Source organism: Anaeromyxobacter sp. SG64 (assembly GCF_022690745.1).
GTDB lineage: Bacteria > Myxococcota > Myxococcia > Myxococcales > Anaeromyxobacteraceae > Anaeromyxobacter > Anaeromyxobacter soli.
This window is the reverse complement of the sequence record NZ_JALCZB010000037.1, coordinates 1-42,957: the sequence shown is the minus strand read 5'-3', so window position 1 is coordinate 42,957 and position 42,957 is coordinate 1. Positions and strand designations below refer to the sequence as shown.

The window sequence follows — 42,957 nt, the reverse complement described above, 5'->3', positions numbered from 1 at the left end:
CGGCGCCGAGCGCGCGGCCCGCGGCGCGGGCGCGGATCTCTCCCTCCTCGAGCGCCCCGAGCCGCCGCGCGAGCCGCCGCGCCGCCAGGACCTCCGGCGCGGTCGCGCCCGTCACCTCCGGCGCGCCTCCTCCGGCGCGGCGGAGATGCGCAGCGCCGCCCCGGCGAGCTGCGGCGGGTACTCGTCGATCGCGACGAGGAAGGGCACCTCGTCCCCGGGCCGGATCTCGTCGGGCGCACGCCGGGCGGCGGCGCGGGACGCCCGGGCGAGCGCCTCCGGAGTGGCCGCGCGCCAGAGATCCTCCGGGCCCGGGACCGCCCCCGCGAGCGCCTCCCCGCGCGCGATCACCGTCCCCTCGCGCACCACCTCCACCGCGACCCGGACCGAGCGGACCCGCGCCGGCGCGTGCGAGACGATGGAGCCGCGGACGAACAGGATGGGGGCGGCGCGCTCCCTATCGTAGAGGCCGCTGCGGACGTCGGACGCGACGAACGGGCCCGCGGGCGTGCCGTGGCGGAGGGCGGCGGCGATGGCCGCCGGCCGGAACGCCGCGGCCTCGATGCGCCCGCCGCGCCACACGACGAGCATCGCGAGCGCGATGGCGAGCACGGCCACGAGCGCGACGGCGTTCACGGCGAGCGCGGTCAGCCGCGCGCCGCGCGCCGAGGAGCCTCGCCGCGCCGAGGCGGGCGGGGCCGTGAACGGCGCCGCGCGCACCGGCGCGTGCGGCTCCGGCACCTCGGCGACGGGGATGAAGTCTAGCGTCGTGGGGACGTGCGCCGGGATCGGCAGGGGCGGCGGGCGGAGCGGGGCGCGCGGAGCGGGCGCAGGCGTCGGCTCCGTGGCGAGGGCGAGCGCGGCGGAGGCGTGGTGCGCGGGTGCGAAGGACGGCTCGGGGTGCGAGGAGAGCTCGGACAGCTCGAGGCCCGGCGCACCGAAGGCGAACGCGGGCTCGGAGTCGAGCGCGAGACCCGGCCCGCCGAACGCCGGCTCCGAGCCGCCGAACGCGCCGCGCGAGCGGTCGCGGCCGCCGCCGGACGCACGGAACGCCGCCGGCGTCTCGCGATCCTCGAGCGTCAGATCGGGCCCGGAGGGCGGGGCCGCCTCGCCGGCGGGCTCGGGCGGCGGCTCGGCGGGAGCCGGCGCGGCGCCGAGCAGGTCGGCGAGGTCCGTGAGCGGCAGCCCGCGCGCGCGGCCCGAGGACTCCGCGGGACCGTCCGCCACCTCCGCGAGCGCCGCGCTGCCGGTCGCGGCCCAGGGGTCGGCCCCGAAGGAGGAGGCCTCTTCCTCGGGCGCGCCGGCGGCGTCGCCGGCGCCGGCGGCGAACGGATCGTCGCTCGCCGTCGAGGAGGCGAACGGATCCGCCGCCTGGAAGGGATCGGCCTCGGTCGCGTGCGGCTCGCGCGCGGCGGGCGCCGGGATGGTCCACGCGAAGGGGTCGGCCTCCGGCCCGGCGGGCGCCGCGGGGGCGAACGGATCGAACGAAGGGGCAGCGGAGGTGTCCGGGCGAGCGAACGACGGCTCCGGCGGCGGGGGGAACGCGAAGGGATCGCCGGACGCCGGTGCGGAGGAGCGCGCGGGCGGCTCGAGCTCGACGTCGAGCGCCGGCGCGCGCGGCGCCGGGGCGGGCACCGCGGCGGGCGGCGTCCCGCCGTGCTCACGCTGCACGGCGAAGACCGTCTTGCACTGCGAGCAGCGCACCTTGGCGCCGCGCGGGCCGATCTTCTCGTCCGCGACGCGGAACCTCGCTTGACAGCTGGTGCAGAGGACGATCATGCGGCCCCACTCGGGATCCGCAGATTACACCGCTGCGGCGCTTGACACAAAGCGTCCGCCCCAGAACAATCCTTTGAGTTCGCGCACTTACTCACCTCGGACGGCCCCCATGAACGAAGAACGCCCCGCAGCCAGCGAGCCCTCCGCGGGTGGGCGCGAGCCCAAGGTCATCAAGCGCTACACCAACCGTAAGCTCTACGACACGGTCGAGTCGCGCTACGTGACCCTCGACGAGATCGCCCAGATGATCAAGGCGGGCGCCGAGGTGAAGATCATCGACAACCGGACGAAGGAGGATCTCACGTCCGTCACGCTCGCGCAGATCATCTTCGAGGAGGAGAAGAAGACCTCGAAGATGAGCCTCGACACGCTGCGCGATCTGATCCGCCACGGCGGCGAGGTGGCGCAGCGGCTCGTCGAGGGGACGCAGGCCGAGCTGCGCGGCCGCGTCGAGGCGGTCCGCGCCGCCGCCGAGCAGCGGGTGCAGACCCTGCTCGTGAAGGGTCAGCAGACGAGCGATCGCGCCCGGGAGATGGTGCAGTCGTCGCAGGAGACGATGACCGCGTTCCAGAAGCGGGTCGACGAGCGGGTGCGCACCGCGGTCGAGCAGATGTCCACCGTCTCGGACGCGCGGAAGCAGCTCGACGACATCTCGCGGCGGATCGAGGCGCTCGAGAAGCGGCTCGACGACCTCGCCCCGAAGCCGTAGCGCTCAGGCCGCGGGCGCGCGCGCCAGGATCTCGTCGGCGATCGCGGCGAGGGCCCGCGCGCCCGACGAGCGCGGCGCGTACTCGAAGATCGTGCGCCCGTGGCTCTGGGCCTCGTCGATCTTGACGGACCAGCCGAGCACGTGGGCGGACAGCTCCGCCGGGAAGCGCGCGCGGAGCCGCGCGAGGATCTCGTCCGCGAGCTGCGTCTTCCGGTAGAGCGTCGGGACGACCAGGGTGAGCGCGGGCGCCCTGCCGCGCGCCGCGCGCATCGCGTCGAGGCTCTGCACCATCTCCGCGCAGCCGTCGAGCGCCAGGTACGTGAGCGCGACCGGGATGACGATCTCGCTCGCCGCGACGAGCACGTTCTCGGTGACGAGCGACACCGAGGGCGGCGCGTCGATGAGCACCGCGTCGTAGCGGCCCGCCGGGATCGCGTCGAGGCGCCGGGCGAGCCGCTCGGCCCGATCGGGCGACGACGCCACCGCGACCGGGAACGCGGCGAGCTCCTTGTTCGCGGGCAGGAGCTCGAGCCCCTGGATGGGCGTCCGGACGGCGATCGCGTCCATGGGCCGATCGCCCGCGAGGAGGTCGTGGATGGTGGGGGAGAGCCCGCGCACGTCGACGCCCAGCGACTTGCCGGCGTGGCCCTGCGTGTCGAGGTCCGCGACCAGGACGCGCAGCCCGCGCGCGGCGAGGTGCGCCGCCACGTTCACGCAGAGCGTGGTCTTGCAGGTGCCGCCCTTCTCGTTGACGAAGGCGATCCGCCGCATGCTACTCGCGGCCGTCGTCGTCCGCGCCGCGCTCCACCTTGGCGGCGAGGCCGTCGATCATCGACTCGAGCTCGGACAGCTTCTGCTTGAGCGAGGCGACCTCGTCCTTGGAGGGCAGGTTCGCCGCGTGCAGCGCCTGGCGCACGCCCTTGTCGAAGGTCTCCTTGGCCTGCACCGCGGAGGAGAAGAGGGTCTGCAGCCCGGTGGTCACGCGCTCGCTCGCGAGGAGCTTGCCGACGAAACGCCCCATCCTTTCCTCGCTCGCCTCCAGGGCGCGCTTCAGCATGGGGTTCCTGAGCATCTCGTCGAACGGCATGTTGGACTTGTCACCCTCCCCTCGCTAGCTTGTCAAGCCTCGTGCCCACCCCGACCCTTCTCGATCGGAGGCTCGTCGTGGTGACGGGCAAGGGCGGCGTGGGGAAGTCGACCGTGTCGGCCGCCCTCGCCGTGCTCGCCGCGCGCGCCGGGAAGCGCGTGCTCGTCTGCGAGGTGAACGCGCGCGAGCGCATCGCGCCGCTCCTCGGCGCGCCGCCGGCCGGGGCGCAGATCCGCGAGGCGCGCCCGGGCCTCTTCACCTTGAACGTCACCCCGCCCGACGCGATGCGCGAGTACGGGATAATGGTCCTCAAGTTCCGGACCATCTACGACGCCGTCTTCGAGAACCGGCTGGTGCGGCACTTCCTCCGGGTGATCCCCTCGCTCGCCGAGCTGGTCATGCTCGGCAAGATCCTCTTCGAGGCGAAGTCCGAGGAGCGCGGCCGGCCGCGCTGGGACGTCGTCATCGTGGACGCGCCCGCGACGGGCCACGCGGTCCAGCTCCTGCGGGTGCCCTCGGCGCTCCTCGACACGGTGCCCGCGGGGCCGCTGCGCGGCGACGCGGAGTGGATGCAGGCCCTGCTGCTCGACCCGGCCCGGACGGCGCTCGCGATCGTCACGCTGCCCGAGGAGATGCCGGTGAACGAGGCGATCGACCTCGACGCCCAGGTGCGCAGCGAGCTCGGCGTCCCGCGCGCCGCCCTGTTCGTGAACGCGATGCCCGAGGCGCGCTTCACGCACGAGGAGGAGGCGCGCCTCGAGTCGCTCGCGGGTGAGCCGCCCCCCCTCGGGCCCGCCGCCGCCGCCGCCCGCCTGCAGGCGCTCCGCGCCGAGCAGGCGCAGCGCTACCTCGCGCGCGCGCGCGCCGCCCTCGACCTCCCCACCACGGTGCTCCCGCTGCTGCCCGTCGCGGAGTGGGGCGCGGCGGCCGTCGAGCGGATCGCCGACGCGATCGCGGCCGCGCCGCCGGAGCCGGCGCCGTGACGCCCGTGCGCGACACGACGGCGGGCCGGCGCATCGTGGTGTGCGTGGGCTCGGGGGGCGTGGGGAAGACCACCGTCGCGGCGGCGATCGCGCTCGACCGCGCGCTCGCCGGCGGGCGCGTGCTCGTCTGCACCATCGATCCCGCGCGCCGCCTCGCGAACGCGCTCGGCCTCACGTCGCTCGGGAACGTCGAGTCGCGCGTCCCCGATCACAAGTTCGCGGAGGCGGGGCTCCGGGCGAAGGGCGAGCTCCACGCCATGATGCTCGACGTGAAGCGCACGTGGGACGACCTCGTCGCGCGCCACGCGCCGGATCCCGCCCGCCGCGAGCGGATCCTGAAGAACCGGCTCTACCAGCAGATGTCCTCCGCGCTCGCCGGCTCGCAGGAGTACATGGCGATGGAGAAGCTGTACGAGCTCGCCACCGACCGCGACTACGACCTCATCGTCCTCGACACGCCGCCGACCGCCCACGCGCTCGACTTCCTCGACGCGCCGGATCGGATCCTCGACTTCCTCGGCAACGACGCGGCGCGCGTGCTGCTCGCGCCGGCGATCGGCGCCGGCAAGCTCGGGCTCCGGCTCGCGCAGCTCGGCGGCGGCTACGTCGCGAAGACGCTCGCGCGCTTCACCGGGCAGGCCGCGCTGTCCGACCTCGGCGACTTCCTGCAGGGCTTCCAGGGCATGTACGAGGGTTTCAAGGACCGCGCCGGCGCCGTGCGGGCCCTGCTCTCGCGCCCGGAGGTCGGCTTCGTGCTCGTCACCTCGCCGAGCCCGATCTCGATCGACGAGGCGATGGCGTTCCACGAGCGGCTCCACGCCGAGTCGATGCCGGTCGCCGGGCTGGTGGCGAACCGGGTCACCCCGGATCTGTGGCCGGGCGCGGCGCCCCTGCCCTCCCCGGAGGACCTCGCGTCGCCGCTCGGCGAGCGCGGGGGAAACGACCGCGGGTTCGCGCGCCGCCTCGCGGAGACGCTCGCCGAGCACCAGATGCTCGCGGCGGCGGAGCGCCGGGCGCTCGAGCGGCTGTTCGAGGCGGTGTCGGCCCCGTACGCGGTGGTCCCGCGCCTGGAGAGCGACGTCCACGACCTGCGCGGTCTCGCCAGGCTCGCCGAGCGACTTTGAACGGGGGCTGCGCCCCCGCCCCGCCGACGGCTGACCGCCGTCGTCGGGGCCCCACCCCTGCTCGCCGGGTCCCGTGCGCCGCCGCGAGCGGCTTCGCCGCTTCCGCGGCGTCGCCCCGGCGGGCTCGCTTCGCTCGCCTGGTCGCGTACCATGATTGGCCGTTTGGACGGCGGCGCCCCGGCGGGCTCGCTCCGCTCGCGCGTTGTCGAATCCCGCGCGGCCGTTTAGCTTCCCGAGGCCATGCTCCTCCCTCCGCTCGAGATCAAGACCCGCGCCTCGAACGAGCTCGTCGACGTCACCGCGGAGGTGCGGGCGGCGCTCCACCGGAGCGGAGTCGAGAGCGGGGTCCTCGTCGCGTTCGTCCCCCACACCACCGCAGGGATCACCATCCAGGAGAACGCGGATCCGGACGTGCGCACGGACCTCCTCCTCGCGCTCGCGAACGCCGTCCCCGAGCGCCCGCCCGGCGGCGCGTACCGGCACGCGGAGGGGAACAGCGACGCGCACGTGAAGGCGTCGCTGGTCGGCAGCTCCGCCACGATCGTCGTCGAGCGCGGGGAGCTCGTGCTCGGCACCTGGCAGGGCGTCTACCTGTGCGAGTTCGACGGGCCACGAACGCGGAAGATGCTCCTCTCGGTCCTCGCGGGTTAGGCTCCTCCCACGATGCGCCGCGCCCTCCTCGTCTCCGCCACGCTCCTCCTCGCCTGCGCCACCGCCCGCCGCCCGCCCGGAGACCCGGGCGTGACGTTCGCTCCCGAGGCCCCCGCCCGCACCGCCCTCGACGCGGAGCTCGCCGGCAAGAACGACGAGGAGCTCCTCGCGATCGGCAACGCCGCCGCTGGCGCAGCCAGCCCGGGCGACGACGCGCGCGCCGCCGCCGCCTTCGCGGCGCTCGCCGACCGGTACCCGCGCTCGCCGCACCTCGCGGAGGCGCTCCTCGGAGCGGGCGCCGCCTACGCGCGGCAGGCGGAGTGGCGGCTCGCGCTCGAGCGGTTCCGCGCGCTCGAGGCGCGCGGCGGACCCGAGGGGCTCGAGGGGGCATTCCGCGCGGCGGAGGCGCACTACCAGCTCGACGACCTCCCCGAGGCACGGGCCGCGCTCGAGCGGATCCTCGCGCGCCCGGAGCTGCCCGCGGCCGCGCGCGTCCGGGCCCTCGCCGAGCGCGGCGTCGTCGAGATGGACGGCGGCGAGCCGGCGCGGTCGGAGGCCACGCTGCGGGAGGCGCTCGCGGCGTATGCGGCGGCGAGCGCGACGGAGCGGCTCGCGCCGGCGGCCGCCGCCCAGGCCCGCTTCTACCTCGGCGAGCTCCGGCGCGCGGCGCTCCTCGCCGCCCCGCTCGATCCGACGCAGGGCGACGACGGCGCCCTCGCCGCCGAGCTCGAGCGCAAGTCGCAGCTGCTCCTGTCCGCCCAGGAGGAGTACCTCGCGGCCATCCGGCTCGGCGACGAGCGGTGGGCGGTGGCCGCGGGATACCGGGTCGGCGAGCTGTACGACGCGCTGCGCGAGCAGCTCCTCGAGGCGCCGCTTCCGCCCGGGCTCCACGACGAGCAGGCGGCGAGCTACCGCGCGGAGCTCCGCCGCGAGGTCCGCGTGCTCGCCGCCAAGGCGATGACCGCGTACGAGGAGACGCTCGCGCTCGCCCGCCGCGTGCGCGTCGAGGACGTGCGGTTCCTCTCGGACGCGGAGTCGTCGCTCGGGCGGCTGCGCGCCACGCTCGCCGCCGAGTAGCGCGGCGCGCCCTCGCGTCAGGGACCGCGCGGCGGCTCGCGGTACATGGCGTCGAGCTCGGCGCGGTAGCGCTGCTCGACCAGCTTTCGCTTCAGCTTCTGGGAGGCGGTGACCTCCCCCGCGGCCTCGCTGAAGTCGCGCGGCAGGATCGTGAAGCGCTTGACGGTCGCGAAGCGCGGCAGCCCCGCGTTGAGCTGATCGACCGCGCGCTGGACGAGCGCCCTCACCTCGGGGGCGCGCGCGAGCGCGTCGGGAGAGAGGTTCCCCAGGCCGTGCTGCCCGGCCCAGCGGGCGGCCGCCTCCGGCTCGAGCGTCACGAGGGCGGTGACGTAGTTGCGGCGATCGCCGTGGACCAGCACCTGGGCCAGCACCGGGGAGAGCACCTTGAGGCGCCCCTCGAGCTCGGTCGGCGCCACGTACTTGCCCCCCGAGGTCTTGATGAGGTCCTTCTTGCGGTCGGTGATGGCGAGGAAGCCGTCCGCGTCGAGGTGGCCGACGTCGCCGGTGTGCAGGAAGCCCTCCGCGTCGAGCGCCTCCGCCGTCAGCTCCGGCAGCCCGCGGTAGCCGCGCATGATCCAGGGGCCGCGCATCAGGATCTCGCCGTCCTCGGCGATCTTCACCTCGATGCCGGGCAGCGCCGGGCCCACGGTCCCGAGCCGCCGCGCGCCGGGCAGGTTCACGTGCGTCGCGGCGGACGACTCGGTGAGGCCGTAGCCCTCCAGGATCACGACCCCCATGGCGTCGAAGAACTCGGCGACGTCCTTGGACAGCGGCGCGGAGCCCGACACGAAGAACCGGAGCCGCCCGCCGAACAGCGCGCGGACCTTCTGGAACACGAGCCGGTCCGCGGCCGCGAACTGGGCGGCGAGCACGGCCGACGGCTGCTTCCCCGCCCGCAGCGCGCGCGAGCGCGCGAGGCCCACGTCGAGCGCCCAGCGGAAGATGGCCGCCTTCACGGCGCCGCCCTCGCGAGCGTTCTGGAGCACCTTGGCGTGGACCTTCTCGAAGATGCGGGGCACCGCGCAGACGAAGGTCGGCCGGATGACGCTCAGGTTCTCGACGATCCGCTCGATGCGCCCGTCGATGGCGGTCGGGAACCCGATGCGCAGCTGCGCCGTCCCGATCATCTTCCCGAAGACGTGCGCGAGCGGGAGCCAGAAGAACTGCAGCGGGTCGGGGTGGCCGAGGATGCCGGTGTCCTGGACCGCCTTCGACTGGGTGATCCAGCAGGCGTGCGTCAGCTCGACGCCCTTCGGCTGGCCCGTCGTGCCCGAGGTGTAGATGAGCGTCGCGAGCGCGTCGCCGCGCAGGGCGGCCGCGCGCTCCTCGAACTCGCCCGGATGCGCGGCGTCGTGGGCGCGCCCCCGCTCCTCGAGCTGTGCCAGCGTGATCACCCAGCCGTCAGCGCTGGGCGGGCCGTCGAAGGTCACCACGTGGCGGAGCGCCGGCAGCTCGGCGCGGCGGGAGGCGAGCTTGGCGATCTGCTCGCCGTTCTCCGCGAACGCGACCACCGAGCCCGAGTCGGCGAGGATGAACGCGCTCTCCTCGGGCGTCGACGAGGGGTAGATCGTGCTCGTCGCCGCGCCCGCGCAGAGCACGCCGAGGTCGGAGAGGACCCACTCGATGCGCGTGGACGACAGGATGGCGCAGACCTGCTCGTTCTCGACGCCGAGCGCGCGCAGCCCGCTCGAGATCGCGCGCACTCGCGCCTCGGTGTCCGCCCAGGTGAGGCTCTTCCACCCTCCGTCCACGGGGTAGCGGAACGCCTCCGCGGCCGGCGTCTTGCCGACGCGCTCCAGGAACAGCTCCGGGACGTTGCGAGGGGAGAGTTCGGCCAAGGGTCGGGTCTCCATGGTGAAAAGGGGGCTGGACTGTACCCCCGAGGCTGGGGAGACGCGACCGCGTCAGCAAGCGCGCAAGGCGGGGACGCGGCTTGACGCCGCGCTTGTCCGCCAAATAGGATGCTCGTCTCACTTAACGGATAACCCCGAGGACGCCGATGACCATCCCCTCCGACCGGAAGCTGCGCTTCGAGACGCTCCAGGTCCACGCCGGACAGGAACCGGCGCCCGGCACGAACGCCCGTGCGGTCCCCATCTACCAGACCACCTCCTACACGTTCGACAGCGCGGACCACGGCGCGAACCTGTTCGCGCTGAAGGAGTTCGGGAACATCTACACGCGGATCATGAACCCCACGACGGACGTCTTCGAGAAGCGGGTCGCCGCCCTCGAGGGCGGCGTCGCGGCGCTCGCGACCGCGTCCGGGCAGGCGGCGCAGTTCCTCGCCATCGCCAACATCGCCCAGGCGGGCGACAACGTCGTCTCCACGAGCATGCTGTACGGCGGCACGTACAACCAGTTCAAGGTGACGCTGCCCCGGCTGGGCATCGGCGTGAAGCTGGTCGACGGCGACGACGTGGGCGCGCTCGCGAAGGCCATCGACGGCAACACGAAGGCCCTCTACGTCGAGTCCATCGGCAACCCGGCCGGGAACGTGCCCGACTTCGAGGAGCTCGCGAAGGTCGCTCACGCGAACGGCATCCCGCTCATCGTGGACAACACCTTCGGCGCCGGCGGCTACCTCGTCCGGCCGATCGAGCACGGGGCGGACGTCGTCGTCGAGTCGGCGACGAAGTGGATCGGCGGGCACGGCACCTCGATCGGCGGCGTGATCGTCGACTCCGGCAAGTTCGACTGGGCGGCGAGCGGCAAGTTCCCGGTCTTCACCGAGCCCTCGCCGGGGTACCACGGCCTCGTGTTCAACGACGTGTTCGGGCCGAAGGGGCCGTTCGGCAACATCCAGTTCATCATCCGCGCCCGCGTCGAGGGGCTCCGCGACCTGGGGCCGGCGCTCTCGCCCTTCAACGCGTTCCTCCTGCTCCAGGGCCTCGAGACGCTCTCCCTGCGCGTGCAGCGCCAGGTGGACAACACGCTCGCGCTCGCGAAGTGGCTCGAGACGCACCGCTCGGTCGCGTGGGTGAACTACACCGGGCTCGAGAAGCACCCCCACCACCAGCGGGCCCGCAAGTACCTCCGGAACGGGTTCGGCGGCGTCTTCACCTTCGGGATCAAGGGGGGGTTCGAGGCGGGGAAGGCGTTCATCAACTCGGTGAAGCTCGCCTCGCACCTCGCGAACGTCGGCGACGCGAAGACGCTCGTCATCCACCCGGCGTCGACCACCCACCAGCAGCTCTCGGAGGCGGAGCAGCAGAGCGCCGGGGTCACGCCCGATCAGATCCGGGTCTCGACCGGCATCGAGCACATCGACGACCTCAAGGAGGACTTCGAGGCGGCGTTCGCCGCGGCGCGCTGACGCCGCCTCGTGCGGCGGGTCCCCCGGGGCCCGCCGCCGCGCGCCGTCGCCTGCCCCGGGCGCAGCGGTCGCGCGTCCTCCACCGCGCCCGCGGCGGACGGGCACCTTCCCCGCTCCCGCCCGCCCGCGGTAGGTTCCGGCGCCATGCCCGTCGGGACCTACGCGGCAGCGGGCCGCACCGCCCTCCTCCTCCTGGCCGTCGCGGCCGTGGTCTCCGGCGTCGCGGGCGCGTACCTCCAGACCGAGGAGGCGCACGCGGAGCGCCGGCTCGTGGAGGGTCGCGCGGGCGCGCTCGCCGAGGCGCTCGAGCGGTCCGTCACGGAGGCGATGGACGAGCACCGGCCGGAGAGCATGGGCGCGATCCTCGCGGCGGTGGCGCGCACCCAGGGCGTGGCCGGCGCGGCGCTCGCCGGCCCCGAAGGCCGGATCCGCTTCGCGGCGGGGGAGACGCCCGCGCGCCTCGACCTGGGCGCCGAGGCGCGCTGGACCGAGCGCCGCTTCGTCCTCTCGAAGCCGATCGCGAACGGCCCCGCGTGCCGCGGCTGCCACGGCGCCGCGACCGTGAACGGGGCGCTCCTCGTGGCGCTCGACACGACCGAGCTCGGGCCCAGGCTCGCCGCCTCGGCGCGGCGCATCTGGGCGCTCGTGGGGCTCACCTTCCTCGCCATCGGCATCGCGGTCGTCCTCGTGCTGCGGGCGGCGCGGCGCGTGGCCGATCGCACCCAGCGGCTCGCCGAGGCGCTCGCGGCGGCGAACGCGGCGCGCGAGGCCCGGGCCGCCGACCTCTCGCGGCTGCAGGCGATCCTCGACTCCATGGCGGACGGCGTCCTCTTCATCGACGCGGACGAGCGCGTCGCGCTCGTGAACAAGGCGGGCCGCGTGCTGCGCAACCTCACCGGCGGGGCGGGCCGGCCGCTCCGCGACTGCCACCCGAAGGCCTCGCACTCCATGCTCGACCGCGTCCTGCGCTACCTCCGCGACGGGGACGACGCCGGCCCGGCGCACTCGATCATCAAGGAGCGCGAGGGGCGGTTCGAGACGACCTACGCGCCGGTGAAGAACGCGGACGGCGCGTACCTCGGCACGGTCATGGTGATCCGCGACATCGCCGAGCGGCGGACGCTCGAGCGGCGGCTCCTCGACGCGGAGCGGCTGTCCGGGCTCGGGCAGATGTCGGCGCAGATCGCCCACGAGCTCCGGAACCCCCTCAACGCGATCGGCGGCGCGGCGCAGTTCCTCAGCCGGCGCTTCGACGGCGACGCCGAGGTCGCCGAGTACGCCGGCCTCATCGACGCGGAGGTCCAGCGGGTGAACCGCTTCGTCTCCGAGCTGCTCCAGGTCGCGCGCCCGGGCGAGCCGGAGCTGGCGCCGGTGTCCGTCAACCGGCTCCTGCGCGAGGCCGCCCGGAAGGCCGCCGTCGCGCGCGGCCTCCCGGCGGACGCGGTGCGGCTCGAGCTCGCCCCGGAGCTGCCCGTGCTCGACGTGGACGCCCCCATGATCACCGAGGCCCTGGTGAACCTCCTCCAGAACGCGTTCGAGGCGGGCGGCGGCGCGCCGGTCGAGCTCGCGAGCCGCTACGAGACCGCCGGCGGCGAGGGGACCATCCTGGTCGAGGTGCGCGACCGCGGCTGCGGGATCCCCGCCGAGGAGCTCGACGAGGTGCTGCGGCCCTTCGTGACCACGAAGCCGACGGGGACCGGGCTCGGCCTCGTCGTCGTCTCGCGCGCCGTCGAGCAGCACCGCGCCCGCTTCGCCCTCTCGCGCCGCGAGGGCGGCGGCACCGTCGCCGCCATCCGGTTCCCCGTCCGCCGCGCCGCCGCGGGGCCCTCCGATCCCGCGGCAGGCTCCGCCGCTCCGGAGGTGGCGTGAGCGCCCCGGTCGCCGCGGAGGGGCTCGTCCTCGTCGTGGACGACGATCCCGGCACGCGCAAGGTCGCGAAGGCGAACCTCTCCCTCGAGGGCTTCGAGGTGCTCGTCGCCTCCTCCGGCGCGGAGGCGCTCGCGCGGCTCGAGGAGTCGGACCCGCTCGCCGTCGTCTCCGATCTCAAGATGCCGGATCTCGACGGCATCGCCCTCATGGATCGCGTGCACGCGCTCCGCCCCGCGCTGCCGGTCGTGCTCGTCACCGCGCACGCGACGGTGGAGACGGCGGTCGAGGCGATGCGCAGGGGCGCGCTCCACTACCTCACGAAGCCCATCCGCTACGACGAGCTCGCGCTCGTGCTCCGCCACGCGGTGGCGCACGAGCGGCAGCGCCGCGACGTGACGCGCCTGCGCGGGGAGCTCGAGCGGGCGTCCGGGTTCGAGGAGATCGTCGGGACCTCGCCGGCGATGCGCGAGGTCTTCTCGATGGTGGAGCAGGTCGCCGACGCCGACGCGACGGTGCTCCTGCGCGGCGAGACCGGCACCGGCAAGGAGCTCGTCGCCCGCGCCATCCACCACCGCTCGGGGCGGCGGGACCGCACCTTCGTGGCGGTGAACTGCACCGCCATCCCGCGCGATCTCATGGAGAGCGAGTTCTTCGGCCACGAGAAGGGCGCGTTCACCGGCGCCGTCGCGCGGCGGATCGGCCGGTTCGAGCAGGCGCACGGCTCGACCCTGTTCCTCGACGAGGTCGGCGACCTCGATCTCGCCATCCAGGCGAAGCTCCTGCGGGTGCTGCAGGAGCAGGAGCTCACGCGCGTCGGCGCCCAGGACGCCATCCGCGTGGACGTCCGCATCGTGGCGGCGACGAACCGCGATCTCGAGGCGCTCGTCCGCGAGGGCCGCTTCCGGGACGACCTCTACTACCGCCTGAACGTCATCCCGCTCCGCCTGCCGCCGCTGCGCGAGCGGACGAGCGACCTGCCCGCGCTCATGGAGCACTTCCTGGGCTCGTTCGCGAAGCGCTACGGCCGCAGGGCGCCGCTGCCCCCGCCCGACGTCATCGCGGCCGCCCGCGCCTACCCGTGGCCCGGCAACGTCCGCGAGCTGCGCAACCTCTGCGAGCGCGCCGTGCTCATGGGGTGGGCGGCGATCGCCCCGATCCTCGGCGCGGGACCGCGCGCCGACGCGTACGGCGCGGCGGCGCTCGTGGACCCGTCCCTGCCGCTCCTCGAGGCGAAGCAGCGGCTCGTCGAGCGGTTCGAGCGCGAGTACCTGACGCGGCTCCTCAAGGAGCACCGCGGGCGGGTCGGCGAGGTCGCGCGCGCCGCGGGGATCGCCGAGCGGAACCTGTACGAGAAGATGAAGGCGTACGGGCTGTCGCGCGACGACTACCGGTGAGCCCGCCGGTTCGCCTCCCCCGCAAGCGGCCGTTTGCACGTCGTCCCTGGCGGGCGTGCCCCGCATTGGCAGTCCTCGCCGCGGGGAGGCGTGCTGCACAACGGGGCCATGACCGACCGGACCCCCAAGAACCGCCGCGCCGCGCTCGCCCTCGGCCTCGTCGCGCTGCTCGGCGCCGCCGCGACGCTCGCGCGGGCGCAGACCCAGGAGAAGCCCGCGAGGCCCGCCCCCGCCGCCAAGGCGCAGAAGCCCGCCGCGAAGGCGAAGAAGCCGGCCGCGAAGGCCGCGCCCGCCGCCGCCGGCCCGCAGATCACCGACGAGACCGTCGATCCCGCCGTGTGGGGCAAGCAGTATCCGCTCGAGTACGAGACCTACAAGAAGACCGTCGACCAGGTCCGCACGAAGTACGGCGGCTCGGAGGCGCTGCCGCGCACGCCGGACGAGGCGGACCCGCGCTCGGTCGTCTCGCAGGAGAAGATCGAGGAGGACCCCCGCCTCAAGACGATGTGGGCGGGCTACGCCTTCAGCGTCGACTTCCGCGAGGAGCGCGGCCACGCGTACATGCTCGAGGACCAGACCTTCACGAAGCGTCAAGCGGTCGTGAAGCAGCCGGGCTCGTGCATGCAGTGCCACGGCTCCGTGTACGTCCCCTACAAGAAGCTCGGGAACGGCGACCTCGAGGCCGGGTTCCGCAAGATGAACGCGATGCCCTACATGGAGACGCGCAAGCTCGTCGAGCACCCGGTCGCCTGCATCGACTGCCACGACCCGGAGACGATGGCCCTGCGGGTCACGCGGCCCGGCTTCATCAACGGCATGCGCGCCCTCAAGGCGAAGCTGGGCGTGAAGGACTACGACGTGAACAAGCAGGCCTCGCAGAAGGAGATGCGCGCGTTCGTCTGCGGGCAGTGCCACGTCGAGTACTACTTCAAGGGCGACGACAAGCAGCTCACCTACCCCTGGTTCAACGGCATCCGGGTGGACGACATCCTGGCGTACTACGACGAGATCAAGTTCAAGGACTGGGTCCACAAGACGACCGGCGCGCCCGCGCTCAAGGCCCAGCACCCCGAGTTCGAGATGTGGAACCAGGGCATCCACGCCCGGTCCGGCGTCACCTGCGTCGACTGCCACATGCCGGAGATCCAGTACAAGGGCGAGAAGATCACCGATCACCAGGTGAACAGCCCGCTCCTCAAGGTCGAGGCGTCCTGCACGAGGTGCCACGCGGGCGTGAAGCCGGACGAGCTCAAGAACCGCGTCCTCACGGAGCAGGACCGCTTCTACAAGCAGCGGAACATCGCGATGGACGCGCTCATGGATCTCATCGGCGACATCCAGAAGGCGCAGGGCGAGGGCAAGGCCACCCCCGAGCAGCTCGACGCGGCGCGGTACCTCCAGCGGCGCGCGCAGTTCTACCTGGACTTCGTCGAGGCGGAGAACTCCACCGGCTTCCACGCCCCGCAGGAGGCGCTGCGGATCCTCGGCGACTCCGTCGACTACGCGCGCCAGGGACAGCTCGTGCTGCGCGACGCGACGTTCAAGCCCGACGTGAAGGTCGTCGTCGTCCCGACGGCGCAGCCCGGCCCGGCCCAGGCGCCGGGGACGCACCCGGCGGCCGCTCCGCCCGCGCCCGCGCCCGCCCCCGCGCCAGGGAAGCCGGCGGAGAAGGCGAAGTAGCGGGGCGCGGGCGAGGGTACGGCGAGGCCCCGCCGCCTCGAGCGGCGAGCGGGGCCCTCTCGCATCCTTCGCGCGGGGCTACAGGGGGACCGGCAGCGGGAGGCGGTGGACCTTGTCCACCGACTGCGGGCCCTTCACGCCGTGACAGGAGACGCACTGCTCCTTGCCGTTGCCCGTCTCGCGCGCCGCGTGGGAGATCGCGTAGGCGGTGGCGTGGCACGCGGTGCACGCCGCGGCGATCGGGGGCGTCGTCGGCTCGTCCGCCCCGTGAGCGGACGATCCGGCGTGACGGATCGTCGGCGTCTCGTTCGCGACGGTGGGCGGCGAGGTCGCGGGGACCGCCTCGACGCGGTAGGTCCCCTCCAGGTGACAGAGCGTGCACCGGGCGAGGTCTCCGGGGAACTCGCCCATGTCGCGGAAGCGGAAGCTCCCGTAGCGACCGTACGAGACGTACGGGCGGAGGGTCGAGAGCTCCGCCGTGCCCGAGCGCCCGCCCGTGTGGATCCGGTGGATCATCACCTTGAAGTGGATCGAGCGCTCCTCGATCCCGTCGTAGGTGCTCGCGAGGTCCGTGTCGCCCGCGGCGGTCTTGGGGCGGGCGTGCCAGTCCGTCCGCTCCGGGGTGTGGCACGCGGAGCAGTACTCGACGCGCATGCGCATCTGGCCGTGATAGGCGATGCGCACGTGACAGGCGTTGCACTTCGCGACGTCGACGATGCGCCGGCGCGGCGTCGGATTTCCCCCGCCCGTGCCGCCCGCGGCGAGATCGATCCACACCGTCGCGGTGTCGGCGGGCTCGTAGAGGGACTCGCCCGTGTACGGCCAGGCGAACGCGTTCGCGACGGGGTCCCATAGCGGGGTGTAGGCGCCGCGCCGCGTGTCCAGGCCGGCGATCCAGGTGCCGCTCGCGTCGGCGGGGAGCGTCGCCTTGAACGTGTAGCTGAAGCGGCCGTTCACGTCCGCCGCCATGTCCACCGGGACGAGCTCGCTGATCGGGAGCGAGGCCGCGCCGAGCGAGCGGAAGTCCGGATCGGCCGGGCCCGCGATGGTGGCCTCGAAGTAGCCGCTGTGCCCCGGGGCCGCGTCGAAGGCGCCCCGCGGCACCGGGCTCGTGGCGTCGAGCGCCGGCGTCGGCGAGAGCAGGGACGTGAGCAGGCCGTCGCGATCCGAGACCGTGAAGACGATCGTCGGCGACATGCCGGGCAGCGCGTTCTTGACCTCGACGATCTCGAGCGTCGGCCTGTTCAGCCGCGGGCTCCGGAGCGGCGCGACGTGCGCCTCCGCGATGTCCACCTGGTCAGCCGGATCCCCCGGGAGCGACACGTGGCACTTCGCGCAGCCCGTGTCGTCGGGCTGCGGCCCGCCCGAGTGGGCGAAGTGGACCGGGTCCGGCGGCGCGCCCGCCCCGAACCAGACGTCCGCGTGGCAGCCCTGGCAGCTCCGCCGCGAGATCTCGGTCGCGAGCGCCGCCTCGCGCGCCGCCCCCGCGTGGCACGTGGTGCAGTTGCGGAGGTCCACGGGGAACGTGACGCCGCGCGCGACCAGCTTCGCCGGCTGTCCGTTGTCGGTGCGCGCGACCACCTGCCCGAAGATCCGCTCGCGGCTCTCCGCGCCGATCACCGAGAACCTCCGGCCGAGGAGCGGCGTGTTGCGCCCCGTGAAGAACGGCTTCGGGCTCGTCGCGCCGATGGGCGGCGCCTCCACGGCGCTGCTCGCCACGTAGAGCGTCGGCAGGTTCTTCCCGCGGTGGATGCGGTGCACGAGGCGCGACAGCTCGAGCGGGTTCGGATCCGTGTCGGCGGTCGCCGCGGCGGGCGCGGCCGGATCCACCGTCTGCCCGTCCGCGTGCTGGTACGTGTGGCAGGTGACGCAGATGCGGGTACCGGTGCGGGACCCGTCGTGCGCGCGCAGCGTGCCGTGGCAGCTCGCGCAGGCGGTGTCGAGGACGAGCTCGCGCCCCCGGAGCGGCCCGTGGTTCGGCACGAAGTCGAACGTCGAGGTGGTGAGCTGGGTCCCGGCGACGCCGGTCAGGAACGCGCCGACGCGCAGCGTCTCCGCGAGGTCCTGGCCGGCGGGGAGCGGGGCCGCGAGCGTGTACGTGAACGCGCCGCCGCCCTGGTCCGTCCAGGTCCCGGCCGTCTCCGCGCCGGGCTGGCGCGTACCGTGGAGCACCGCTCCGTCGGGCGTGCCCGGCCCTGCCACGGGGAGGTTCGCGAGCGTCTCCGCGCCGGTGAGCAAGAGGCTGCGCCACGCGGGCAGGGCGGTGCCGGGGTTCACGGGATCCGGAGAGAGCGCCGCCAGCGTGAAGGCCGGGCCGAGCGACCGCGCTGCCGCGAGGCCGAGGGGCCGCTCGTCGCGCGAGATCTGCAGGGTGACGACGACGTGCTGGGCAGCGTCCAGCGCCGCGCCGATGATCTCGATCCTCGGCCCGGTCGGCGGGGGCGATCCCACGGCGGCGCCGAGCTTCGGCGCCTGCTGGCATCCGCCGAGCAGCGCGAGCGTGACCGCCGCGGCCCAACCGCTGTTCGTGAACCGGCGACTCATCGATCCTCCCGGCGCGCGCGCCGACGCCTTCCCCGGCTCGCGTCTCGTCGCCATAGCACGAAGCAACCGAGAGGCACATTCCGCTTACCGCCACGCAGTCGCGAGGTGCGCGCGCGTCGGTCACCGGCAGCGCACCGGCGCAGAGGTGCGGACTGCGCCGCGTCAAGGCGACAGCCGCGAAGTTGACACCCACAGGATCTCGGCACGTACCATGCGCGCCGGGACCGACTCCGCGACGGACGAGCCGTCGCGGCGGGGAGGATGGACATGCGAATCGGCCGAGGCCCTGCGGGCCGGCCTCGCATCCTGGAGAGCGGAGCGTGCGCGGAGGCCCTCGGGGGCGCCGGGCGGCGCGGTGCGTCCTCCGGCTGGCTCGAGCCGAGCGGAACTTCGAGCGGGCGGCCGTGACGCGCCGGCTCGCCATGGCGCTCGCCGCCGCCTCCTCCCTCTTCGCCGCGTGCGCGCCCGAGCCGGGGATCGGCGTGCCTCAGCCGATCCAGGTCCCCGGCGGACCGGCCGAGCACTTCTCCACGCTCGAGCTGAACATCCTCGTCCCGCGGTGCGCCACCGCCTCGTGCCACGCCGGCGAGTCTCCGCCGGCGTACCCGCCCCTCGACGCGGGCCTGGCCTACGGCGCGCTCGTCGCGTCCCCCTCGCAGCAGGCCTCGCTGAACCTCGTCGAGCCCTTCGATCCCGCGGGCAGCTACCTCGTCATGAAGCTGCGCGGCACCGCCGGCGACGTCGGCGGGGTCGCGAGCGCGATGCCGATCGGCGACGCCGCCCTCGACGAGGCCGACATCCAGGCGATCGAGGCTTGGATCGCGAACGGAGCGCCGAATGACTAGCCGCAGCGCACCCCGGCGGATCGCAGCCGCCGCCGCGCTCGCCCTCGCCGCCACCCTGCTCGCCTGGGCGCCGCCCGCGCGCGCCAGCGGCGACAACGTGATCGTCTCCGGCTCCGTGTACGTGGACTACTGGGGCATCGAGCGGCGGGACATCGCCGCCCGCACGCCGCGGAGCGTCTCGCCGGACGCGTCGCTGAAGGTCCAGGTCGACATCAACGACGACCTCGCCTTCTCCGCCAAGGCGTGCTTCAGCTGCCACGGCATCGACCTCGAGCACGCCCACCTCGACTACACGCCGAAGACCTGGTTCAACGTCCAGGCCGGGCGCATCGCGGTGCCGTTCGGTGAATACGCGAACCGGGTCGATCAGTCCGGACACAAGACCGTGTCCGCGCCGCTCATCTACGACATGGGCCGCATGGCGTACGGCGAGAAGAACGCGATGAACCTCGGCGTCATGCCCCAGCCCTACTCCGACACCGGCGCCCTGCTGTACGGGATCACCTGGCTCGGCGAGAGCCTGCAGGTCTGGTACGGGCTCTACGGCGTCGCCGGCATGCGCGGCTCGAACGACCTCGACTTCACCTCGCTGCGCACCGTCTATTACACCGACAACAACGACCAGCCCGCCGGCGGCGGTCGGCTCGCCGTCACCTGGGCCTCCTCCGGCAAGGGCTTCTTCGGCGACGTGAGCGTCGGCGCCTCGGCCACCGGCGGCCGCTACGATCGCGCGGCGAAGCTCGACTACGCGGCCGTCGGCGCGGACGCGTCCATGAAGCTCGGCCCGGTCACGCTGCGCGGCGAGTACGCGGCGCGGCGCACCGACATCGACACGGCCGCCAAGGGCTACAAGTGGACGATCGTCGACCCCTTCGTCATGAAGGAGGGCTGGTACGCCGAGATCGAGCACCCGCTCGGCAAGCACGTGGACATGGTCTACCGCTACGACGAGCTCCGTCGTAAAGGCGTACCCCTCCCCGGCTCCACGATCACGCCGGACAGCCTCCTCGTGCGCTACACCGCGGGGCTCGTCCTGACGCCGGCACAGTCCACGTACGTGAAGCTCGGGTGGGAGTACTGGAGCGACAAGACGATGATCGGCACGCCGCCCGGCACGACGCCCTTCCAGGACTTCCACTCCATCCACCTCGGATTCGGAGGAGCCTTCTGATGTCCGTCACCTTCGCCGCCGCCGCCGTCCTGGGGCTCGTGCTCCAGGCCGAGCCCGAGAAGGCGCCCCCCGATCCCCGCGACTTCGGGCCGGGCACCATCGACGTCTCGTCGTATCCGGAGGAGCAGCAGCGCCGGTACGAGATCCTCATCGGGAAGTGCAACAAGTGCCACCCGGCCGCGCGGGCGGTGAACTCGCACTTCAGCTCGCAGCAGTGGAAGCGCTACATGAAGAAGATGCTGCGGCGCCCGAACTCCGGCATCAACGAGGAGCAGGCGCAGCGCATCTACGAGTTCCTGAAGTTCCGCGCGACGCAGGAGGGCCTGGGCTAGGCCCGGACCGCCATGTTCGCCAGGTTCGCCGATCGCACGAAGAGCTCGCTTCGCTTGCGCCTCATGGTGGCGACGCTCGTCCTCGTCGCCCTCGCCCTCGCCGTCGCCGCGGTCGCGTTCGAGCGCGTCGCGCGCTCGGTCATCGTCGACGCGGTGCACTCGCACCTCTCCGCCCGCGCCGAGGAGGTCCAGGCCGCGGTCGTCCGGTTCCAGCGGGAGCGCGCGCTCGCCATCCGCAACTGGGCCGAGGCGGAGGCGATGCAGATGACGATCGACTCCGGCGATCCCAAGTTCGCCGAGGACTACCTGCGCAGGACGATCCAGGACCAGGGCGGGACGATCTCGGCGGCGGCGCTCCTCGACATGGACGGCGCCGTCATCGCCGCGGTCCGGGAGGGCGCCGCGGGCGAGCGCCGCGGGCTGCCGGTCGTGACGCTGCGCGGCGTGGTGCTCGGCGACGTGCCGGTGAAGGCCGCGCTGGAGGGCTCCGCCGAGCTCGGCGACGGCGTCGCCGCGGGGACGGTGCCGCTCTCGCGGCTCGATCCCACCGAGGGCAGCGCGCTCGGGGTGATGGTCGCCGCGCCCGTGAAGGACTTCGCCGGCGACCTCGTGGGCGTGGTGGTGGGCGTCCTCTCGCCGCACGGGCTCTCCCGGCTCCTCGGCGGGATCGCGGGCGAGGACGGGCTCTACCAGCCCATCGTCGCCGACGAGCGGCTCACGCTCGTCCTGTCGGTCCCGTCCGCCGACGCGCGCAAGGTGCACGCGCTCGCGGAGGCCGCGTCCGCGGCGCCCGGCGCGCTCGAGACCATCGCGCTCGCCGGCTCGGAGCCGGTGCTCGCCGTCCGCACCGCGCCCGACGCGGGCGTCCCCGGCTGGCGCACGTTCATGGCGGTCCACGAGGCGGACGCGTACGGCCGGCTCTACTGGCTGCGCGCCCTCCTCGGCATCCTGTTCGCGATCGTCCTCGCCGTCGCGGGCGTCGCGAGCATCGGCGCGATCCGCCAGGCCTCGCGGCCGCTCACGGACATCACCCAGTCCATGACCCAGGTCGCGAGCGGCGACCTGTCCACCCGCGTCCCCGAGGCCTACAGCGACGAGCTGGGCCACCTCGTCCACTCGTTCAACGTGATGGTGAGCGAGGTCGAGCGGTCTCGCGACGAGCTTCAGCGCACCGAGGCGCTCCGGCGCGAGGTGGAGATCGCGCACCGGATCCAGACCGCGATCCTGCCCGTGGCGCCTTCGCTCGCGGGCTACGACGTCGCGGCGCGCATGAAGCCGGCCGACGACGTCGGCGGCGACCTCTACGACCTGCTCCCGTTCGACGACACGTTCTGGGTGCTCGTCGGGGACGTCTCCGGACACGGCATCAACTCCGGGCTCGTGATGATGATGGCGCAGGCCGCGGCGTACGCGGCGATCGCCGAGAACCCGCGCGGCTCGCCGAAGACCGTCATCGCCGCCGTCAACCGCGTGGTGCACGAGAACGTCCGCCGGAGGATGCGGCGCGACGACTACCTGACGCTCATGGCAGCGCGCCACATCGGCGACGGGCGCTTCGTCGCTGCGGGCGCGCACCAGCCGATCTTCCTCTCCCGCGGGAGCGGCAAGGTCGACGTCATCGAGCCGGCGGGCCCGTGGTGCGGGCTCGGGCCCAGCGTGGCGCCGCGCGAGTACGAGTTCCAGGTCCACCCCGGGGAGATGCTCTGCCTCATCACGGACGGCATGGTCGAGGCGCCGGACGCCGGGGGCGATCTCTTCGGCGAGGACCGCCTCGCCCAGATGCTGTCCGAGCCCTCCGTCAGCTCCGCGACCGCCTCGCAGGCGCTCGCCGCGATCTTCTCCAGGGTCGAGGCGTTCGCCGCCACGCAGGCGGACGACATGACCGCAGTCGTCCTGAGGCGCCAGCCCCATGCCTGAGCAGAAGCCCGAGCCGCGCCAGCCCATCTACCTCATGCTGCGGATGAAGCCGCCCTGGGTCTTCATCGACGAGATCCGGCGCTTCGTCGAGTCGTTCTGCGCCTGCGCCTGCGAGGTCGCGGTGAACCGCGAGTCGCAGCTCGCGCTGGCGGTGCACGAGCTCATGCAGAACGCGGTGCCGTTCTCGCACGAGGAGGAGGTCGACCTCGTCCTCGAGGTGGATCCCGACGCCGATCGCGTCGAGGTGGCGGTGACGAACCGCTGCACCGAGGCGGAGTTCCAGTCGCTGAGGGAGCGCATCGAGCGCATGAACGAGGAGCCCGACGCGCTCCGCCACTACCTCGCCGAGATGAGCACCTCGCCGGCCACCGTGCGCGGCGGGCTCGGCCTCGCGCGCGTCCGCTTCGAGTGCCAGCTCGAGGTCACCTTGAGCCGCTCGGGTGGCCGCGTCACCGTCCACGCCTCCGGCGCGCTGCGCGCGCCGGCCCTGAAGGTTCCCGGAGGAGCCCATGCCTGAGTTGCCCGTCCCGACGAATCCGCTGCAGGTCGCGGACGACAAGTACTCCGCAGTGCTCGCGAGCGACGTGGAGGGTCCACGCGTCGTCTTCCGCGGCACGATCAGCACCGTCAACCCCGCGGTGATCCTGAACCCCTTCGTCGACGCGGTGCACGGCGAGCTCTCGCGGCTCGGGAGGAGGCGGGTCCGGGTGGATCTCCGCGAGCTGGAGTTCTGCAACTCCTCCGGCTTCAAGTCGTTCATCCACTGGATCGAGCGGATCGGCGCGCTGCCGGAGCCGCAGCGCTACTCGCTGCACTTCCTCTCCAACCCGGCGCGCAAGTGGCAGCGCACGAGCCTGCTCGCGCTCTCCTGCTACGGCGTGAACAGCGTCTCGATGGAGTAGGCGCGGCACCGCGCCGCCCCCGCAGGCGGCGCTCCGAGCTCGCGGCCCGTTCGCCTCCCGGCGGGCGGGCCGCGTCACATTGACGCAGCGTGATCGCCGCGCCGCGAGGCCACGCGCCGCTCCGGTCGGATGGGCGCATCCGAACGCCTGGCGCGGTCATCCGAACGCGCCGCGCGCTCTCGTCCTGCGGACCGCGTAACCCCGCGAGACGCCGTCGGCGAGCGGGGACCGCGCCCGTGGCGCGCGGCTTGCGATGTGAGGGGCCAACTCGTTCACGAGGCCCTTCATGCCCATCGGAAGCTCGCTCCTCTCGTGGCCCCTCGTCCTGGTCGCCGGGACCCTCGGCGTCGCCGCGGGCGTCGGCGGCTACGCCTTCGCGTACGCGAAGGGGACGTCGTACCTCGGCAACGACCCGGCCACGTGCGCCAACTGCCACGTGATGTCCGGCCACTACGAGGGCTGGCAGGAGTCGTCGCACCACGCCTTCGCCACCTGCAACGACTGCCACACCCCCGCCGCGCCCGTCGGCAAGTACGTGACCAAGGCCGAGAACGGGTTCCACCACTCGATGGCGTTCACGGTCGGCGGGTTCCCCGACGTGATCCGCGCGCGGGCTGCGAGCCGCGAGGTCGTCGAGGGCCAGTGCCGGCACTGCCACGCCGCCGTGGTCGACGCGATGACCGCGGGCGGCGAGGTCTCCTGCATCCGCTGCCACGCCTCCGTCGGACACCTCCGCTGAACCGCCTCACGTCACTCAAGGAGAAACGCAAATGACCCCCGAAACCGCCCCGAAGAAGCGCGGGCTCCTCCTCGCCCTCGTCGCGGGCGCCTTCGCGCTCGCCGCCGTGCTGGCCGCCGCCCTCCTCGTGAACGTCGCCGAGAAGAAGAGCGAGGCGAAGAACCCGACCGTGCGCGTGGTCGAGCTCACCGACGACACCGAGGATCCGGCCGTGTGGGGCAAGAACTTCCCGGCCGAGTACGACCTCTACAAGAGGACGACGGACATGGTCCGCACGAAGCACGGCGGCTCCGAGGCGATGCCCCACACGCCGACGGCGCAGGATCCGCGCACAGTGACCTCCCAGTCCAAGACGGACGCGGACCCGCGGCTCAAGACGATGTGGGCGGGCTACGCGTTCGCGGCCGACTTCCGCGAGGAGCGCGGCCACGCGTACACGCTCGACGACCAGATCTTCACGCAGCGCCAGGTCGTCGCGAAGCAGCCCGGCACCTGCGGCCAGTGCCACGCCTCCGTCTACGTGCCCATGAAGAAGCTCGGGAACGGGGACATCTTCAAGGGCTTCGAGGCGCTCAACAAGATGCCGTACTCGGAGGCGAAGCAGCACTTCAAGCACCCGGTCGCCTGCATCGACTGCCACGACTCGCAGACCATGGCGCTCCGCGTGACGCGCCCGGCCTTCCTCGAAGGCATCCGCGCCTTCAAGGCGGCCCAGGGCGTGCCGAACTACGACCCGAACACCATGGCGACGCGGCAGGAGATGCGCGCCTACGTCTGCGGCCAGTGCCACGACGAGTACTACTTCAAGGGCCCGGAGAAGCGGCTCACCTTCCCCTGGTCGAAGGGCATGAAGGGCGACCAGATCCTCTCCTACTACGACGAGGTCGGCTTCCGGGACTGGACGCACAAGGAGACGGGCGCGCCGGTGCTGAAGGCGCAGCACCCCGAGTTCGAGATGTGGAACCAGGGCATCCACGCCCGCTCCGGCGTCGCCTGCGCCGACTGCCACATGCCCTACATGCGCGTCGGCGGCACCAAGGTCTCGGATCACTGGGTGCGCAGCCCGGTGCTGAACCTGAACCGCGCCTGCCAGGGCTGCCACAAGTGGCCGGAGGAGGAGCTCAAGGCCCGGGTCGAGGCGATCCAGGACAAGCACCTCGAGCTCCGCGAGCAGGCGTTCGACGCCCTCGTCGCGCTGATCGGCGACGTCAAGGCGGCGAAGGAGGCCGGCAGGACGGACGCGGAGCTCGAGAAGGCGCGGTTCCTCCAGCGCCGCGCGCAGTTCCTGTTCGACTTCGTCGAGGCGGAGAACTCGACCGGCTTCCACGCGCCGCAGGAGGCCGCCCGCGTGCTCTTCGAGTCGATCGACGCCTCCCGCCAGGGCCAGATCGCGCTGCGCGATCCGTCCTTCAAGCCGACCGTCGCGGTGGTGACGATCCCCCCGCCGCCGGCCGCCCCCGGCGCGCCGGCCCCCGCCGTGCAGCCGGCGGCCCTCACGAGGTGATTCCCCGGGGCCTCCGGACGCGCTCCCCTGCCGCGCCGGAGGCCCTCTTCTCTCCACCGGAGGCCGCCGTGCCGAGACCGCTCTCGTTCCACGCCCGCCGCGAGCTGCTCCAGGCCTCCGCCGCCGCGTCGGTCCTCGCCGGGCTCGGCCTCCCCGTCGACGTGCTCGTCGCACGCGGCAAGGGCTGGTCGCGGCGCAGCGGTGCTCGCTCCGGCGCCGAGCCCCGGCCCCCGTCCGACGCCCGCGACGAGGGGGCGAGCCGTCCGGGCACGGAGGAGCGCCGGGCCCGCGAGCCGTCGGACGTCGAGGGCGACCGGGGCCCGCGATGATCGTCGCCGGCCTCGTCATCGAGACGGTCCCGGGCGCGGCGCCGCGCGTGGCCGCGCGGCTCCTGCACGAGCCCGGCCTCGCCCTCCAGGGCGGCGACGGGGATCGCCGCCTCGCGGCCGTGTTCACCGGCGCGGACGGCGCCGCGCTCGAGGCGCTCGCGGAACGGCTCGTGCGCGCGCACGAGGACCTCCTGGGCGTCTTCCCCACCTACGTCGCGGACGCGGGCGACGGGTCCGGAGATCCCGGGCCGGGCGGCGCCCGCTCGTGACGCTCCGTCATTTGCCGCCAGGCCTCGCGGCCCACTCGCCCGGAGCCACGGCGCTCGCCCGCTCCCGGGCACTTGGGGTTCCCCGCGCGAGGACCCGCGCCGCTCCCCCGGCGGTGGCAGCATCCGCACGCCGCCGCCCCGTTGCACCCGCCGTCACCACGCCGGCGGCGACCCTCACCCCGGAGGTACCATGAAGCTGACGACACGCATCACGCTCGCCGCGGCCCTCGCGCTCCTCGCCGGCCCCGCGGCCGCGCAGAAGAAGCCGGCGCCGGCCGGCAAGCCCGCCGCAACGAAGCCGGCCGCCGGCGGCGCGTGCGTCACCTGCCACGCGAAGGTGAACCCGAGCATCGTGAAGGACTGGGAGCTGTCCCGGCACTCGAAGGTCGAGGTCGGCTGCGTCGAGTGCCACGGCTCGGCGCACAAGACGAAGGACGACTTCGCGAACGCGAAGATGCCGACCCCGGACACCTGCGGCCAGTGCCACGACGCCCAGGTCGCCCAGTTCAAGAAGGGGAAGCACGCCTTCGCCTGGGCGGCGGTGAAGGCCATGCCGACCTTCCACTACCAGCCGGTCGCGATCCGCGAGGGGCTGAAGGGCTGCGGCGGATGCCACAAGCTCGGCCTCAAGACCCCCGAGGAGCAGGCCGAGCTGCGCAAGGTGGCCGGGCCCTACGGGAACGCCTCCTGCGACGCGTGCCACACGCGCCACCTGTTCTCCAAGGCTGAGGCACGCCGCCCGGAGGCCTGCCAGACCTGCCACATGGGGTTCGATCACCCGCAGTGGGAGATGTACAGCGGCTCGAAGCACGGCGTGCGCAACGCGCTCAAGCAGACGGGCGCGATCCCGCAGTACTCGGCCGCGCCGACCTGCCAGGACTGCCACATGCAGGAGGGGAACCACGAGGTCCGCACGGCCTGGGGCTTCCTCGCCGTCCGGCTGCCCTTCCCCGAGGATGACCCGCAGTGGAAGGCGGATCGCGTCACCATCCTGCAGGGCCTCGGCGTGCTCGACCCGTCGGGCAACCCCACCGGCCGCCTCGACGTCGTGAAGGCCGCCGACGTGGCGCGGCTCACCCAGGAGGCGTGGGACGCGGAGCGTACGAAGATGCTGAAGACCTGCAACCAGTGCCACTCGGGCGAGTTCGCGAAGGTCCAGCTCCAGCAGTCCGACGGGATGATCCGCGACGCGGATCACGCCATGGCCGAGGCGATCCGCGCCGTGGCCGGGCTGTACCAGGACGGCATCCTGCCCAAGCCGAAGAGCTACGCCTTCCCGTTCCCGGACCTGCTCACGTTCCACGACGCGCCCACGCCGGTCGAGCAGAAGCTGTTCGTGATGTTCCTCGAGCACCGCATGCGCGCGTTCCAGGGCGCGTTCCACGCGAACCCGGACTATGCCAACTGGTACGGCTGGAGCGAGATGGCGCGCGATCTCGTCGACATCAAGGCGGAGGCGGCCACGCTCCGGCGCGAGCACAAGGCCACGCCCGCCCAGGGTCCCGCGCCCGCGGCACAGCCCACGCCGAAGAAGTAGCGTCACGTAGGGTGATGGACGAGGGGAGGCGTCTCGAGGGCGCCTCCCCTCCTCGCGTCCGGGCGTCACCGCCCGTCCGGGTCCCTCGACGGAAGCCGCGGCGGTCGCTAGAACGGGCGCCATCCTAGGGAGGCCCCATGACCCGGCGGCTCGCCTCGAAGCTCCTCCTCGCCGTCACCGTCGCGACCCTCGGCTGTGCAGGGACGCGGCGTGACGGCGCCGCCGCGGCCGCCGCGCCCGGAAAGGCCGGCGCGCCAGCGGCCGCCGCCGCGCGGCGCGAGGGCCTGCCGCCCATCGTCGACCGGGAGCTCATCTTCGGTGATCCGGAGATCTCCGCCGCGCAGCTCTCGCCGGACGGAGCGTGGATCGCGTTCCTGAAGCCGCTCGACGGCACGCGCAACGTCTGGGTGAAGCCGGTCGACGCGCCCTTCGAGCAGGCGAAGCCGGTCACCGCCGACCAGGCGCGTCCCATCCCGGCGTACTTCTGGAGCTGGGACTCGCGGTTCATCCTCTTCGTGCAGGACCACGCGGGCGACGAGAACTACAACGTCTACGCGGTCGATCCGCGGGCGGCGCCCGCGCCCGGCGCGAAGGTGCCGCCGGCCCGCGGGCTCACCGATCTGAAGGGCGTTCGCGCCGAGATCTACGAGGTCCCGAAGGCGCGGCCCGGAGTCGTGTACGTGGGCCTCAACGATCGGGACGCCCGGTGGCACGACCTGTACGAGGTGGAGATCGCGACCGGCAAGCGGACCCTGCTCCGCCGGAACGAGCAGCGCTTCGTCTCGTGGACGTTCGACCTCTCCGGCCGGCTCAGGCTCGGCACGCGCGTGACCGAGCGGGGCGACACCGAGATCCTCCGCGTCGATCCCGCCGGGATGCAGAAGGTCTACGGCTGCACGGTGCTCGAGGACTGCTCCGCCGCTCGCTTCGATCCGGACGGGCGGGTGTACCTCGTCACCAACGGCGGCGCGGGCGACCTCCTCCGGCTCTCCCTGCTCGACGTCCAGACCGGGGTGGAGGAGGTCCTCGCGTCGGACCCCGAGAAGCGCGTGGACCTCAAGGCGCCGGTGTTCTCCGAGGCGACCGACCGCCTCGTCGGAGCCGTCTACGACGACGAGCGGCTGCGCTTCCGCTGGAGCGACCCCGGCTACCAGGCGGACCACGCCGCGCTGCAGGCCCGCTTCCCGGATCGCGACGTGCTCATCCAGTCCACCACCCGCGACGACCGGCGCTGGCTCGTGTCGGTGACGGCCGACGTCGAGCCGGGCGAGGTCTACCTCTTCGACCGCACGACGAAGGCGGTGACGAAGCAGTACCGCCTGCGCGAACGGCTGCCGCGGCAGGACCTCGCGCACATGCAGCCGATCCGCTACCCGTCGTCCGACGGGCTCGAGATCCCCGCCTTCCTGACCCTGCCCGCGGGCGTGCCCGCGAAGGCGCTGCCGCTCGTCGTCTTCCCGCACGGCGGGCCGTGGTGGCGCGACAGCTGGCGGTGCCACCCGTTCGCGCAGTTCCTCGCGAACCGCGGGTACGCCGTCCTCCAGCCGAACTTCCGCGGCTCGACGGGCTACGGGAAGCGGTTCCTCGACGCCGGAAATCTCCAGTGGGGCGACAAGATGCAGGACGACCTCACGTGGGGCGTCCGGTACCTCGTCGCCCAGGGCGTGGTCGATCCCAGGCGCGTCGGGATCATGGGCGGCTCGTACGGCGGCTACGCGACGCTCGCCGGCGTGACGTTCACGCCCGACCTCTACGCCGCGGCGGTGGCGATCGTCGCGCCGTCGAGCCTCATCACCTTGCTCGAGACCATCCCGCCCTACTGGGAGGCGGGCCGCATCGTGTTCCACACGCGGATGGGCAACCCGACCACGCCGGAGGGCCGGGCGCAGCTCGAGCGGCAGTCGCCGCTGAATCACGTGGCCGCCATCCGCACCCCGCTGCAGATCGTGCAGGGGGCGAACGATCCGCGGGTGAAGAGGTCGGAGTCGGACCAGATCGTCGTCGCGCTGCGCGAGCGCGGGTTCCCGGTGGAGTACCTCGTGGCGCCGGACGAGGGGCACGGCTTCCAGCGGCCGGTGAACAACATGGCGGCCTTCGCCTCCGCCGAGAAGTTCCTCGCGAAGCACCTGGGCGGCCGGTTCCAGGAGGACATGCCCCCCGCGGTGGCGCAGCGCCTCCGCGAGATCACCGTCGATCCGGCGAGCGTCGCCGCGCCGCAGCGCGCCGCGCCGGCGGCTGCCCCGCCGAGGTGACCCGCGAGCGCCGCCGCGTCCCCGCGACCCTTGGGCGCGCGGCGCCGCGGACATGGTCAGGATCCGGGCGGCGTCTCCGCGTCGAGCCTGCCGACGGCGGCCGTCGACGCGACGATCGCGATCGCGCGGAAGAACAGCCCGACGACGGGGATGACCAGGACCGCGCCGACCGCGACGCCCAGCCCGAGCGTCTCGAATCGGTGGCGCTCCGTGAACGCCACCTCCTCGCGCCACGGACGCGTCAGGCGGTCCAGGAACCGCGCCAGCGCCGAGAAGGGCCGCAGGACCCACGCCGCGCGCCCGGCGCGGGCGAGCAGGCGGGAATACCAGGGCGAGGGCCCGCCGGTGCGCGGGCCGGAGAGGACCTCGATCGGCAGCTCCAGCGCGTCCACGACGAGCCAGTAGAAGGCCCACGCGCCCGCGAGCAGGGTCGCCTCGAGCGTGCCGAACGGCAGGATCCGCACGAGGATGAGGAGAGGCGCGATGCCGATCGACACCACGATCGCCTGGCGCAGCGCCTTGGCGCTCTCGGCGACCACGAGGCGGACGTAGCCGACGTCGGCGAAGGCGTCCTCGCCGGGCGGGAGCCCGAGCGCGCGGCGCGCCTCGAGGGCGACGCGCAGCCAGAGCCGCTGGAGCAGCGTCGGAGGCATGGAGGCGAGCGCGACGAACGTGACGAGGAACGCGTGGAAGGTGCCCGCCGGATCCGGATCGTCGGCGCGGGCGGTGGCGAGCGTGGCGAGAAGCGCGCACCCCGCGAAGGTGATCGCCGTCGGCACGAGCGCCGCGCGCCGGAGCGCCGGGTCCCCGGCCACGAGCCGCGCCGCGTGGAGCACCTGCGCGACCCCGTAGAGCGCGCGGTCGAGGCGCGAGACGCGCGGGGCGGCGGCGGGGTTCGACGCGTACCAGGCGATGGCGCGAGCCGCCGCGCGGGGACCGTCGAGCGGCGGGGGCGCGAGAGGGTCCTCCGGGGGAAGCGTCGAGCCCGCCCCCGTCACCGCGCGAGCTCCCCGAGGAAGCTCTTGCCCGTCTCGTGCCGCACGCCGAAGAAGTCCGAGACGGTCGCGCCCAGATCGGCGAACGAGCCGCGCGTGCCGAGCGCCCCGCCGCCTCGTCCGGGCGCGTGGACGACGAGCGGCACGTACTCGCGCGAGTGATCGGTGGAGGGGGTGGTGGGATCGCAGCCGTGGTCGGCGGTGATCGCGGCGACCTCGCCGGGGTGGAGCTTTCCGAGGATCCGCGGCAGGGTCCGGTCCAGCTCCTCGAGCGCGCGGGCGTAGCCCACGGGATCGTTCCGGTGCCCGTACAGCATGTCGAAGTCGACGAGGTTCACGAACACGAGCCCGTGGTCCACGCGGTCGAGGAGCGCCTCGGTCTTCGCGAGGCCGTCCGCGTTCCCGGCCGTGTGCACCTCGTCGGTGATGCCCCGGTGGTCGAAGATGTCCGGGATCTTGCCGACCCCGAACACCGGCACGCGCGCGTCGACGAGCTTCTCGAGGACGGTCGGCCCCGGCGTCGCGAGCGCGAAGTCCTTGCGGTTGTAGGTCCGGACGTACCTGCCCGGCGTGCCGACGAACGGGCGGGCGATGACGCGCGCCACCTTGAACGGATCGAGGATGCGTCGCGCCGCGCGGCACCAGGCGTACAGGGTCTCGAGCGGGACCGTCTCCTCGTGCGCCGCGATCTGGAACACCGAGTCCGCGGAGGTGTAGACGATGGGCTTCCCCGTTCGCTGGTGCTCCTCGCCCAGCTGCTGGATGATCTCCGTCCCGCTCGCGGCCACGTTCCCGAGCACCCCCGGCGCGCCCGTCTCCCGCAGGAAGGGCTCCAGGATCTCGGGCGGGAAGCCGTGCGGGTGAAGCGCGAGCGGCTCGGAGAGGACGATCCCCATCATCTCCCAGTGACCCGTGATGGTGTCCTTGCCCTTCGAGCGCTCCGCCATGCGGCCGTGGAAGGCGACCGGCGAGGGCTCCGGCGGCACGCCGAGGATGGAGGTCAGGTGCCCGAGCCCCATGCGGCCCATCACCGGGAGGGCGAGGCCTCCGACGGCGCGGCTCGTGTTGCCGAGGGTGTCGGAGCCCTCGTCGCCGTACTCGCGCGCGTCGGGGAGCGCGCCGCAGCCCACGCTGTCGGCGACCAGGATGACGAAGCGGCGTCGGTCCATGCCCGGATCCTAACCGGCCGGCGCCGGCGCGACGCTCAGAACGTGCCGAGGACGATGTCCACGCAGGCCGAGGCGCCGACGCGGCTCGCCCCCGCGCGGATCATCGCCAGCGCCTGCGCGGCGCTCCGCACCCCGCCCGACGCCTTGACCCCGAGTGCCCCTCCCACGACCGCCCGCAGGAGGGCGACGTCCTCGACGGTGGCGCCGCCGCCGCCGAAGCCGGTGGAGGTCTTCACGTAGGAGGCGCCGGCGCAGCGCGCGAGCGCGGCGGCGACGACCCGCTGGTCGCGCGTGAGCTTCGAGGTCTCGAGGATCACCTTCACCGGGACCCGCGCGGCGGCGACCACGCCGCGGAGATCCTCGAGCGCCGCCTCGTACCGCCCGGCGAGCACCGCCGGCAGCGGGAGCACGACGTCGATCTCCTCGGCTCCGGCCGCCGCCGCCGCGGCGGCCTCCGCCGCGCGGGCCGCCGGAGTCCCCTCCCCCCGCGGGAAGTCGGCGACCGCGATGGGCTGGACGGCGGTGTCGGCGAGGAGGAGCCGCACCTGCGGGATGTGGGCAGCGTGCACGCAGACGCCGGCGAACCCGTAGGCCCGCGCCTCCGCGCAGACGCGCGCGACGTCGACCTCGGTGGCGCCGGGGGCGAGGAGGGTGTGGTCCAGGTACGGCGCGAGGTCGCGCGGCGTCCGGATCGTCGCGGGGTCGACGGTCCTCATCGATCCTCGCTCGCGCCCGCGAGCTTCACGAGCCCGCTCGCCTCGCCGGGCGCCTCGTCCACGCCGCAGCCGTCCTCGTCCTCCTCCGCGTCGAGCCAGGGATCCTTGCCGGTCGCCGCCGCCACCTTCCCGGCCAGGTCGCGATCGAGGAGGTGCGAGGGGACCACGCGCTTGAGGGCGTGGAGGAGGTTGCCCTTCACCGCGGCGTGCTCTGCCGAGAGCTCCGCGATGAGCCCCTTCACGCGCTTGCGGCGCAGGTTCGGCTGCGAGCCACACAGGTCGCACGGGACGATGGGGAACTGCATCGCCGCGGAGAACGCCGCGATGTCCTCCTCGGCGGCGTACGCGAGCGGACGGATGACCACGTTCCTGCCGTCGTCGGAGCGGAGCTTCGGGGGCATGCTCTTCAGCGCGCCGGAGTAGAGCGCGCTCAGGAGGAGGGTCTCGATGAGGTCGTCGCGGTGGTGGCCGAGCGCGATCTTGGTGCAGCCCATCTCGGCGGCGGCGTTGTAGAGAACGCCCCGGCGCAGCCGGGAGCACACCGGGCAGGTGGTCTTGCCCTCCGGGACGAGCCGGCGCACGACCGAGTAGGTGTCGCGGTGGAGCATCCGGTACGGGACGCCCACCGACTGGAAGTGGCGCTCGACGATCTCGGCGGGGTATCCCGGCTGCCCCTGATCGAGGTTCACCGCCACGAGCTCGAAGTCGATGGGCGCGCGCTCACGCATCCGCATGAGCAGGTGCAGCAAGGTGTAGGAGTCCTTGCCGCCGGAGACGGCGACCATGATCTTGTCGCCGTTCTCGATGAGGTCGAAGTCGCGGATCGCCTCGGCGGCCGCGCGCAGGAGCCTCTTCTCGAGCTTCGACAGGTCGTGCATCGGGCGGACTCTATAGCAGCGATGCGCCGGCGTGCGCACCCCGGGGCCCCCGGAGATTTTCGTTTGACGCCACCGTCGGCCCTGCGATAAAGGCGCGGGTTCCGACAGGAAATATCGAGGGGAGCATGCCTGCGAAGGACCTGGGCACCAAGCACATCTGCTTCAAGTGCGGCACGAAGTTCTACGACCTCAAGAAGCCGGAGCCGCTCTGCCCGAAGTGCGGGGCGGACCAGCGGCAGAGCCCGGCCTTGAAGTCGCCTGCGCCCTCCGAGCGCCGCCAGCGGGCGGCTGCCCGTCCGGTCGAGCCGGAGCCGGTGGAGGCGGACACCGAGCTCGACGAGGAGGTCGAGGAGGCGGAGCCCGACGAGGACGTCGCCGCCGAGGACGAGGACGAGCCGTAGTCCGCGGCGGGCCCGGCGACTACGGGTACGCGATCTCCAGCGTCGCCGGCCCGCTCGCCGGGACGACCACGGTCGCGATCTTCTCCCCCAGCACCTCGTGCCACGCGATCGCCGTGTAGCGGCCCGGCGGCACGCCCGCGATCCCGAAGCGCCCCTCTCCGTCGCTCACCGCGTGGTAGGGCGTGTCCACGACGAGGATCCACGCGCTCATCCAGGCGTGAACGTCGCACCCGACCCTCACCGGGCCCGGTCGCGCGAGCGTCCGCTCCACGCGCTGCCCGGGGCCCGGCATCGGCACGTTGAACGTGGTCGCGACGCCCGACCAGCCGTGCACGTTGTGGAGGATGGGGTCTCCGTTCAGGAGCGCGAGCGTGGAGCCGACGGGGGCCGCCTGCACGTGCGGCACGAACCGGCAGCCGCGCTGGTCGAGGGTCACGGCGCGCGGCTCCTCCTTCGCGCCGGGGGCCACGATCCGGACCACCACGTTCGCGAGCCCGCCCTTCCCGACGAGCACCGACTCGTCGGGCGCGGCCTCGCCGCAGGCGGCGCGGTCCTTCGTGACGGGCTGGGCGGGCCGCGGCGGCGGCGTCGCGCCTGCGTAGCGCACCTGCCCGCGGAGCTCGCCCGCACGAGCGAGCGCGGGCACGAGGGAGGCGGCGGCGAGGAGCAGGCTCGCGGCGACGAGGAGCGGACGGGGAGCGGGCATCAGGGCAGGGGTCCCGGGCAGAGGTGCGACGGAGCGAATAGCCGCCCCGGGGCCCGGCGGCAACGGGCGCGTGCTCCCCGGTCCGGTGATCTTCCGCCACGGCGGCCGGCCCCCGAACGCGACGTTGACCCCCGGGCGAGCCGTCGCTAGGTCCCACTCGCCTGCACTCTCGCAGGCCCCCGGGACCCTCGTGACGATCGCCACCGCCCCCGCCCGCGCGCGCCCCTCCCCCCTGCAGGTCGCGAAAGACGTCCTCCTCCTCGCCAAGCCCCGCCTCTCGGGGCTCGTCATCCTCACCAGCGCCGGCGGGCTCGCGCTCGCGCCGGGCGACATCGGCGCCGCCCGCGCCGTCCTGACCGTCCTCGCGACGGCCGCGGTCGTGGGCGCCGCGAACGCCCTCAACTGCTGGATGGAGCGCGACATCGACGCGCGCATGCGTCGCACCCGCGACCGGCCGCTCCCCGCCGGACGCCTCGACCCGTTCACCGCGCTCGGGCTCGGGATCATGGTCCCGGTCTTCGCGCTCCCCGTGCTCGCGCTCGTCGCGAACCCGCTCACCGCCGCGCTCGCGTTCGTCGCGATCGTGACCTACGTCGCGATCTACACGCCGATGAAGCAGCGCTCGACCCTGGCGCTCCTGGTCGGCGCCGTCCCGGGCGCGATCCCGCCGCTCATGGGCTGGACGGCCGTCACCGGAGCGCTCGACGCGGGCGGGCTCGCCCTCTTCGCCCTGCTCTTCGCCTGGCAGCTCCCGCACTTCCTCGCGGTGTCGCTCTACCTGCGCGAGGACTACGCGCGCGGCGGCCTGCGCGTCTTCTCCATCGTGCACGGCGAGCGGGCGACCCGCGGGTGGATCGCGGCGACCTCGGTCGCGCTCGTGCCGGTGTCGCTCGCGCTCGTGCCGCTCCAGGTCGCGGGGCGGCTGTACGGCGCCTTCGCCGCCCTGCTCGGGCTCGCGCTGGCCGGGTACGCGCTCGCGGGGGTCGGGCGCGAGGGCGGCCGCTGGGCGCGGAACTTCTTCCTCGCCACGATCCTCTACCTGACGCTCCTGTTCGTCGCGCTCTTCCTCGGCGCGCGCTAGCGATGCGCGTGCCCGCCGCTCGCCCGGCCACTCCGCCCGCGCGCCTCGCGATCGAGGGCGTCGCCGTGCGGCGCGGCCACCGCGAGGTCCTGCGGGGCGTCTCGCTCGAGGTGCGCCCGGGCGAGATCTTCGGCCTGCTCGGGCCGAACGGCGCCGGGAAGTCCACGCTGTTCGCCATCCTCGCCGGCCTGCTCCGCCCCGACGCGGGGCGGTTCCTCCTCGACGGGCGCGCGATCGCCCCCGGCGCGCGGAGCCTCCGCAGCGCCGCCGGGATCGTGTTCCAGGATCCCGGCCTCGACGGGAAGCTCACCGCCGCGGAGAACCTCCGGCTGGGCGCGGCGCTCCACCGCGTCCCGCGGCGCGAGGTGGGCGCGCGCGTCGCCGCGCTGCTCGAGGAGGCGGCGCTCGCGGACCGCGCCCGGGAGCCCGTCGACCGGCTCTCCGGCGGGATGCGGCGCCGGCTGGAGCTCGCCCGCGCGCGGATCCACGAGCCGCCGCTGCTCGTCATGGACGAGCCGACGAGCGGGCTCGACGCCGCGGCCTTCCGGGCGTTCTGGGCGCGGGTCGCCGCGCTCCGCCGCGAGGCGGGGACGACGGTGGTGCTCACGACGCACCGTCCGGACGAGGCCGAGCGCTGCGACCGCCTCGCGGTGCTCGCGCGCGGCCGGATCGTGGCGTGCGACACGCCCGAGGCGCTCCGCGCCCGCGTATCGGGAGACGTGGTCGTCGTCGAGGCGGACGACCCGGAGGCGATCGCCGCGGACATCGGGCGGCGCCTGGGGCTCCCCGCGCGTGTCCGCGCCGACGGCGTTCACGTCGAGCGGGAGGCGGCCCACGAGCTCGTGCCACGCATCGTGGAGGCGTTCCCGGCGGGGAGGCTGCGCAGCGTCTCGGTCCGGCGCCCGACGCTCGCCGATGCATACCTCGCCATCACGGGCGAGGCGCTCGAGGAGCAGCCCGCGGCAGAGGAGGACGCGGCCGGACGGACGGACCGGAGGAGGGCGGTGCGCGCGGTCCCGGCTGCGACCTCGACCGCGACCTCGACCTCGACCTCGACCCCGACCGCGACCGCGACCGCGACTCCTAGGCCGGTCCCCCGCGCCCCCGGCCTCCCCATCCTCCGCGCCCTCGCCTTCGATCTCGCCACGGTCGCCGTCCTCGCCCGGCGCGACCTCGTCCGGTTCTTCCGCCAGCCGTCGCGCCTCGTGGGGGCGCTCGGGCAGCCCGTGATCTTCTGGCTCGTGATCGGCTCCGGCTTCGGCGAGACGTTCCGGATGCCGGGCTCGAGCGTGCCGTACCTCGCCTACTTCTTCCCGGGCGTCGTCCTCATGGTCGTGCTGTTCGCGTCGATCTTCACGACCGCCTCGGTGATCGAGGACCGGCACCGCGGCTTCCTCCAGTCCGTGCTCGCCGCGCCCGGCTCGCGCGTCGCGCTCGCCGTCGGCAAGACGCTCGGCTCGGCCGCGGTCGCGCTCACGCAGGCCGCGCTCTTCCTGGCGCTCGCGCCGCTCGCCGGCTTCGGGTACGCGAGCGTCCACTGGCCGCTGCTCCTCGGGGCGCTCGCGCTCGCCGCGGTCGCGCTGGCCGCGCTGGGCTTCGCCGTCGCGTGGGGCCTCGACAACGTGCAGGGCTACCACGCGATCCAGATGACGCTGCTCGTGCCGCTCTGGGTGGTGTCGGGCGCGATGTTCCCCGCCCCCTCGGGCACGGGCGCGCTCGCCGCGGTGATGCGCGCGAACCCCCTCGCCTACGCCGTCTCCGCCGCGCGCCGCGCCCTCGGCGGCCCCGCGGCGCCGGGCGCGCTCGCGGGCTCCGGCGCGCGGGACCTCGCGGTCTGCGCGCTCTTCACCGCCGCCGCCCTCGCGCTCGGCGCGCTCGCCACCCGGAGGGCCCCGCGATCATGAGCCTCGGCGAGGTGCTGCCCAGCGTGAACGCCACCCTGAACGGCCTCGCGTTCGTCCTCCTCCTCCTCGGCTACGTCGCCATCCGCCGGGGCCACCGCGAGCGGCACCGGGCGCTCATGCTCTCCGCCTGCGGCGCGTCCGCGCTGTTCCTCGTCGGCTATCTCACCCGCATCGCGCTCACGGGCACCCACAGGTTCCCCGGCGGGGGCCCGCTCCGCGCGGCGTACCTCGCGGTGCTCACGAGCCACACGATCCTCGCGGCCCTCGCGGCGCCCCTCGTCCTGCGCACGCTGTTCCTCGGCCTCCGGGCGCGCTTCCCGAACCACCGCCGGATCGCCCGCTGGACGCTGCCGATCTGGATGTACGTGTCGGTGACCGGCGTGGTCGTGTACGTGATGCTCTACCACCTCGCCCCGCGGGCCGGCTGAGCCGGGAACGCGTCGCGGGGCTCGCGCTGCGCTAGCATCGCAGCCATGCGCGTCCGCTCCCTCCTCGCCCTCCTCGGCCTCCCGCTTCTCCTCGCCGCCTGCGAGAAACCCGCCCGCGTCGACGTGGAGCCCACCTCGCTCCGCTTCGGGCTCCGCGGCCAGACCGCGCCGCTGCACGCGACGCCGCGGCTTCGCGACGGCAAGCCCGTGCCGAAGGAGGCCTGCCGCTGGTCGTCCTCCGACGAGAAGGTGGCGACCGTCACCGGCCCCGCCAACGATGCGATCGTCACCGCGGCCGGACCGGGAACCGCGACGATCCGCTGCACGATCGGCGAGGCGAAGGGCGAGGTCCCGGTGATCGTCCGCGTGGTCTCGCGCATCGCCGTGAAGCCCGCCTCGGTGGAGGTCCGGATGGAGGACGAGCCGCGGCCCGTGGCGCTGCAGGTCGAGGCGTTCGACGACGCCGGCGCGCCGGTGCTGGGCCGCGTCGCCTACACCCGCTGCGCCGACGAGGGCGTCTGCCGCGGCGACGGTCGCGGCCAGCTCTGGGGAGTGAGCGCCGGCAGCTCGACCGCGATCGTCGAGGTCGAGGGAGCGCGCGCGGAGATCCCGGTGAAGGTGGTGGACGCCCGCACGGCGGAGGGAAAGCCGAAGCGCGTGACCGGGAACCCGATGGACGCCATCGAGAAGGAGGTCCGGCAGCGGGAGGCGGAGGAGGCGAAGAAGAAAGGAAAGTGAGGAAGGGCGCGGCGGCGGGGCGACCCCGGCCGCAGCACTGAGTCCGACCCCGACCTCGCCGTCGACAGCGACCTCGACCCCGACCCCGACCTCGACCTCGACCTCGTCGTCGACCCCGACCTCGACCGGCCGGCTCGGTCTCGACCTCGCCGACGCGCCGTCCAGAAAGCAATCGCCCCGCCCGCTTCGCGCGGACGGGGCGAACGGGGCTCCGAAAGCGGAGGAGGCTACCTCGAGAGCGCCGCCGCCTCGCTCGCGTGCGAGCCGCGCGGGCAGAGCTTCGCGTACGCGCCGAGCCGCTGCTTCGCGCGCTCGGTGCGCTGCACGTCCGCCTCGAGCTTGCCCGAGCCCCACAGCGCCTCGCAGCTCGCGGGATCGCGCTCGAGCGCCTTCTCGTAGAGCTCGACGAGCACCTCGCGCTTCGCGCCGCGGGCGCGCTCCGCCTCGGCCATCTCCACGTAGGCGACCGCCGCACCGCCCGCGCCGCCCTGGCCGTACTCGTCGATCGCCTGCGTGAGCTCGACGAGCGCGCCGGGGATGTTGTCCTTCGCGCGGTGGAGCTTCGCGAGCGAGACGCGCGCGTCGGGGAACGGGCGGCCGAGCTGGATCGCCTTCTCGTACTGGCCACGCGCGAGGTCGGCGTCGCCGGCGGCGCGGTAGGCGTCGCCGAGCAGCAGCGCGAGGCGCGGGCTCTCGCCCACGCGCGCGACCGCGCGCTTCAGGGTCTCGAGCGCCTGCTGCGCGCCGCCCTCGCGCGCGAGCTGCGCGCGGACGAGGTCGGCGTAGAGCGACACGCGCTGCGGATCGATCGACACGGCGCGCTGGAGCGCCTCCACCGCGCCGGCGGCGTCGCCCTCGCGGAGCTTCCGCTGGCCGACGAGGTGCGGGATCTCGGGGCTCGAGGGATCGAGCTTCGCCGCCTGCGCCTCGGCCGCGGCGGCGTCCGTCGCCTTGCCGGACGCGGCGAGCACCGCGCCGCGCAGGGCGTACGCGAGCGCCTGCTGCGGCCGCGACGCGGCGGCCTGCGGCGTGAGGACGAGCTCCGCCGCCTTCCCGCCCTCCTCCACCTGGCCACGGGCGACGAGCACCTCCGCCTTCCCGAGGATCGACCAGACGTGGTCCTTCTGGATGCGGAGCGCGTAGTCGTAGAAGCCGGTCGCCGAGAGCTCGTAGCCCTCGCCGCGGCGGCGGAACTGCTCGCCGAGCAGGTACGCGATGCGCACGTCGCCGGGGCTCGCCTTCTGCGCCTTGCCGAGCACGTCGCGGGCGCCGTCGAGGTCGCCCTCGCGCAGCAGGATCGCGCCGAGCACGCCCTGCAGGAACGGGCTCTGGTTGCCCTCGCCGCCCTGGAGCACGGCGTTCACGACCTCCTTCGCGCCGGCGGCGTCCCCGCCGTACAGCTTCAGGTACGCCTCCGCCGCGACGAGGTGCGAGTGGCGCTGCCCGAGCTGGCGCGCCGCGTCGACGTGCTTCACTGCCTCGGCGCGGATCGCGTCGCCGTCGCCGTGCTCGCCCGCGCGGAGCGCGTCGACGTAGGCGAGGAACGCATGGCCGGCGATCGACTTGTCGTCGTGCTCGAGGATCTGCTGGAGCTTGCCCGCGGCCTCGACGTAGCTCGCGTGCGCGTCCTTGTCGAGCAGCGGCAGCGTGTCCTTGAGGAGCCGGTCGATCGCCTCGATCCGCTCCTTCCGCGCGCGGTTGAAGAGCACCCAGCCGCCGAGCGCCACCGCGAGCACCATGAACAGCGCGACGGTGGTCACGAACGTGCCGCGCTTCGCCCGCTTCCGCGGCGCCGCGCCGGGCGAGAGCTGGAACTCCTGCGTCGCGTACTTGTCGGCGAGCTCCTGGGCGTAGACCGCGCCGCGGGCGCGTGTCGCCGGAACCGGCGTCGGGGTGGGGACCGGGACGTCCTCCTCGAGCATGGACGCCGCCGGGCGTGCCGCGGTCACGCGGGCGGTGGTCGCGGCCGGACGGCCCAGGGCGGGCGGCGCGACGCGCGGGGCCACGGGCGGCGCGTCCGGCCCCGTACGGGGCCCGGCCGGGGGCGCGGCGGCGGGAGCGGGTCTGGCGACGGCGCTGATGCCGTACTTCTGGAGCATCTCCCGGATCTCGGGATCGTTGGGCGCGGCCTCGGCGGCACGGCGCAGCGCCGCCTCGCCCGCCTCCCGCTCGCCGAGCCGGAGGTGCAGGCCGCCGGCCATGCGCAGCGCCGCCACGAAGGTCGGGAAGGCGGCCAGGACGCCCTGGAGCTCCTCGAGCGCCTTCCGGTCCTTCCCCTGATCGGCGTAGACCTGCGCGAGCAGCACGCGGGCCGAGGGGTCGTCCGGATGGGCCTTCACGCCCTTCTTGCAGACGACCATCGCCTCCATGTACCGGCCCATGGCGAGGTAGGCCTCGGTCAGCGGGCGGTACGCGTCGGAACCGGGATCCGCGGCGAACGCGTGCTCGAGGGCGGAGAGCTCGGCGGGCGTGAGTTGCTTGGCGGGGTTGGGCATGGGGGCGGGTCGGGTCTAGCAAGGGTACCCGGGCGAGTCAAACGGTGCTTGACACGTCCCGGGCGCAGCCGCTATGAAGCGCGTCCTCGACGGCGACGAAAGTTTTCGTGGGGCTGTAGCTCAGCTGGGAGAGCGCTAGAATCGCACTCTAGAGGTCGTCGGTTCGATCCCGATCAGCTCCACCACTCCGAGAGGGCCCGGCGGAAACGTCGGGCCCTCTCCCTTTTTCACTCACATCATCGGCGCTCTCCCGACCCGCGCGCACGCGCGGGTCCGCCGCCGGCGCCGTCCACGAGGTGGAGCGTGCGCGTCGGGAAGGCGAACGAGGTGCCCGCCCGCTCCACCACCTCCATGAAGCCGAGGAGCAGGTCCTGGCGGATGGCGGTGAACTCGCCGAAGTCCGCGGTCTGGAACCAGGCCACCACCTCGACGTTCAAGGCCGACTCGCCGAGCGCGGTGAAGCGGACCGAGACCGCGTCCGGCCAGATCTTCGGGTGCGCCCGCAGGAGGCCCTCGATCCCGGCGAGCACCTCGCGAAGCTGCGCCGCCGTCGTCGCGTAGGCGAGGCCGAGGTTCGCGAGGAGCCGGATCCGGTCGCGGGGGGCGAACGTCTCGGTGCGCAGATCCGCGAGCTTGCCGTTCGGGATCGTCACGATCGTGCGGTCGAGCGTCCGGATGCGCGTAGAGCGCATCCCGATGTTCTCGACGGTCCCGAGGACGTCCTCGACCTTGATGAAGTCGCCGGTCCGGAACGGCTGGTCCACGCCGATGGAGAGCGAGCCGAAGAGGTTCTCCACCGTCTTCTGCGCCGCGAGCGCGAGCGCGATGCCGCCGATGCCCAGGCCGGCGAGCAGGCTCGCGACCTGGAACCCGAGCTCGTTCATCACGGCGACGACGCCGAGGGCGAGCAGCACCACCTTGGAGACCTTGCGGCCGACCGGCAGCATTCCCGCGAGGCTCGGGCTCGCCCGCGTCCAGGGGGACGCCGCCATGACCGCGAACGCCACGTTCACGGAGCGGAATCCGGCCCAGAAGAACGCGAGGTAGGTCGCGGCGCGGAGCAGGTGGTGCAGGACGAGCTCGGGGCCCTCGGGGAGCGCGAGCCAGGACTGGAGGACCGTCACGACCGCGATCGCCCACAGCGCGGTGAGCGGCGCGGCGACGCGCTCGAGGAGCACGTCGTCCCAGGTCGTGCGCGTGCGCGCCGCGAGGTGGCCGAGGACGAGGCGCGTGAGCCAGCCGAGCAGCGACCCGAGGATGACCGCGAGGAGGAAGAGCGCGGGGAGCGCCAGCCACTGCCACCAGAGCAGGCCGCGAGGACCCTCGGCGAGCAGCGGCGCCGGGAGGTGCTCCTCGAAGAACGGGCGCGCCGCCTCGCGCTCGACCGCGGCGCGGGCGGCCTGCGCGGCCCGCTCCGCGCGGGCGGCGCGCTCCGCGGC

38 protein-coding genes and 1 tRNA gene are annotated in these 42,957 nt (G+C 73.8%); 27 read left to right on the top strand and 12 right to left on the bottom strand.

The window, feature by feature from the left end:
* Nucleotides 1-111: 111 nt before the first annotated feature.
* The gene (locus MNZ29_RS12865) at nucleotides 112-1,776 is read right to left on the bottom strand and encodes a zinc-ribbon domain-containing protein (RefSeq protein ID WP_242338795.1); all 1,665 of its coding nucleotides are present in this window, start codon (nucleotides 1,774-1,776) and stop codon (nucleotides 112-114) included.
* Between the two features lie 109 nt (nucleotides 1,777-1,885).
* Between MNZ29_RS12865 and MNZ29_RS12860 the strand changes: the two genes are divergently transcribed.
* Nucleotides 1,886-2,485, top strand: coding sequence for a polyhydroxyalkanoate synthesis regulator DNA-binding domain-containing protein (locus MNZ29_RS12860; RefSeq protein WP_242338792.1), 600 nt, complete (start codon nucleotides 1,886-1,888; stop codon nucleotides 2,483-2,485).
* 3 nt (nucleotides 2,486-2,488) lie between these two features.
* Here MNZ29_RS12860 and MNZ29_RS12855 read toward each other — a convergent pair whose 3' ends face one another.
* Nucleotides 2,489-3,256 (bottom strand): ParA family protein, encoded by a 768-nt coding sequence (locus tag MNZ29_RS12855; RefSeq protein WP_242338791.1) that lies wholly within the window; start codon nucleotides 3,254-3,256, stop codon nucleotides 2,489-2,491.
* A 1-nt stretch (nucleotide 3,257) separates the two neighbouring features.
* Nucleotides 3,258-3,572 carry a hypothetical protein gene (locus MNZ29_RS12850; protein WP_242338789.1) on the bottom strand — a complete coding sequence of 105 codons (315 nt, stop codon included), beginning with the start codon at nucleotides 3,570-3,572 and terminating at the stop codon, nucleotides 3,258-3,260.
* A gap of 41 nt (nucleotides 3,573-3,613) precedes the next feature.
* Between MNZ29_RS12850 and MNZ29_RS12845 the strand changes: the two genes are divergently transcribed.
* The 4 genes from MNZ29_RS12845 (at nucleotide 3,614) to MNZ29_RS12830 (ending at nucleotide 7,407) form a co-directional block, all read left to right on the top strand.
* The gene (locus tag MNZ29_RS12845; protein ID WP_242338787.1) at nucleotides 3,614-4,555 is read left to right on the top strand and encodes an ArsA-related P-loop ATPase; all 942 of its coding nucleotides are present in this window, start codon (nucleotides 3,614-3,616) and stop codon (nucleotides 4,553-4,555) included.
* Nucleotides 4,552-5,679 carry an ArsA-related P-loop ATPase gene (locus MNZ29_RS12840; RefSeq protein WP_242338785.1) on the top strand — a complete coding sequence of 376 codons (1,128 nt, stop codon included), beginning with the start codon at nucleotides 4,552-4,554 and terminating at the stop codon, nucleotides 5,677-5,679. Before MNZ29_RS12845 ends, MNZ29_RS12840 begins: the two co-directional genes overlap by 4 nt.
* Nucleotides 5,680-5,919: 240 nt before the next feature.
* Nucleotides 5,920-6,330 (top strand): secondary thiamine-phosphate synthase enzyme YjbQ, encoded by a 411-nt coding sequence (locus tag MNZ29_RS12835; protein WP_242338783.1) that lies wholly within the window; start codon nucleotides 5,920-5,922, stop codon nucleotides 6,328-6,330.
* Nucleotides 6,331-6,342: 12 nt separating this feature from the next.
* Nucleotides 6,343-7,407 (top strand): hypothetical protein, encoded by a 1,065-nt coding sequence (locus MNZ29_RS12830; RefSeq protein WP_242338781.1) that lies wholly within the window; start codon nucleotides 6,343-6,345, stop codon nucleotides 7,405-7,407.
* Between the two features lie 17 nt (nucleotides 7,408-7,424).
* On the opposite strand, the gene MNZ29_RS12825 is transcribed toward MNZ29_RS12830, so the two are convergent.
* Nucleotides 7,425-9,245 carry a long-chain fatty acid--CoA ligase gene (locus tag MNZ29_RS12825; RefSeq protein ID WP_242355480.1) on the bottom strand — a complete coding sequence of 607 codons (1,821 nt, stop codon included), beginning with the start codon at nucleotides 9,243-9,245 and terminating at the stop codon, nucleotides 7,425-7,427.
* A 161-nt stretch (nucleotides 9,246-9,406) separates the two neighbouring features.
* On the opposite strand from MNZ29_RS12825, the gene MNZ29_RS12820 reads away from it, so the two are divergent.
* From MNZ29_RS12820 to MNZ29_RS12805, 4 genes are all read left to right on the top strand, one after another.
* Nucleotides 9,407-10,723: an O-acetylhomoserine aminocarboxypropyltransferase/cysteine synthase family protein gene (locus tag MNZ29_RS12820; protein ID WP_242338777.1), complete on the top strand. Its 1,317-nt coding sequence runs from the start codon at nucleotides 9,407-9,409 to the stop codon at nucleotides 10,721-10,723.
* 144 nt (nucleotides 10,724-10,867) lie between these two features.
* Nucleotides 10,868-12,592: a nitrogen regulation protein NR(II) gene (locus MNZ29_RS12815; protein WP_242338775.1), complete on the top strand. Its 1,725-nt coding sequence runs from the start codon at nucleotides 10,868-10,870 to the stop codon at nucleotides 12,590-12,592.
* Entirely contained in the window at nucleotides 12,589-13,986 is a 1,398-nt protein-coding gene (locus MNZ29_RS24960; protein WP_242338773.1) for a sigma-54 dependent transcriptional regulator, read from the top strand. Before MNZ29_RS12815 ends, MNZ29_RS24960 begins: the two co-directional genes overlap by 4 nt.
* Before the next feature lie 108 nt (nucleotides 13,987-14,094).
* Entirely contained in the window at nucleotides 14,095-15,666 is a 1,572-nt protein-coding gene (locus MNZ29_RS12805) for an ammonia-forming cytochrome c nitrite reductase subunit c552 (protein ID WP_242338771.1), read from the top strand.
* Nucleotides 15,667-15,744: 78 nt separating this feature from the next.
* On the opposite strand, the gene MNZ29_RS12800 is transcribed toward MNZ29_RS12805, so the two are convergent.
* Nucleotides 15,745-18,210, bottom strand: a complete 2,466-nt coding sequence (locus MNZ29_RS12800; protein WP_242338769.1) for an OmcA/MtrC family decaheme c-type cytochrome — start codon at nucleotides 18,208-18,210, stop codon at nucleotides 15,745-15,747.
* A gap of 404 nt (nucleotides 18,211-18,614) precedes the next feature.
* Here MNZ29_RS12800 and MNZ29_RS12795 point away from each other — a divergent pair, with 404 nt between their 5' ends.
* The 12 genes from MNZ29_RS12795 (at nucleotide 18,615) to MNZ29_RS12740 (ending at nucleotide 30,007) form a co-directional block, all read left to right on the top strand.
* Nucleotides 18,615-19,055: a hypothetical protein gene (locus tag MNZ29_RS12795; protein ID WP_242355478.1), complete on the top strand. Its 441-nt coding sequence runs from the start codon at nucleotides 18,615-18,617 to the stop codon at nucleotides 19,053-19,055.
* Nucleotides 19,048-20,226 (top strand): hypothetical protein, encoded by a 1,179-nt coding sequence (locus MNZ29_RS12790; RefSeq protein WP_242338765.1) that lies wholly within the window; start codon nucleotides 19,048-19,050, stop codon nucleotides 20,224-20,226. The genes MNZ29_RS12795 and MNZ29_RS12790 overlap by 8 nt, the downstream gene beginning before the upstream one ends.
* Entirely contained in the window at nucleotides 20,226-20,558 is a 333-nt protein-coding gene (locus MNZ29_RS12785; RefSeq protein ID WP_242338763.1) for a hypothetical protein, read from the top strand. Before MNZ29_RS12790 ends, MNZ29_RS12785 begins: the two co-directional genes overlap by 1 nt.
* Before the next feature lie 12 nt (nucleotides 20,559-20,570).
* On the top strand, nucleotides 20,571-22,475 hold the full coding sequence (locus tag MNZ29_RS12780; protein ID WP_242355476.1) for a PP2C family protein-serine/threonine phosphatase: 1,905 nt from the start codon (nucleotides 20,571-20,573) through the stop codon (nucleotides 22,473-22,475).
* A complete protein-coding gene (locus tag MNZ29_RS12775; protein ID WP_242338759.1) occupies nucleotides 22,468-22,992 on the top strand; it encodes an ATP-binding protein in 525 nt (174 codons plus the stop codon). The genes MNZ29_RS12780 and MNZ29_RS12775 overlap by 8 nt, the downstream gene beginning before the upstream one ends.
* Nucleotides 22,985-23,377, top strand: coding sequence for a hypothetical protein (locus MNZ29_RS12770; RefSeq protein WP_242338757.1), 393 nt, complete (start codon nucleotides 22,985-22,987; stop codon nucleotides 23,375-23,377). Before MNZ29_RS12775 ends, MNZ29_RS12770 begins: the two co-directional genes overlap by 8 nt.
* A 286-nt stretch (nucleotides 23,378-23,663) precedes the next feature.
* Nucleotides 23,664-24,116, top strand: coding sequence for a cytochrome c nitrite reductase small subunit (gene nrfH, locus MNZ29_RS12765; RefSeq protein ID WP_242338755.1), 453 nt, complete (start codon nucleotides 23,664-23,666; stop codon nucleotides 24,114-24,116).
* Between the two features lie 31 nt (nucleotides 24,117-24,147).
* On the top strand, nucleotides 24,148-25,620 hold the full coding sequence (locus MNZ29_RS12760) for an ammonia-forming cytochrome c nitrite reductase subunit c552 (RefSeq protein WP_242338753.1): 1,473 nt from the start codon (nucleotides 24,148-24,150) through the stop codon (nucleotides 25,618-25,620).
* Between the two features lie 68 nt (nucleotides 25,621-25,688).
* Nucleotides 25,689-25,949: a hypothetical protein gene (locus tag MNZ29_RS12755; RefSeq protein WP_242355473.1), complete on the top strand. Its 261-nt coding sequence runs from the start codon at nucleotides 25,689-25,691 to the stop codon at nucleotides 25,947-25,949.
* On the top strand, nucleotides 25,946-26,218 hold the full coding sequence (locus tag MNZ29_RS12750) for a hypothetical protein (RefSeq protein WP_242338749.1): 273 nt from the start codon (nucleotides 25,946-25,948) through the stop codon (nucleotides 26,216-26,218). The genes MNZ29_RS12755 and MNZ29_RS12750 overlap by 4 nt, the downstream gene beginning before the upstream one ends.
* Before the next feature lie 190 nt (nucleotides 26,219-26,408).
* Nucleotides 26,409-27,755, top strand: a complete 1,347-nt coding sequence (locus tag MNZ29_RS12745) for a multiheme c-type cytochrome (RefSeq protein WP_277957014.1) — start codon at nucleotides 26,409-26,411, stop codon at nucleotides 27,753-27,755.
* 137 nt (nucleotides 27,756-27,892) lie between these two features.
* A complete protein-coding gene (locus tag MNZ29_RS12740) occupies nucleotides 27,893-30,007 on the top strand; it encodes a S9 family peptidase (protein ID WP_242338747.1) in 2,115 nt (704 codons plus the stop codon).
* 56 nt (nucleotides 30,008-30,063) lie between these two features.
* Here MNZ29_RS12740 and MNZ29_RS12735 read toward each other — a convergent pair whose 3' ends face one another.
* From MNZ29_RS12735 to ttcA, 4 genes are read right to left on the bottom strand one after another with little or no spacing between them, the layout of a single operon-like run.
* A complete protein-coding gene (locus tag MNZ29_RS12735) occupies nucleotides 30,064-31,005 on the bottom strand; it encodes an EI24 domain-containing protein (RefSeq protein WP_242338745.1) in 942 nt (313 codons plus the stop codon).
* Nucleotides 31,002-32,171 carry a phosphopentomutase gene (locus MNZ29_RS12730; protein WP_242338743.1) on the bottom strand — a complete coding sequence of 390 codons (1,170 nt, stop codon included), beginning with the start codon at nucleotides 32,169-32,171 and terminating at the stop codon, nucleotides 31,002-31,004. The genes MNZ29_RS12735 and MNZ29_RS12730 overlap by 4 nt, the downstream gene beginning before the upstream one ends.
* A gap of 35 nt (nucleotides 32,172-32,206) precedes the next feature.
* Nucleotides 32,207-32,887 (bottom strand): deoxyribose-phosphate aldolase, encoded by a 681-nt coding sequence (gene deoC / locus MNZ29_RS12725; RefSeq protein WP_242338741.1) that lies wholly within the window; start codon nucleotides 32,885-32,887, stop codon nucleotides 32,207-32,209.
* Nucleotides 32,884-33,765, bottom strand: a complete 882-nt coding sequence (gene ttcA / locus MNZ29_RS12720; RefSeq protein WP_242338740.1) for a tRNA 2-thiocytidine(32) synthetase TtcA — start codon at nucleotides 33,763-33,765, stop codon at nucleotides 32,884-32,886. Before ttcA ends, deoC begins: the two co-directional genes overlap by 4 nt.
* Before the next feature lie 125 nt (nucleotides 33,766-33,890).
* Here ttcA and MNZ29_RS12715 point away from each other — a divergent pair, with 125 nt between their 5' ends.
* Nucleotides 33,891-34,166 (top strand): TIGR02300 family protein, encoded by a 276-nt coding sequence (locus tag MNZ29_RS12715; RefSeq protein ID WP_242338738.1) that lies wholly within the window; start codon nucleotides 33,891-33,893, stop codon nucleotides 34,164-34,166.
* A 19-nt stretch (nucleotides 34,167-34,185) separates the two neighbouring features.
* Here MNZ29_RS12715 and MNZ29_RS12710 read toward each other — a convergent pair whose 3' ends face one another.
* Nucleotides 34,186-34,872, bottom strand: a complete 687-nt coding sequence (locus MNZ29_RS12710; protein WP_242338736.1) for a carboxypeptidase regulatory-like domain-containing protein — start codon at nucleotides 34,870-34,872, stop codon at nucleotides 34,186-34,188.
* Nucleotides 34,873-35,062: 190 nt separating this feature from the next.
* On the opposite strand from MNZ29_RS12710, the gene cyoE reads away from it, so the two are divergent.
* From cyoE to MNZ29_RS12690, 4 genes are read left to right on the top strand one after another with little or no spacing between them, the layout of a single operon-like run.
* Nucleotides 35,063-35,953, top strand: a complete 891-nt coding sequence (gene cyoE / locus MNZ29_RS12705; protein ID WP_242338734.1) for a heme o synthase — start codon at nucleotides 35,063-35,065, stop codon at nucleotides 35,951-35,953.
* Nucleotides 35,954-35,961: 8 nt separating this feature from the next.
* Entirely contained in the window at nucleotides 35,962-37,857 is a 1,896-nt protein-coding gene (locus MNZ29_RS12700; protein WP_242338733.1) for an ABC transporter ATP-binding protein/permease, read from the top strand.
* Nucleotides 37,854-38,285 (top strand): DUF420 domain-containing protein, encoded by a 432-nt coding sequence (locus MNZ29_RS12695; protein ID WP_242338731.1) that lies wholly within the window; start codon nucleotides 37,854-37,856, stop codon nucleotides 38,283-38,285. Before MNZ29_RS12700 ends, MNZ29_RS12695 begins: the two co-directional genes overlap by 4 nt.
* Before the next feature lie 45 nt (nucleotides 38,286-38,330).
* Nucleotides 38,331-39,023, top strand: coding sequence for an Ig-like domain-containing protein (locus MNZ29_RS12690; RefSeq protein WP_242338729.1), 693 nt, complete (start codon nucleotides 38,331-38,333; stop codon nucleotides 39,021-39,023).
* A gap of 227 nt (nucleotides 39,024-39,250) precedes the next feature.
* Here the strand turns inward: MNZ29_RS12690 and MNZ29_RS12685 are convergent, their stop codons facing one another.
* Complete coding sequence (locus tag MNZ29_RS12685) at nucleotides 39,251-41,518, bottom strand: tetratricopeptide repeat protein (protein WP_242338727.1); 2,268 nt, start codon at nucleotides 41,516-41,518, stop codon at nucleotides 39,251-39,253.
* Nucleotides 41,519-41,627: 109 nt separating this feature from the next.
* On the opposite strand from MNZ29_RS12685, the gene MNZ29_RS12680 reads away from it, so the two are divergent.
* A tRNA-Ala gene (locus MNZ29_RS12680) sits at nucleotides 41,628-41,703 on the top strand.
* A 51-nt stretch (nucleotides 41,704-41,754) separates the two neighbouring features.
* Here the strand turns inward: MNZ29_RS12680 and MNZ29_RS12675 are convergent.
* Nucleotides 41,755-42,957 (bottom strand): mechanosensitive ion channel family protein (locus MNZ29_RS12675; RefSeq protein WP_242355471.1); only part of this gene is annotated, 1,203 nt, incomplete at its 5' end.

Bases quoted from the DNA above. Each gene is read 5' to 3' on its own strand.
- MNZ29_RS12745 (WP_277957014.1), top strand. From the start codon at position 26,409: ATGAAGCTGACGACACGCATCACGCTCGCCGCGGCCCTCGCGCTCCTC.
- MNZ29_RS12830 (WP_242338781.1), top strand. From the start codon at position 6,343: ATGCGCCGCGCCCTCCTCGTCTCCGCCACGCTCCTCCTCGCCTGCGCC.
- MNZ29_RS12780 (WP_242355476.1), top strand. From the start codon at position 20,571: ATGTTCGCCAGGTTCGCCGATCGCACGAAGAGCTCGCTTCGCTTGCGC.
- MNZ29_RS12715 (WP_242338738.1), top strand. From the start codon at position 33,891: ATGCCTGCGAAGGACCTGGGCACCAAGCACATCTGCTTCAAGTGCGGC.
- MNZ29_RS12685 (WP_242338727.1), bottom strand. From the start codon at position 41,518: ATGCCCAACCCCGCCAAGCAACTCACGCCCGCCGAGCTCTCCGCCCTC.
- MNZ29_RS12710 (WP_242338736.1), bottom strand. From the start codon at position 34,872: ATGCCCGCTCCCCGTCCGCTCCTCGTCGCCGCGAGCCTGCTCCTCGCC.
- MNZ29_RS12800 (WP_242338769.1), bottom strand. From the start codon at position 18,210: ATGAGTCGCCGGTTCACGAACAGCGGTTGGGCCGCGGCGGTCACGCTC.
- MNZ29_RS12815 (WP_242338775.1), top strand. From the start codon at position 10,868: ATGCCCGTCGGGACCTACGCGGCAGCGGGCCGCACCGCCCTCCTCCTC.
- MNZ29_RS12860 (WP_242338792.1), top strand. From the start codon at position 1,886: ATGAACGAAGAACGCCCCGCAGCCAGCGAGCCCTCCGCGGGTGGGCGC.
- MNZ29_RS12865 (WP_242338795.1), bottom strand. From the start codon at position 1,776: ATGATCGTCCTCTGCACCAGCTGTCAAGCGAGGTTCCGCGTCGCGGAC.
- nrfH (WP_242338755.1), top strand. From the start codon at position 23,664: ATGCCCATCGGAAGCTCGCTCCTCTCGTGGCCCCTCGTCCTGGTCGCC.
- MNZ29_RS12790 (WP_242338765.1), top strand. From the start codon at position 19,048: ATGACTAGCCGCAGCGCACCCCGGCGGATCGCAGCCGCCGCCGCGCTC.
- MNZ29_RS12750 (WP_242338749.1), top strand. From the start codon at position 25,946: ATGATCGTCGCCGGCCTCGTCATCGAGACGGTCCCGGGCGCGGCGCCG.
- MNZ29_RS12770 (WP_242338757.1), top strand. From the start codon at position 22,985: ATGCCTGAGTTGCCCGTCCCGACGAATCCGCTGCAGGTCGCGGACGAC.
- MNZ29_RS12850 (WP_242338789.1), bottom strand. From the start codon at position 3,572: ATGCCGTTCGACGAGATGCTCAGGAACCCCATGCTGAAGCGCGCCCTG.
- MNZ29_RS12820 (WP_242338777.1), top strand. From the start codon at position 9,407: ATGACCATCCCCTCCGACCGGAAGCTGCGCTTCGAGACGCTCCAGGTC.
- MNZ29_RS12690 (WP_242338729.1), top strand. From the start codon at position 38,331: ATGCGCGTCCGCTCCCTCCTCGCCCTCCTCGGCCTCCCGCTTCTCCTC.
- MNZ29_RS12775 (WP_242338759.1), top strand. From the start codon at position 22,468: ATGCCTGAGCAGAAGCCCGAGCCGCGCCAGCCCATCTACCTCATGCTG.
- ttcA (WP_242338740.1), bottom strand. From the start codon at position 33,765: ATGCACGACCTGTCGAAGCTCGAGAAGAGGCTCCTGCGCGCGGCCGCC.
- MNZ29_RS12855 (WP_242338791.1), bottom strand. From the start codon at position 3,256: ATGCGGCGGATCGCCTTCGTCAACGAGAAGGGCGGCACCTGCAAGACC.
- MNZ29_RS12835 (WP_242338783.1), top strand. From the start codon at position 5,920: ATGCTCCTCCCTCCGCTCGAGATCAAGACCCGCGCCTCGAACGAGCTC.
- deoC (WP_242338741.1), bottom strand. From the start codon at position 32,887: ATGAGGACCGTCGACCCCGCGACGATCCGGACGCCGCGCGACCTCGCG.
- MNZ29_RS12805 (WP_242338771.1), top strand. From the start codon at position 14,095: ATGACCGACCGGACCCCCAAGAACCGCCGCGCCGCGCTCGCCCTCGGC.
- MNZ29_RS12785 (WP_242338763.1), top strand. From the start codon at position 20,226: ATGTCCGTCACCTTCGCCGCCGCCGCCGTCCTGGGGCTCGTGCTCCAG.
- MNZ29_RS12730 (WP_242338743.1), bottom strand. From the start codon at position 32,171: ATGGACCGACGCCGCTTCGTCATCCTGGTCGCCGACAGCGTGGGCTGC.
- MNZ29_RS12760 (WP_242338753.1), top strand. From the start codon at position 24,148: ATGACCCCCGAAACCGCCCCGAAGAAGCGCGGGCTCCTCCTCGCCCTC.
- MNZ29_RS12740 (WP_242338747.1), top strand. From the start codon at position 27,893: ATGACCCGGCGGCTCGCCTCGAAGCTCCTCCTCGCCGTCACCGTCGCG.
- MNZ29_RS12695 (WP_242338731.1), top strand. From the start codon at position 37,854: ATGAGCCTCGGCGAGGTGCTGCCCAGCGTGAACGCCACCCTGAACGGC.